This is a genomic window from Cohnella fermenti, from assembly GCF_004801405.1.
Classification (GTDB): Bacteria; Bacillota; Bacilli; order Paenibacillales; family Paenibacillaceae; genus Cohnella; species Cohnella fermenti.
Map to the genome: position 1 here is coordinate 57,672 of NZ_SSOB01000021.1, position 57,671 is coordinate 115,342.

Genomic DNA, 57,671 nt, shown 5'->3' on the forward strand with positions numbered 1-57,671 from the left:
GGTCAATTGCGTCGAAGAGGCCAGCAGATTCAGCAGCACCCGTACGGTGGCGCTCGGAAGCGGCTGCCCGGACGGATCGGTGACGTGCCCGCTCACGGAACCGGCGAGCGGAACAAGCGTAAAGACAAGACTCGCCGTAATCAGAGGCTCGATCGTCACGCCGAGGGTTTGGGCGGCGAATCCGGCCGCTTCCGCCGTAACGATGAAGCTCTCCGGGTAGAGGCTCGGGAGGAAAAACATCCCGGCGCTGTCGGTCACATCGCGAGCGATGGTCGCCCCGTTCAGCGTAACGGTCAGAATCGCGCCTTCGATGGGGCGGCCCTCCGCATCCTGCACAAGCCCGGACGCCGCCCCGGACAGACGGGTTAGCGAGATGCCGGCGAAGGTATCCGCCCCGGACTGAATCGCGACGCTCAGCGCGCGATTGGCATAACCGACAGAGTTGACAAGCAGCGAGTACACGCCGGGAGGGAGCGAGAGGAAGACGAATTGTCCGGCCGCATCCGTCTCCGTAATATCCAGAGTGACGCCGTTCAGGTCCGCGATCCGAACCGCAATGCCGGGAAGCGGCGTCCCCGTTCCTTCCTCGCGCACCTCTCCCGACAAGCTTCCGGGCAGAGGCTCGAGCGTGAAGTCGATCTCGCTCTGCTGCCCGGGCAGAACCCGCACCGTCGCCATTCCCGACGCGAATCCGCTCGCCGTCGCCCGAATGACGAAGACGATGCCCGGAAGGAGCGAACTGAGCGCATAGTGGCCGCTCGCATCCGTTGTCGTCTCGAACAGCGTGCCGACCTGCTCGTTCAGAATCGTGACGGAAGCGCCCTCGATCGGCTGATCGGCCGAAGAAGAGACCGTTCCGAAGCAGCCTCCCAGACTAGGCGATAGAACGACATCGAGCGTCCGGCTCGATCCCGGTTCAAGCGTAAGAATGGACTGCAGCAGCTCGAAGCCTTCGGCCCCGATCGTCAATTGCAGCTTGCCGGCGGGCAGGCTCGGGAACGAGAACTGCCCCGTCGGCCCGGACGTCATCTCGGCGGCCAGCACACCGGCGGGATCGTCGAGCCGCACCTGAGCCCCGGCAACCGGTTCCCCGCCCGCCGCAGAAGTGACCGTGCCGGCGAGGGCGGTCGGGACTGGATCGAGCAGTACATTCACTATCAGGCTCTGGCCGACTTGCACGGAGATCGGAATTTGTTTGGTCACGAACCCGGCAAGTTCGAACTCCAGCGTGAAGCCTCCGGCGGCGAGTCCGGCCAGCCCGTATTCGCCCGCCTCTCCGCTTGTCGTCTGCGGGCCCGTCGTCTGCGTACTCCCCTCCGGCAGCAGCCGGACAGCCACTCCGGGAAGCGGCTGCCCGCTGGCCATGCTCTGAACGGTCCCCGATACGCTCGCCGCCGCCACGACCGCAAGCGTCTGGCTGCCCGACACCGCGGGAAGAGTATTCCCCGTAAATTGATCGATCCCCGATACGGTATAACGGTTTAGAATCCGCTCCCCCGACGTCGTAAAGATAACGGCGGCAGAGACGGCAAGCTCCACGGCCGCTCCGCTCGCCAGATTGCCGATGTTCCAGCTTATCGTGCGTGTCGTCGCATCGACGATCGCATTGCCCCCGGTGGCGCTCTCAATCGTGATCGAAGAGATTTGATCAGCCGCGAACGGCATCGTGACGAACACGGAGGAGGCTCCGCTCGATCCAGTGTTGCCGACGCTGATCCGCGGCTTCAGCACCACGGCCTCGCCCGTTAATACGGCCGCAGGCGAATCCGTCAACAGCTCTCGAGCCTGCAAGGAAGCCCGAACGTTCGCTTGATTAAACGTCACGATATCGGAGAAGGGCAAGGAATCTTTGTCGAACACTTGGGTCGTCTGGGAGGTGAAGAAGAGGAACCGAAGCGGAGTCGAGGCGTTGATGACAAGCTGGCTGAACAGCGTCCCCGTGTCCAGGAAGAAGTCGAAGAAATAATTCTCGCTCCCTCCGAACGTGGAGCCGTCGTCCGTCACCCGAGCCCGGGCCAGGTCGAAGTTATTAATCGGTCGGAAAAAATTCGGGTACCCCCTGCCATCCGTCCCCTCCGGAGGATCGTTCAGCGGGTCTGTTCCTTGTACGCGGTTGGGGATCAGGTTAATCTGACTGCTTCCTCCGGTAACCGCGAGCATCCATTCATAGGCCGAAGGGACATCCGTGTAGTCGATCAGCAGCCCCCAGACGAAGTTCTGGAAGCTCGTGTTCGAACGCGGATCTCCCTGAAGCCGGAGCCGGAAGTAAGCGTTCTGTCCATCGTAAGCATAATAAGCCGGAGGAAATTCGGCGTTGCCGACAATGTCGACGGACGAAGGAGCAACATTGCCCGCCGCCGCGGTCGGCGGAATTCCCCCGGTCAGAATCGGAACGAACTGCAGATTGGATGGAAAGGCCATCCTCTTCCCCCTTCCTGATCGCAGCTTGCACGTTATTACCCATTCTATGCAAGGGCAGATGGCAATCAGAAGAAGCGGCGGCGAAGAACCGGAATGCGGAATGGAGCAGGCCCGTGCGAGTTCGCACGGGCCTGCTTGAATCTCTCTCTATCGATTTACTGAACGTCATCCTCAATTCGCTTAACGAACGTCTCGCTGCCGTCCGAATTGCGGATGGATTCGTGCGATACGGTCGCCTCTTGCACTTCACCGAATGCCCAGTGCGTCGTCGGAACGTCCGGGAAGACCGGAGCAAGACCTTCCAGCGGACCGCGGAACAGCATGCGGTTGATCAGCGTCACCGCTTCGTCCCGGCGGATGTTCTGGTTCGCGCGGAACGTACCATCGGAGTATCCGGTCAGGTAATTGCCCAGATACAGCGCTTCGATCGCATTCCCTGCCCAATTGCCTTCCGTATCCGAGAAGTGGTAGCTCACAGGCTTGCCTGGATTGAGTTCCAGGAAGCGGGCCATAACAGCGGCCAGTTCGCCTCTCGTAATGGCTTGATCCGGACGGAAGGTGCCGTCGGCGAAGCCGCTGAAGTAGCCGTACTTCACAGCAATGCGGATGTAATTCGTCGCCCAGTGTCCGCTGCGAACATCGCTGAACGGAAGATCATAATCAATCGTCTCGTTCACCGTCAAGCGAGCGACAATAGCCGCCAGCTCGGCGCGCGTCAGCGTATTGCCCAGCTTGAATTCGCCATCCGGCATTCCGATAATGTAGCGTTGGTGGCTCAGATTGCCGAATCGATCGGACGATACCTTGACCTTGGCCGTCGAATTGGCCTTGGCATCGGCAGCAGAGCTTCCCGTTACGCTGAATTCTCCGGCGATCACGAACTCCTTCTCCGCTTCGTTCAGTTGAGGCCATTCTACCTTAATGGTGTAGCTGCCGGCTTGTCCGCCCGCGAGATTGGTCACATCCCAAGTAATCGTGTTGCCGTTGACCGTGCCTCCCGCGGCGTCGATTACTTCCACGCCTTCCGGCAATTGAACCGTAATCGTTCCCGAGTTCACCGTGCCGGTCGATTCGTTCTTGTAATCGACGACGAACGTCGATTGCGTCCCTTCCTTCACGACATTCTGTCCGGTCGAGATCGCAATCGCTACGTCAGGAGAGACGACCGCTGCGCTCGGAACGTACGGAACCATCTCGATGTCGTGCTTGACGATATCCCAATTCACTTCCAACGTCGGGCTAACATAAGTGTTGTATCCAGCCTTGGCTACGACTACATAGTAGTCCGTCTCCGGATAAACCATGTAAGCATACAGCCCGTTAATATCAGTCAATTGTTCCGGGCTATCGTTGTCATTCGGAGCGAAGCCTACCAGCTTCGGAAGCGTCACCGGCGTACCTGGAGTCTTGCCCACAGCGGCGATATTCCTCGGCGTGTTCGCATAGTACAGAGTTACCGTTGCGCCTTCGATCGGACTTCCCGAAGACTTGTCGGTGACCGTTCCGTACGGGTCGATCAGTTCGGAGACGATGTTCAATTCGCCTGTTGCCGTAACCGTGACGATCGGCAGCGTGCCGACATCATCCAGTGCGTTGATAATGATCTCCTTGTCCAGCGCACGGTTGTCCGGGTCCGCAGCGTTCGGAACGACGAACCGTACTTCCAGCTCGTAGTCGCCGGCCGGGATCTCCGCGTTGAACACGCCGTTGTCCAGCGTGAATGCCGTTGGCGTCGCATTGCCGCCGACATATACACCCGTCGTTGTATTCTTCAAGTATACTTTGATCGAATTTCTTATTGCGCTATTGTTGTCGATGACATATGATCCGCCGGCGGATGGCTTCAGGGCGATAACCCCGCTGACCGTCTGGTTGGAATCGTAGTTGACGCCGATGCCGGTAATGTTGCCGACAGTAGCCTTCTGCTCGAATGTTACCTGCGCAGGCACGCCGTCAATAACGACCGTCTTCGACACTTGCAGAGTGTAATCGACGTTGCCCTTCGGCACCGCAATCGAATAGTTCCCGTTCTCGTCGGTCACGGCTTCCGCCGCGAAATCGATCACTCCGTCGCCATCGAAGTCCTTGACGACGCGTACCGTGACGCCGGCTTGAGCAACGCCGTCCTGCTTGATGACACCATTGACCGAAGTCGGTTCGAAGGTAACGATAATTTGCTCCTGCGCATACAGGCTGCGCTGCGAGTCATCCGCTGTCGCGGTCACCGGAATTTGCTGTGAAATAACTCCTTCGATCGGCTCCGACTTGTAGTAGATATACGCTTCGCCGAATTCGTTGGTCATCACGGTGTTCGCCTGTGCCGATGATGTATCGCCCGGCAGCTTCTCGAACGTGCCCACGCCAGCCGAGAACACAATCGGCACATTCGCCAGTTCGACGCCGCTGCCGTTGCGCAGTACCGCCTTCAACAGCGACCGGGAATTGCCGTCGCCGATGATCGAGCTCGGACTGGCGGTCAATTGCAGGTCGTACTCCACCAAAGCGAAGTCTTGCGTAATAACCGTCGCATCCGGGTCGGCAGGCAGAGTGGTGACCACCCGCTTCTGAGTGCCATAGCCTTGCTTCTCCACGACGATCAGATACTGTTTGGTATCTACGTTCGGGAAGCTGTAGTTGCCGTTCGCATCGGTGCTCGTCTCGGCCACTTTGACTGTGCCGGTCGGATCGTACAAGGTCACCTTCGCACCGGCGATCGGCGCTCCCGGACCTTGTTCGTAATCATAAATATTGCCGCTAACGGTGATAGTCTTGATCACCTTGAAGCCGTTATTGGCAAGCTTGCTGGCCGGTTCCGTCAATTCAGGCGTCCATTCATTTGGCGCAGTCTCGGTATACGCGATGAATGTCGCATGGTATACGCCAGCCGTGAGCGTATAGGGCAGAAGATATGTCGTCGATTCCCAAAGCTGCACGCCATTGCTCGGACTGCCAACCTTCTTCAGTTCAACCGGGGTGGAACCGCCCGCGAAATCGAACGTCGCAGTTACTTTATCGATGGAGTCAGGTGTCGTCGCAGACAGCTTCATCGGATTCCCTGGCGCCGACACCCACAGAGGCGACGTCACTTCATATCCGCGGCTGCCAACCCATCCTTCAAGCTGCTGTACCGTAATGTTTACCTGCGCGTCGACTTCCGCATATTCCTCACCGTCCGAACCGTTCCAGCCGAACGATGTTGTCCCGTTCCAGCCCGCATTCGGGGTGAACGTGAGATTGCCAAGATCGGCAACGGGAATTTCCTGACCAGCCGTCACAGGAACACCGTTAAGCTTAAGGGTGCCGTGCTCCGGCAACGACGTCACCTTCACTTGAGTCAACGGTTGGTCTTCGACGTCCGCGAACTTACCGCTGAAGTCCGCCTCGGCAAACAGGACGTCCGTCCCGTCAGAGGTCTTCGCGATGTCCGCTACCGTCGGTTTGTCGTTCACCGCTTCGATGTCGATCGTCACCATTGCCGCTTCGTCCGCATAGCTCGTACCATCCGAGCCGTTCCAGCCGAACGTTGTCTGCCCGTTCCAGTTCGCATTCGGTACGAACGTGAGCTTGATCAGGTCAGCAGCCGGAATTTCTTGACCAATTGTTACAGCCTCGGCGTTCAGCTTCAACGTGCCGTGCTCCGGCAACGAGGTTACCTTCACCTTGACCAACGCGTCGTTGGTGTCGATGTCCGTGAACTTGCTGCTGAAGTCCGTCGCAGCGAATGTAACGGCCGTATCCTCCGTGCCGTTCTTCGCGATATCCGCTACCGTCGGCTTGTCGTTCACCGCTTCGATGTCGATCGTTACGGTTGCAGCCGTATCGGCATAGTTCGTGCCATCCGAGCCGTTCCAACCGAACGTTGTTTGCCCATTCCAGTTCGCGTCCGGCGTGAATGTGAGCGTTCCGAGATCGTCAGCAACGATTTCTTGGCCAACCGTCACGACTTCGCCGTTCAGCTTAAGGATGCCGTGACCCGGCAACGAGGTGACTTTCACCTTTGTCATCGAATCCCCTTCGATGTCGGTGAACTTGCTGCTAAAGTCCGACTTCTCGAACGTCACAACATCGTCCTCCGCGCCGCTCACCGTGATGTCCGCTACCGTCGGCTTGTCGTTCACCGCTTCGATATCGATCGTCACCGTTGCATCTGTATCTGCATAGCTCGCACCGTCCGAACCGTTCCAGTCGAACGTCGCCTGCCCGCTCCAGTTCGCGTCCGGCACGAACGTAAGCTTATCCAGATCGGCAGCGGCAATTTCTTGATTGGGCGTCACGTCGATGCCATCCAGCTTCAGGGTTCCGTTCTCCGGCAACGAGGTGATCTTCACCTTCGTAAGATTGCCGTCGATGTCCGTGAACTTGCTGCTGAAGTCAGTCGCTGCGAACGTAACGGCCGTATCCTCCGTGCCGTTCTTCGCGATGTCCGCTACCGTCGGCTTGTCGTTCACCGCTTCGATATCGATCGTCACCGTTGCAGCCGTATCTGCATAGTTCTCGCCATCCGTGCCGTTCCAGCCGAACGTTGTCGTCCCGTTCCAGTCCGTGTCCGGCGTGAATGTGAGCGTACCGAGATCGTCAACATCGATCTCCTGGCCGGCCGCCACCGCTCCGCCGTTCAGCTTAAGGGTGCCATGACCCGGCAACGAGGTGATTTTCACCTTAGTCATCGAATCCCCTTCGACGTCGGTGAACTTGTCGTTAAAGTCCGACTTCTCGAACGTCACAACATTATCCTCTGTGCCATTCACCGTGAAGTCCGCTACCGTCGGCTTGTCGTTCACTGCCGCGATATCGATCGTCACTGTCGCGGCTGCGTCCGCATAGCTCGTACCATCCGAGCCATTCCAGCCGAACGTCGCCTGCCCGCTCCAGTTCGCATCCGGTACGAACGTGAGCTTGTCCAGATCGGCAGCAGCGATTTCTTGATTTGCCGCCACGTCGACGTCATCCAGCTTCAACGTGCCATGCTCTGGCAACGAGGTGATCTTCACCTTCGTCAGATTGCCGTCGACGTCCGTGAACTTGCTACTGAAGTCAGTAGTTGCGAACGCAACGGCGATATCCTCCGTGCCGTTCTTCGCGATATCCGCTACCGTCGGCTTGTCGTTCACTGCCGCGATATCGATCGTCACTGTCGCGTCTGCGTCCGCATAGCTCTTGCCATCCGTGCCGTTCCAGCCGAATGTCGTCTGCCCGTTCCAGTTCGCATCTGGCGTGAACGTAAGCTTATCTAGATCGATAGCGGCAATTTCTTGATTTGCCATTACTGCGGCTCCGTCCAGCTTCAAGGCTCCGTCCTCTGGAAGTGAGGTCACCTTCACCTTAACCAGCACGTCGGCGGAATCAGAGTCGTCGAACTTGCTGCTGAAGTCCGTTGCTGCGAACAAAACATCCGTATCCTCCGTGCCATTCTTCGTGAAGTCCGCCACCGTCGGCTTGGCATTGGCCGCCGCGATAACGATCGTCACCGTTGCAGCCGTGTTTGCATAGCTCTTGCCATCCGTGCCGTTCCAGCCGAACGTTGTCGTCCCATTCCAGCTCGTATTCGGAGTAAACGTGAGGGTACCAAGCGCGGCAGCGGCAATTTCTTGATTTGCCGTTACCGTACTGCCGTTCAGCTTGAGTGTGCCGTTCGCCGGCAGCGACGTCACCTTCACCTTGACCAGTTCGTCGGCGGAATCTGCGTCGTCAAACTTGCTGCTGAAGTCCGTCGCCGCGAACGAGACATCCGTATCCTCCGTACCGTTCTTCGTGAAGTCCGCCACCGTCGGCAACTCATTCGGGATATCCGTTACGGCCGTAGTCACCGTATTGGATGCAAGACCCGAGACTACAGCAGTTCCGCTTGTCACCGATCCTTCCAAACTTGGCGCGGTTGTACTGAAGATCAGCTCCGTGCTGCCCATCTCCGTGCCGCTCTTCGCAGGGACATCAACTTCTGTTTGCGTCTGTCCTTCACTGGTAACGCTAAGACCTGTTATATCCTCATCTGTATAATTATAAATCGTAACCGTATAGGTGATAGTTCCGTTCACCGCAACAGTTGCCGGACCCGACTTGACAATGCCCATCTCCAGATCAAGCCTGCCGTTATTACCCAGCTTCATGGTTACTTTGTCATCGGAGGACATAGACTCTTCGGTTACATACTCCGCCGTGGACTCGATTCCATCGGACTTAGGAGTCGTCTGCGTACCGGAGAATTCGTCATAATACGGGCTATCCTCTGGCGGGGTGAAGTAAGCTGCCGTCTTCGCCCCACTGATATCATTGCCGGAATTGAGATAGTAAGCCGTATCAACTACATTCACTGGTGACACCGTGAATGCTGGCTTGACATTATAGTTGAGTGTGAAGGAACCATCGGCAGGCGCCGAATATTGTCCCGCTACCGGGTTCGACCGGTCCGTGAAGCGATAGATGTGCGACTGCATATCCTCCGCATCGATGTACCAGACAAGACTGGTCACGCCTCCAACCGTCTTGATGACGGCCTTGCTCCCGTAGCCAGCGAATTGATATGCCGTGCCATCCTCGATGGACATGCCATTGTCAACCGTGGCAACGGAGCTTCCGATCCGAAGCGTGGACAGATCGACAGCGAAGCCTTCGCCGATCTCGTCCACGAAGACGATGGCGCTGGTCATATCGGCCGTCTCCGAATTGCTGCCAAGCTCTCCGGTCTCCGGTATATTCAAGAGCGGAAGGATACTCGTGGTGCTCGAGGCAGCTTCCACGTCTGCTGCCAATCCGCCGAAGGCTCCGCTGAGAAGGTCATAGTTCGAGGCCCATGTATAGTAATTGCTATAGACAAACGAGTTCACATAGCCGGCGCCACCATAGGTCGATCCGGCAATCTTATCATAGGTATCTTTGGCCGTACCGTTCAGATAAGTGGTGCTTGATTGATTGGCATACACGTTCTGCGGGTCAAGTCCCGCCCAAGCGTACACCTTGGCAGAACCCGTTCCATAAATTGCATCTTCCGATCCCAACCCTACCGTGTAGAATTTAGGGTCCGTAGCGGTGCCATTGTAATTGCTATAAGCGGTTTTTAACAGGTCCTTCATATACATGCCCGTCAGAATAGTTACGGCGGCGACATCCGCGCTTCCCGTGCTGGTATTGCCCGATAATCCGGATTGATTATTATAGCTTGAAGGGTTCGTCGGAGTGCTTGGAAGCGTGCTCCAGGTCGATTGTCCGATCGATGCCGCGCCATCTGACAACACGAATACATACGGCATACGCTGCGGTTCGCTCCCGCGCGTTCCCAGAGCGTTCATATCCGCTATGGTCTTGGAGAGACCGTATCGAATTCCGTTCTGCGTTGGCGTTCCTGACGCAAGCGATTTAGAGACTTGCGAATAAGTATTGCCGTCCTTTTTGAGGTTAGCGCTAGTAGCGATTGTAAAGGTGCTCCCGCTCTTGGTATAAACGAGATAATCCGAGCCGGAGGTAAGCGTATAAGAGCCCATCTCCAACAGAGTACCGACGTGTGTACTGGACGCCGATCCGCCGAACCAATGCACCGCGACCCGGTTCTTGGGATTGGCGTTCATGACGGTACGGATTGCTTCATTGGCCGCCAGCGCCATCGCTTCTACGCGATAATAATTGCCGGATTGACCGGCTGGTTTCGCGATGTCATATCCGCTAGTACCCATCGACGTACTCATATCCAGAATAAACGTCACATCCGCCGCCGGAGGGCTTGAGCTTCCATCTGTCCCGATACTCGTATCGGTCGTGGTCGTCGTCATATACTCCTGCGCCAATGCGGACAGCGTGACGCCGAAGCTGCCGTCGCTCTCTGCCGTAACGCTCTTGTCGGTCCATATGCGTCCGGCCGAACCGGATGTGCCGAAGCCGCTAGGCACCGTGTTTGTCACCGAATCAGCCGTCAGCTTGACCTGGAACTGATTGTAGTTCGCCGTAGTGGACGCTGCCGCCGACGCTACGCCGATAGGAGACAAACCAATCGCCCCCAGTATGAGGGACAAAGAAAGCACAACTGAAATAAACCGTTTCATGCCCTTGATTTTCACCCCTTGATCCTCCGCTCCATAATTAGTTGCAATGATGTCTTGGTTGCATGCAAAACACGCAATGACTGGCTGGCATACGGAATTTACGTCTGCTATCGTCCATCATTGGTGCTTTGCGGGACTTTACTCCTAAGGAATACATGGGTGATTATATAGCCCGGATATGAACAAATTCTGAACAAGTTCCGACAGCATACGCGCTCGGAGCCATGTCGCCTCGAATTCGTCCTTTTCTTCCCTGGTAGTTTCGGACCAGACCTATCGTATCACGCGGCACTTAACAATTAATGAAAAGGGATTAAAGGACCATTGACGAATACTAATAAGATTCCGATATTGTTGATAGCGCTTCCATAATAATGCGATTGCGATTACAAAGACAAAGGACGCTGATACAGCTTGATTAAGCTAAGCACACAAAGAGAACAACAAATTCGATACATCGGAATCGGGGAGGATGACTTGGCTCTGTTGGCGAGCCGATCATCCGAATTCACCGCCATCGTCGATCGTCTGGTCGACCAATTGTACGCTCAGATCGGCAGCCAGCCCGAGCTGCTCAAGATTATCGAGAAGTTCAGCACCATCGAGAGGCTGAAGGAGACGCAGCGATGGTACTTCCTGTCGATGACGGGCGGCTTCTTGAACGACGAATACTTCCAGAAGCGGCTGTTTGTCGGCAGGGTGCATTCCCGGATCGGGCTCACCACCAACTGGTATCTGGGCACGTACGTGCTTTATCTGGACTTGGCGACAACCTACTTGTCGCAGATCGTTCCCGGGGATTGGCACCCGATCATCCAGGCCCTGTCCAAGATGTTCAACCTCGATTCCCAGTTGGTGCTTGAAGCTTATGAAGAAGACGAGAAGGGGAAAATCCAGCGTTTGCTCGACAAGCAAAGGGAGATGCATCTCGGGGTTGGAGCCGCGGTGCAGGAGCTGGCCTCCATGATGGCCCAACTGTACGACAACAGCCGCAAGGTCGCCGCTAGCGCAAGCCGAACCGCCGAGAGCCAACAGCAGGCGCATGCGGGCATGTTGAGCATGGCGGAAGAGGTCGCTTCGATTCAGGAATTGGGGGGAATGATCCGCTACGTATCCGATCAGACCCATATCCTCGGCCTGAATGCGGCGATTGAAGCGGCCCGGGCCGGCGAGCAGGGCCGGGGCTTCGAGGTGGTGGCGAACGAGGTTCGCAAGCTGGCGAGTCAATCGAAGGAATCGTCGGTGGCCATCGAGAGCAAGCTTAAGCAGATCAACAGGCTATTGGCGGGGGTCAAGCAACAGTCGGAGCTGATGACCTCCTATTCTTCGGAGCAGGCGCTCGGCGCCCAGGAGCTCCTTGACTTCGTTCGCATGATCGAGCAAGTGACGGAAGAACTGGAGAAGCTGCAGCAGTAATCCCGTCCCTTATACGAAGAGCCCGCGAATCCCTTCGCGGGCCCTTGCTCATTCTATTCCGGCAGACGCTTGCGACCTCGGAAGCCGTCCTCCATGCTGTGATAGTGGTCGACTCGCTCCTCCCCTTCTTTCCAGCAGAGAAGCACCTCTTCCCCCTCCAGCACGGCAGGGAAGTCGACCAGGCCGGGGTTGATCATTTTCAGATAGACGCCTTGACGCTTGAAGTTCTCCACGAACAGGTCGATCTCCATGCTCATGAAGTCCAGCTTCCCTTCCTCCTCGAAGAACCTCGGCCCCGCGCCGCCCGACGCAATCTTCGAATCCGCTCCAGCCTTCATCTTCTGAAGCTCCATGTATCTCGTCTCATATTCACTCATGATGCCTTGCAACTGAAGCAGATTGCTTCTGAGCTCGGGCAACAACGCATTCGCTTCGTCAGGCGTGAACTGTTTTGTCATTTGGCATCCACTCCTCCCCTTAAGTGTACTCGAAGACGCGGTTAAATTCCATTTTCGGCTAGGGGAATGAAGGGCCGAACAACAAGAAGAGCCGAATGGACACGGCATTACGTGCGTTTGTTCATCTTCTGTTACTTGTTCATCTTCCGTTAATCGTAAATTCACAGAGTTCTGTTATAACCGAATTGTTAGATTAACCCAGCAGTGTTGGAGGGAACAGATAATGAGCGTGAATGGCGTCGGCAGCACGGGCTCGGTATGGCAACTGTATAACCAGGCCGCCTCATCCAACAAGTCATCGAATGAAGCAAGCGGCAACACCAGCAAATCGCAAGACTCTTATCAGATCAGCGAAGAAGCGATTAGGGCGATGCTCGAAGCTTCGGGCCAGTCCGATCCCTCCTTCTGGGAGTCGTCCACCGATTCTTACAGCGCCTCGGATTTCGGCGGCAGCAAGGCGACCCTCCCGCCGCCGCCTTCACAGCCGTCCCTGTCGGAGTTGCCTACGGAAGACAAGCGTTCCTTCCTGTCCGAGCTCTCTCAGTTGACCTCCGAGCAGAGTTCGGATACGACAGCCGGCTCGGGTACGAGCGAATCCGACGAGGCGCTTGCTTCCTTGATCGCCAGCCTGTCCTCAACCGATCTGGACAGCCTGTCCGATAAGGAAGTGGATTCCTTGTTCCAGGAGGCTATCGAGACGATCGGACCTCCGCCGGGACCTCCGCCAGCTCCTTCTTCGTTCGGGAACGGCACGAATACCGAAGAGGACGACGAGATCCAGCGTTTCCTGCAATCGCTCAATAACTAAAGAGGTGCCGGCGCGGACAGTTAATTGTCCGCCCCTCTTTATTTTTGTTCATCTCTGTGTTATACTATTAAACGTTCGCTTCAGATAGCGACACATCGAGACGTGGCTCAGCTTGGTAGAGCGCTTGCTTCGGGAGCAAGAGGTCGCAGGTTCGAATCCTGTCGTCTCGACCATCCAATTCAACGATCCGCAGCCTTCAGGCTGCGGTTTTTGGTTTGTTTTGGGGCATAATGTAGCAACCGTGTAGTAACGGGATGAAAATTGGCTCCGAAACCCGAAGTTCCGGAGCCCTTCCATTTGTTCGATTCAAGAAATTCATAGTTAGAACTTTTTACTCTGCCGCGCATGCTTCAAAGCTGTGATCGTATATTTTGTACCGTCTTCCGATGGACGAAATGAAACGATGAACTGATCGATGTAGATAATAAAAGTGTTCCTAAAGTGGCGGGACGAAAAAACCGTTCCCGTCTGTATAATTTTCTTTTCGATACGTTCCACTAATCTGATTCTGTATTCGTCCGTTTCTTGACTCGAGAAGTACTTGCTTTTAATTTGCGAAATACGCTTTAACGCTGGAACCGTCCATTCTACGATCATTAGATTTCTCCGTTTTTGATCATCTCAATCACTTGTTCGGTCGTATACACATGGCCTTTTTCGATTGCTTGCTCCGATTCTGCAATCATTTGCCGAACTTCCGGATCGGCGTCAAAATCGGCGATCAACTCAGCCATCATCCGTTCGGCGTTATAGTCATCATAGGACGGCTCCAGAATTTCATATTCTTTGCCGTTCAGCTTCACGACTGGCTTATGGTCCTCATTCAGGAATGGGCTAATAATATTTCCATTGCTGTCTTTGAGCTTGAAGTGCATGATGGCCGACCTCCGTTCGAACTTGCGATACAATTATTATACCCGACAACCAATTTTATGGATACTGCCCACAGCTCGCTTCATGCTTCGGGAGCAAGAGCCTGTAAATTCAGTTTAAGTCAAATCTGGCTGAAGAGGCGGCTCCTTTTCCGAGCGTCTTCTTGCTTCATTTCCGTATTCACATGGTCTCCGTATCGATCCAGCGTCGTCTTAACCTCATCGTGCTCCCAAGTCGGATTGCAATGTCTTTACTTCTACGCCGCTCTGTAAGCTCCATAAAGCGAAGAAATGTCGCAGTGAATGAAATCTATCGGGAAGTCCAGCGGACTTAAGAGCTATTTAAAGCTTCTGATGAAGTCGCGCGGCTGCAATGGATTCCCCATCGTGTTCGTAAAGTCAATTTCTCCTTTACTTCAACATAAAGAACCTTATCCAAGGAGTTACGTAGAGTCTCTCCCCTTAATTTGGTATAAAAAGTATATACCTCGCAATATACGCTACAAAGCCACATACTTAATTTAAATTTTTGAAATCTTATTTATCTCTATTTTATTAATTTCTATTTGGAGTGCGGTCAGTAACCCATCAAGAACACATTGCTGAAGAACAAAATATAAGTCTTGTACATCACTGGGCTTCTGTCTCTCTAAATCTTTATTTAGATATTCTAACAACAAGCTACTAACGTTTGTATTTAATTGAATGTGCATATGATCATGTCGATAAATTTTTATTCTTCTGAGTGCATAAAATAACCCTGAATAATTTTGTTGAAACTCATTCCAAAAGAACTTTTTATTTCCTAGAGATTCTCCGTATATTTCAATTGAATCAACAAAACATCTATTGCATATGTTAATAAATTGTATAAAATCCCTCTCGTCACTACAAATCTTAATGTTCACGAATTGGTCTGCTTCTGGAAAAGAATTAGGCCCAAATAGTAAAACCATCTTATTTAACTTAATTAGTTTCTCCAAAAAACGAAAATCCTTAATTACAGTGGATACCCTTCTTCTAAGCCACTCCTCACGTTGAGGTTTAGGTATAACCTTAAGTATTGTTCTCCTTCCCTCTTGGATTGCTAACTCAAGAGCAATATATCTTCCAATAACAGGGATTGGTATATAAGGTATACCATGCTGATCATATGCCAACAATCCATAAGACTGCAAATGCTTAATAAATTCACTGTGAAGAGATAATTCAACAAAGTCTCTTGTATGTCCACCTGCAAGTAATTCTAACATCTCGTATTCATTGGCATAAAATTGTTTTAACTCGGAAACAACATGTCTGCAGTAGAACGTAAGGTCAGAATCTCTTTTATCTTCATCTCTAATTAAGTAATTCTCTGTACAATCAAATGGTCTTGAAACTGCTTGCTCGTTCAAGGAATTATTTATTAAGCTACATGCAATCCTTGTTAGCAGAGGATGACCACCATAGCGGTTAAATATATAATTCATTGCTTCCAGAGAGAAGCTCATTCCCATTTTTCGGCCGAGTTTTCTAACCATTTCTTTCATTTCATCTATATTAAATCCAGTAAGATACCTGTGTGTAATAATCCCAAATAGAGGGTTCTGCACTCCATTAATAGTATCTTGCTCTACGACTATAGGATTCACTCCTGCTATTATAGAAACAATTTTCCGATTTCTACTTTGCGTGGTCCACATTGTTTGCCAAAAATCAATAAAGTCTTCCCCCCAGTGATTATCCAACTTTGCATTAAATGAAATATATTCTATCTCATCAAAAATAAGCACGATTCTCTGTCCTGAAGATAACTCGGACAACACTTTCTGAAAAGTCGATGAAATGTTTACCTCATCAAATTTAAGAACCGACTTGTCAAAATCATATCTCTCGCATACTTTTAAGATAATATTTTCAAGTAACTGATGCCACCTTAATTTTCTGACTGAAGGGTCCTTACAATCAAAATATATAAACAATCCTAATTGTTCTTGATTTCCCATTCGCTCTAACTTATAGAGTATAGATGTTTTTCCAGTTTTGCGTAATCCAAAAAGCCCTCTATTCTCACCGCGTTTGATTGAGTCTATGTACTCCGCAAGGATGTTTGACCTACCAAAAAAATATGTATCCTTTGCTAAAGGAAGCTTGTAATCAAAAAGATCTCTTGTAAAGAACTGTTTACTCAATTGATTTCTGATAAAAAATGAATCTCCTCTACTTTTACGAAGTTCATTTGCGTTAAAAGCAATAATTATTCTTGTTTCTTCGTTTTCTGAAATATACGTCTGAAGCCAATTATGAACACTATCATCTTCAGATATTAGAAAATAGTTGAGAGTTTCAACTCTTCCCTTTGCTGGAGAATCAGTTAGAAATTGTTCTGCCGCTTGTAAAGTACGTGGCTCCATACTTTCATACTCAGTGTACACCAGCAAAACTTCATGATTAAATCCAAAGGCTTCTTTCATAAATTCTTCTGGATTTAATATGTAAACTGAGAGCTCAGAGTTATAAGCTTTTCTTCTGTAACCAGAGGTCACGTAGAATCCGCTCAAAAAGGGCTTTAACAAACTCTCTTCTTTTGGAAAAGAGCTCAGATGCTTCTCCCAAACTTCTCTTCTAATCTCACCCAAAACCCTAGCCTCCAATCTAATAAATTCCTACGACATTCGCTTTAACTCGCTAAGATCGCTTCAGGTTAGTTTCGCTATTTCCGCCTTCTATATTTCTCAAAAATTAGAGCGCTTTCTTGTAGCTATCATTTATAGTACCATGTTTGGGCATATCTTCCTAGCAATTAAGTATTACGTCTAAATGAGGAAAAATAGTATTTCATGCCTTCCGAATGAAAGGTGCTGTCAGCAAGATCGATCGCGCAACACAAATGTGAGCAGCGTGAAAATGAGCCGCAATGCAACAACCATAACACAAACAAGCTCCCCTTCAAGACCGACGATCTATCCGTCGGATGCCGGAGGGGAGCTTGCGGTTTGTCAGGCTCTTCGATGCCTACTTCAGGCTATTGAGCAAATTGTACAGAACTTGGACACTCTCGGCGCGGGTTAAGGAATCTTGCGGAGCGAATTGCCCGTCGCCCCGGCCGCGAAGCAGATCTGCCGCGCCGGCAGCAGCTACCGCTTCTCTGGCCCATGCGCCGACTTGATCCGCATCGGTAAACTCGCTTATCGTCGCGCCTGTCGGCGGGTGGCCCGCTTTAAACTCATAGGCCCGGACGACCATGACGGCCATCTCCTGCCGGGTGACGACACCTTGCGGGTCGAATTCGCCGTCACTGCGGCCGGCGACAAGGCCTGCCTGTGCTGCGGCCTCCACGGCATCGGCATACCAGGAATCGTGCCGCACATCGGCGAATTCGACTGCGGCGCCGACGTCGGCAGGCTGACCGATCCCGAGCAGCCGCACCAGCATCGCGGCGAATTCGGCGCGGGTGACCGCCCCCTGAGGCTCGAACCGGGCATCGTCGACCCCTTCAATAACATGCTTCGCCGCCATCCGCACGATGACGGTCTTGGCCCAGTAGTTATCGTCCACATCCTCGAAGCTGCGGGTATATGCCAGAACCGCATATTGTCCTCCCCGCGGAACTTCAGCGGCAATCTCCCCGTCCTTCCACTGGCCTCCCATATAAACGAGCGTACCATCGGCCTCAACGGCATAAATTCCGAGCAGCTCGGGATCGGCAGTGCCGCCGGGCCGAATAGACAGCGTTATCTTCGCCTTATCCAATGGGGAGGAGGCGACCAACGTATCGCCGTTCTGGTCCACAACCTCCACTTCAATGCTGTACGCTTCACCGGCTGCCGTCCATTGAACAGCTCCCGGAACGGTTGCCTTGTCCATCGCTTGCCGCACCAGTCCGGAATCAACCGCTGCGGCCGTTATCCTGATGAGCGCTTGCTGTGCACCTTCCCCGGCACCCGCCAGCAGTTCGCGCAGCGCTTGACCGCTAAGCTCAAGAGCGATCCGGTCTCTCGACAGCTTCAAGGTGCCGTCCCCTTCAACAATGCCTGCCACATCCGCCGGAAGCAGCAGCGTGTCCTTCTCTTGGCTCCACTGTGCCTTGTAGCCCCCCGCTCCCTCCGGCTTCAGATCCTCACGGCTCAACTGCTGGGTCCCGGCCGGCTGCTCGGATTCGGAGCTCGGCGCGGAAGGCGCCGCAGTCGTCGGATTGTCCCCGCCTCCCGAATTATTCGTCGGTGCGGCAACAATAACGGTGCGGATCGCTTCCGCCGCCGCGTTGCCTGCCGTATCCTGCACATTATAATGGTACAAGTAAGTTCCGGCCACTCCGGTATTCACGGCGGCGACCAGCGCATCGCCAAGGGTAATCGTCGTCACCAGACGATCCGTAATCTCCCCGTCCCGGTCATCCGAAGCCGTGGCCCCGGCATCCGCATACGCCGCCCCATTGGCGACATTCACCGTTGCATCGCCCAACAGCGTAATTACCGGCTTCACCGTATCCTCCTCCGGAGGGGAGACCGCTTCTTTTTCCTCGAAGATCAAATAATCGATATTCCCGACATACGTTCGACTGGTCGAGAAGGCAAGAATCAGATCATGGACTCCCGTCACCGAGTTGTCGATGACTCCTGCGTACGGAAGGTAGGTATTGTAGTTGTCGGGCGTATCCTCATACACGGATGCGGTAACAGAGCCGATCTTGTTGGCCTCGTCAACGCTGTCGGCGTAGAGGGTGACCGCCCCCCCGGAGGAGGTCAACTTCAAGGCCATGTTCATCGTCACGCCTTGAATCCCGTTGGCCCCGAAGTCCACGGCGGCAATCGTCATGCTGCTTCCGTCCACCACATCCCCGATATAATTGTAGCCATTGGTTAAATTATCGGACATGCCCGTGGCCGCGGTCGCCTTCTTCGCATTGGGGGTTTTGCTCGCTCCGGGAGTAAAGGCCGAAGCCCACTCCCCTTCAATATTGCTGAAGGCGGATATTTTATAGTTGGTGGACAAGGGCGGCGAGGTGTAGCTGTCAAATAACTCATAGTTTGAATAAATGGCGGCTTGAACCGTGAACTCCCCATACTTCAACACGTTGATGACGCCGGTGGTCTCGCTTATCGTCGCAACAGCGGGATTGGACGAAGACCATTTGATTGTAAAGTCGGCATCCAACGGCGAGTAGACGGCTTCCGCACTCAGGGTGTAAGTCGTGTGTTCCCGAGTGGCATTCAGCGCGGCGGCTTCCGTCAGCGGTTCGCCATCCAATTGGAAGGTAAAACCGGTCACTTCCGACAAGTCCGCCTTGACCACATACGGATGGAAGACGAAGTAATCCAGGTTGCCCACGTACGTCTTGCCCGAATTCGGAGTGAACACCAGCGTCACATGATGGGTGCCTGTAATTCGTTCGCTGAAGGCGGTCTCGAATTCGCGATAGACACTCCAGTCGGCAGCTGTCGGCGTTGTCGCAAGAGAGCCGATTCGGCGGGCGTTGGCAATACTGCCGTCTGACGTGCCGTCTATATAGATATCGATGGTGCCGGAGGCATTGCTTTGTTTGACCGCCGCCGAGAACGTAACCGACTCCGCTCCGGTCTCCCCGAACTGGACATTGGAGTAGAATGCCCATGAATTGGCGAGAGATCCGCCCAGATTGTCCCCTTCTGCATGAACGAGGTAGTAGGTGTCGTATTCGCCCGCTTCAATTCTCGCATACGCATCCTTGGGTTCGTTGCCGATTCTCGTATCATAGACGCCGGGCGAAGCATACGACGCATCGGTTACATCCGACGCGGCGGCTATCTTCTGGCCTTCAACATATTTAAACTTGAACAACTGGCGCTGCGTCAGGTTGGTCGCTGAGATCGACTTATAGGAAGACACCGAGGCCGTCGGGCCGTTAAACGAAGAATTGGTCGTTTTTTTGGTCCATCCATAAGGTTGATCTTCGCTGTCTTTGGCATAAGCGATACGCATTCCCCTGTCCTTATTGGCTCCCATGGTGAAGGTTGCCGTCTGACTGGCATCCGTGGAAGACACGGAGTACCCTATGAATTTCTGCGAAGTGCCCAGAATAATGACGTTCTCGTCGGTAAGGCTGGTGTAGTAATGCGCATTAAAGTCTGCGACGGTCGGTTCCTGGGCGAATACATTGTCCGCATTATAGGTAAACCAGACAACAACGGAAGCGCCCGGTCGGATGATCCGGCTCTCGGGCAACTCCAGCACTCCTTCCCAGCTAACGGAAGCGTCCCCTCCGATATTGCCCCACAGGAAGGCGTAATCGTCGGTGGACAGAGACTTGGTGCCGACATTGGTCACTTCGAAGTAATTGAAGCCCGGACTCGCATTGGGGAAAATCTCCGAGATGACCGGTTTGGCCTCACCCGATTCCTGAGTAACGGTTAAAGTGTAGGTTGTGGTACGTCCGGCGGAATCCGATACATAAAGCAACAGAGTATTGGTGTCATCCTCCAGGTTTAACTCCAATCCGCTTTGCCCCTCGGCTTCTGCGGACACCGGATACGACTCCCCATTGAGACTTGCCGTAACGGCATACCCGCTGTTGTGATTCAGATCGAGAATCAGATCGCTGTCCGATACAAACAGTTCATAGGCGAAGCGACTGGCCGAGAACCCCGATACAGGCTCATTATTTATAGCAATGGAGTCGAACTTCGGCATCTGATTCAGCGACAATTCCGCATATACGGCCGAATGATCGGACAGGTACTGGTTCTTGATTATGTCATGCTTGTACACGCCCACATTGCCCGCCGAGACAAAGATGTGGTCGATGACGGAGGTCTCGTTGGCATTATAACTCTCGCCGAATCCGGCCGAGCTGGGAAGCGTCGAATAATCGTCGCTCACATATTTGGCATTCAGATAACCGTTCTCCCCATTCGCAAGATAGCGGTAGGCTTCCGATTGCTCCGTGGAGTTAATATCGCCCGTCAGCACCACCGGCACATGATAGATGGCCGCCAGCTCGTCGGCTGTATTCTTGACCTGAATGGCGCACAGTCGTTGGATATAGTCCGAAGCTTGGTGATCGAAGTGGGAATTGACGTGGATGTAGGCCACTTCGTCCGTGCCTTTGTATCTCAATACCGCGTACGACAGGACACGGGGCTTGGACATCCCTTTGTACAGGACGTTGTTCTGAGCGTCCAAGATATCCGCGTACTTGGAGGTGCTGACGCCGGGAGTGTCCGAGAACCAGTATCCCCCCGTCTTCTCAATCTCATATCGATCGCTTCGATACAAGATAGGCGAATATTCGCTGTATCCGCTTACAAGATTGGTGGCGCCGTCCTCCGCTTTATTGCCGGTTACGGCATATTGCGCCCCATTCCGATAGTCATACGCAACTAGACTGCCGGTAAGGTAATTCATCCACGCCTGGGTAACTTCGTTCAGCCCCATGGAATCCGGCTGCTTCTCGTCAACCAGAGCGGCAAGCATCTGCCCCCGGGATTGCCCGTCATGCTCCAGTTCGATCGTTTGATTCTCGCTGGTCAGAACATTGAAGCTCATGATCTTCAAGCGGTCATCGTCCGTTGCCGCACTGACGCTCGCTGCACTCGTGCCGGCAAACATGGGAACCGTCATGGCAATCATGAGCATATAAGTTATGATTCTTTGCCTCACATGAATCCCTCCTTGAATCGCCTTGCTTATCCGCCGCAAACAGAACTTGCCGTGGACGAAGACCCCCATTGCAGCGGGATGGGGGTCTTCCGGTTATCGACTGCTGCCGCAATTTACGTTCAATAAGAATGTCTGTATCACCTTGGCGACGCCGTCCTCGTCATTCGTTCCGGTCACCCAATCGGCCGCGCTCTTCACGATGTCCTGCGCGTTGCCCATGGCCACGCCGAGACCGGCGGCTTGGATCATCTTCAGGTCGTTCAGGCTGTCGCCGCAGGCGATCACTTCTTCCATCCGTATGCCCAGCATCCGGCAGACCTCCCGAAGGCCGCTGGCCTTGTTAATCCCCCTGGGGTTAACCTCAATGCTGTGAGGGCTGGAATTGGTCAGCTCATATCGGCCGACAGCGCTCAGCGCCGAGTGAAGCTCTTGAAGCTTATACGGGTCCGTGCATTTAAATCTGAACTTCAGCCAGGCATCGTCGGGCGAACGTTCGATCCGTTCGGGCCAATTGTTCGCCGTACACACGTCCTTCACCGTGTAGGCCCAGTAGTAGCAGGAGCTCCGCCTCCCCAGCTCATAAAGCTCCTCCACCCACTCATTCGCAAGCGGATGACGGATCTTCAGACAACCGGGGGCGGCCCAGACTTCGCTTCCGTTCACGGATACAAGCGGCGACTGAAGCCCAAGCTGACGAACAAACGGCTCGATGCTCTGCACTTCCCGACCGGTCGCGAACATGACGGTGATGCCGCACTCGGTCGCCCGATGAATCCATTCGCAGGTTGTCTCGGATATCTCGTTCCGGCTGTTCAATACCGTGCCGTCCATATCGAGAGCGAGCAGCTTGTATCTGGTCAACAGCCCATTCCCCCTACTTCTTGAACTCCAGATGCTTGATTCCCAATTGTTGTTGAATTGCCAGTTGAGCAACCCTCATCTTGATCTCGGGGCTATGATGAAGCAGAACGATGTCAAGCCGGACGGCGTCTTCCTCCAACGTATCCATCCTCAGCGACTTTACCCGAATATCTTCCTCGCGGAGCAAATTCAACAGAGGAGTCGGATCGCCATTCTTGCCCAGTGTTACCGTGTATGTTGCGGTTTTGTTATTCGGAAGAATCCGTTTCTCCACTCGCTGCAGAACGAATAGACTGATCAACGCAGCCAGGAAGGTAAGCAGGGTTCCGAAGTAAAACCCCGCTCCGATTCCAATTCCGAGAGCCGCCACCACCCAGAGGGAGGCCGCCGTGGTCAAGCCCGAAATCTTGTTGCCGGTGCGCAGAATCGTACCGGCCCCAAGGAAGCCGATGCCGCTGATGATCTGGGCGGTCAGCCTCGCCGGGTCCATTCGCACACTCTGCTCATTGACGAACTGGCTAAACCCATAAGTGGAGATCAAGGTGATCAGGGTGGAGCCCAGGCAGACCAGAATATGCGTACGGAAGCCCGCATGATGCTGCCCGTGAGCCCTCTCCAGGCCAATGATGCCGCCAACCAACAGAGACAGCCCGACACGGATGCTGATCTCCAGATCGTTAATCGCCCAGATGGAAGACATCGCGGTCATTAATTCCTTCCTTATACAAGTTGGCCGTGACCCTCAAACGGATAATCAATCGCGATTCGTCCCGCTTGACAATCCCCGATCCCGCTGTACAGATCTGCCTTGCCGTCGTCTCTCATCGTGATGCCGGAAGTGAACGCGCAATCGATCAGATGCGACGTCTTCGCCGGTCCCTCCGGGTAGCAGGTGCGGCTCCCAATGACATGAAGATCGAACGACTCTCTCGTCGCGGGATCGAATACGAACGCCATGTTGAGATACACTTTAACGGGGCCTCCCGCTTCATCCGTGGTGCGGTAGCAATGATGACCGATAATTCCGAGCTTGCCGCTATCCAGAAGATAGGCCTGGTTGACCCCGCCCCATTCTCCTTCGCCGAAGATCCCGGGAATATAAGGGGCCTCCTCGATGACCGCAGCGGTCAACTGTTCCAGATTGTCGATAACGGTGAAGCCGATCATCGATTCGCTGCCGTACTTCTCGCGCGTCTCCGGACCTCTGGGCCGGGAGAACACGCCAATCTTGCCGTCAGCCAACTCAACCAGACGAATATCCTTCATTCTGTTCGGTCCGGAAGTGAAGTAATACAAGTTGTGAAGGTCCGTCCCCCGATGGAAGTATCCGAAGTAGGTTTTGACTCTGCCTGCCTCGTATTGGACATGAGTGCCGCCCATGACCACTTCATCGCCGATGATGCTGACATAGGGGTCCTCCAGCGTGTAGATCATGCTGCCCGGCACAACGGTCCACTGATCGGGTCCCGTCTCCTCGAAGAGCCGCACCCACGAGCGTGCCCATTCCTCGCGTCGTTCCACCCGTCCGAATAAATAACGTTTCCCTTCTCTTGCGAATGGAATCGAGATGTTATACACATCGAAGCCATCGACTCCGTGGAAGGCCAACGTCGCGCTCTCATAAATTCTCTTGGTCTGTTCGAATCTCTGTCTCTCGGCAAGCAAGGTCATGTCGTCCGCTCCACTCCTATTTCTTCCGTATTCGTGCTTATTGGGATTGCTTGGCCAGATACTCGTCGAACTGCTTCTGATATTCGGCTACCACTTTATCAAGGCCGGCCTTCTTCATCTTGCCGAGAGCTGCGGAGAAGGACTTGTCGTACTCCTGCACGCCCATATAGATCGGCGTAACGCTTGCGGCCGCTTCGGTCGTAATATTGGTGTATTCCGTTCTTACATTGGTCGGATCGAAGACAAAATTGGCGGCGATGCTGTTAACGGCATCGGCATTCAGCTCGTACAGCACCTTGTTGTTGGCAGGAATGCTGTTGACAAGATCGAAGCGCATGAAGTTGATGTTGCCGAGCTGGGATTCGGAGCCTTTGTACCCCGGCTTGTTGTTGTTGTCCGGGTCGTTGATGGCTTGCATCCCTTTATCGCCATCCTTGGTATAATGCTCGCCCTCAATTCCGTATTGAACCAGATCGTAATTCTCCTGGCTGGCCAGCATCCAGTTCAGGAACTTCACTGCGGCCTCCGGATGTTTGCTGTTGACCGGCACTGCGTTGCCGTTCTTGAAGGTCAGCGGGCGCAGGTATTCCTTCTCGGGATTAAACCATACGACTCCGATATCCTCTACCGTTGCTTCCGGGTTGTTCTTCTGCAGAGCGCCCAAGTTGCCCGCCGTGCCGAAGTTGACAAACCAGTCGCCGCTGTCGAGCTGCGCTTTGGCCTGCTCTGTCTTCATCACCAGAATATCCGGACTTGTGATTCCTTTGGTGTACAGCTCGCGCATGAATTCGGCATCTTTCTTGAATTCCTCGGTCTCGATCCAGGACTTCACTTCGCCATTCTGGTTCACATAGAAGAACTTGTCCTTGACGGTGAACGGGAACGTGTCGTACGTCCGGTGCAGGATCGTCGTATGCAGGCTGATTGGATCGAAGGTTGCAGTTGTCGGAAGATAAGGCTTGCTGCTTCCCTTCCAATTGGCCATCACCGTCTCCCACGCACTGATCAACTCGTCCGGAGTCGTCGGCACTTCAAGATTGTTCTGACGAAGAATATCCAGACGAATGTCGAACTCCCCTTCGCTCGCCATTTCTACCCAGAACGAAGGAACCGCATAATAGCTTCCGCCAATTTTGGCTCCATCGAAGATGTCATCCGGAATATTTGCTTTTAAATTCTCTCCGTACTTCTCAATGGCATCGCTGATGTCAGCCAGAGCGCCGCGGTTGTAATAACTGGAGAACGGCGTGCGGTCCTGCATAATGTGGAACAAATCGAACTCTTCCCCGGTCGACAGCATGAGATTGAGCTTCTGGTCCCACGCATCGCTCGGGATAAAGATCTTCTCGACTTCGACTCCGACACCGTCTGCCGCCAGCTTCTCATTCACTTTCTGGAACACTTCCGCATAGTCCTTCGGCTCCGTGCCCGGTACAACGTATTTGATTTTGACCGGTGCGGCCTGCTCTCCTTGATTGCCTTCCTGTGTCGCCGGTGCGGCTTGGCTTGCGGAGCTCTCGGGAGAACCGACGCTGTTGTTGCCGTTGTTGCCGCCGCATCCCGTCAAGGCAGTCAGACCCGCCATTGCGGCAAGCATCATCACATGTTTCTTCACTTGAAGTGACCTCCTCTTCATATAAGCAAGCAAATATATATAAGCCCCGAAGGGGTTATATCAGCCTTTGACAGAGCCGATAACCAAACCTTTGACGAAGTACTTCTGCAGATACGGATACAGGAAGACGATCGGGCCAATCGTGACAATCGCCGTCGCCATCTTGACGGATTCCGACGGAAGCGTATAATCGTCCGCTCCTGCGATCATGGTCATCTCATTGATCATGCTGATCTCCGACTTCAACTGCAGCAGCATGAATTGCAGCGGGTACAGATCGCGGTTGTCGATCAACATAATGGCGTTCCACCAGTTGTTCCAATAGTCGAGCCCATAGAACAGCGCTATCGTGGCGAGTACGGGCATGCTGAGCGGAAGGAAGATGCGGAACGCAATCGTAAGATCGTTCGCGCCGTCAATCGTTGCCGACTCTCTTAGGGAGTCCGGTATTCCGCTCATAAAGTTGCGAACAAGGAACAGATTAAACGGACTGAAGAGAAGAGACGGAATGATAAGCGCCAGAATGTTGTTCGTAAGTCCCAGCGCTCTGTTCATCAAGTACCAAGGGACGATGCCGGCGGTGAATATCATCGTGATAAAGAAGTACAGAGCCAGCAAATTCCGATATCTCACACTCTTATTGGATAATGTATAGCCGGCCATCGCCGTTATCGTTACAGCCAGCACCGTGCCGACCAATGTAACGACGATGGTGATCATATAGCTGTGCAACGCTTGCGAACCGCCGGTAAAGATCAACTTGTACGCCAACAGAGAGAAGTCCTCCGGGAACAAGCTGTAGCCATTCCTTAAGATCGAATCTTCGTCCGTTATCGAGATCATGAGAACCAACAGCATCGGCAGAAGACAGATCAACGAATAAATCGTTATGCCCGCATACATGATCGTTTGACTTAAAGTGCCTCTTCTCATTTGTTATCCTCCTAGCAAGCTGCAACGACTGCATAGATGAATGGTTCTAATACAGGGCGCCGTCTCTGAAGTACTTACGGGTCAGCAGGTTGGTGCCGAAGACGAGGACGAAGCCGACCGCGGACTGGAACAATCCGACGGCCATCGCCTCCGACGGATCGCCGACCTGCCGCAAGGAACGGAACACATAGGTGTCGATAATATCCGTTGTTTGGTACAGAGTTCCATTGTCGCCGACAAGGGCGTAGATCATGCCGAAGTCCCCGTACATGATTTTCCCGATCGAGAGCAGCGTTAGAATAATAACTGTCGGCATCATTAGCGGAATGGTGATCCTCAGGCACATCTGCCAGCGATTCGCCCCGTCGATCTGAGCGGCCTCATACAGTGTGTCGTCGATTCCGGTAATGGTAGCCAGATAAATAACCGCACTCATTCCCGCCCCTTTCCACACATGCATGAGTGTCAGTATGACCGGCCAGACGGTCGGTTCCGTATACCAATTGACCGAAGGCAGCCCTAGCTTGTTCAGAATCTGATTGATAATTCCCATGTCCATGGAGAAGAAGGCATACAGGACGTAGCTAATGACAATCCAGGAGATAAAATGCGGGAACAGCATGACCGATTGGCTAAGCTTCAGGAAGAGCTTCTTGCGAAGTTCGTTTAGCACAAGCGAGATGGCAAGGGCCGTAAGCGTGCCGAACACAATAAACAAAACATTGAGGAAAATGGTATTGAAGGTAATTGTAAACGCCTTGTTCGATCGGAAGAAAAATTCGAAATTGTGGAACCCTACCCATTCGCCGTTAAAGATCCCCTTCTTATAATTAAAGCGCTGAAAGGCAACAAGCATATAGGGATAGGTCATGTATCCAAATATAAAGGTGTAGATCATAGCCGGCAGGACCAATAGATAGGAAGCCCGATTCCTGACAATATCCATTCCTAGATCCACTATGTGTTTCCTTCGAAGCTTCGTATCCAAATTTGCAGCCTCCTGCTTAACGTAATTGTCCCTTGATCGGTTAACCCAATTGTAGAAGGGAGCCGATTCCGCCGTCTATTTCAAATACCTGTTCCGGCTTTCATTATGCGGCGAGAGGCTTTCAAAATCGCAGAACCGCCTTTCATTTTTGCGGAGGGAGGTACCTTTCTGACCGCATTTATTTTATAGTAAAAAGGCTACGCGCAGAGGGATGGAGGGGGCTTCATGCGATACACGATGAGTCGATTTTTCAGGTACAAGGCATTTCAGAAGCTCGCGGTATCCTACTTCCTGCTGATTCTGGTCACCGTCACGCTGCTGTCGGGAGCGCTCTTTTATCTTTTCTCCAGAAGCGCCGTGAACGAGATCGATCGCAATTCCAAAACCGTTCTCTCGCAAATCAGTTATGCCTCCGATGTGATCTACAACCAAGTGATGACCGTCGGCAACGCCCTTATAAACGATCCGGAGATCATCTCGTTCCTGAACGAACAAACGGAAGACAAAACGAGCAACTACCATATATTCGGACAGCTAAATCAGATCAAGAGCGCCTATCCGTATATCCACCGCATCGGGATCTACCGCGCCTCTACCGATACCAGTGTGGATACCGCCGGTTTGCCGTTCGACAAGAGTCTGTACGAGATTGGCTCCGAGCAGTACATGGAATTCTATCCAAGCGAGGTCACGGTCAGAGGCATGAATAACAACATGCCGTTCCAGCTTCTTACGTTCCTGCTGTATCCGGACTTCTCGTTCCACTCTACCGACAATCCGCTGATCTACATCAGCATTGAAGAGCAATCGTTGTTGGCGACAATCCGCACGATTGGCAAGGTGGAGACGGCCAACAATGTGTTTGTCATTAACAACGAGGGGCAAGTGCTGTCGCATACGGATACCAGCCTGTTCCTGAAGGATTGGTCGCAGGAGGACTATATTCAGCGAATTCTGAAGAGCGGGAACGCCGAAGACAGCTTTACCCTTAAGATCGGACATGTCAAGCATCAGATTGCTTACGTCAAGTCGGTGGATATGGACTGGTTTTTTGTAAGCGTTACCCCTTACAACAGCCTTATCTCCAACATTCACCAGCTTCGCAACATCACCATGGCCATTACCTTGGGAATTGTGCTTGTCGGTCTGCTGGCTTCGATCTTCTTGTCCCAGAATTTATACAAGCCGCTGTTGTCCCTGTTTGAGAAGCTCAAGCTCAGGTCCGTGCCCGATTCCACCACCCCGATTATTGACGAGTACAAAATATTGACGGAAGTGTTCACCACGCTCGAAGAGAAGGAGCGATCGATGCAGCATGTGCTGCACCGCTCTACCCAGACCGTCCGGGAGCATTACTTGCAAGCCCTGATCAAAGGCAGCGTCGGGGATGTCTCGATTCCGGAAGACATCATTCGGGATATCGACGGGCAATTGCCCGGCCCGTATTTCTCCGTTATCGTGTTCAAGATTGATCAGATCAGAAGAGTAAAATCCAGAGTGAACGCAGAACAGCATTCCTTGCTTCGGTTCGCTCTTGGCAATATCGCCAAGGAGATCCTCGGAGAATTCGGGGAATGCGAATTAATCATTACGGACGAGAATGAAGTGGTGGCCGTCTGCCAATACCCGGACAATGAGCTTCCCTTGCATCTTAAAGAAGCGATACGCGGCGTGCAGAGCTTCCTGAAGCGCTACTTTAAGCTCACGCTCTCTGTCGGAATCGGAGACCTGGTCTACGGGAGGAAGAACGTTCAGCATTCCTATACTTCAGCCCAGCAATATGTCAAGTATCGTCTGATTTACGGGACGGAAGCGATTCTGGACGCCGCGGTTATCCGGTCTCATCTGTTGAGCCAAATAAGCTATCCGGTCGCCTCGGAGAAAAAAATTATCGAAGGGGTTCAGGCCAGACACGAGGTGGCGATTAAGGCGGGGATTGATGACTTCATTGCATTGGCGGCTTCCGGGTCCTGCAATCAATTTGTTGCCTACAGCCTGCAGCTGTTATTATCCCTTCTTAAAAGCTTTGAATACCTGCAGTCGATGCCCGAACATAACTTTAACGACTATCTGGATGCGGTGACGTCTATTGAAGAAGCCGAGCATCTGGAGGAAATTCGAGGCGTATTCGAGAGCTATTGTGCCGAGATATGCGTCTTGATCGAGCAGAGGAATAATTGGCAGCAGGCGCAGAAGCACAACAAAGTCATGGAGCAAGTGCAAACCTTTATTCAGGAGAACTACGCCGAGCCCAATTTATCCTTGGAATTGGTAGCCGGGTTCTCCGGGTTATCGTCGAGCTATCTCGGCAAGCTGTTCAAGAGCTCGACCGGACAATCGTTCAGCGAGTATTTAAATCACACACGATTGGAGAGGGCCAGCCAACTGCTGGTCTCTACCGACGCGACCGCCGCGAAGATCAGCGAATCGGTTGGCATGTATAATATCAGCTACTTCTCGACCTTGTTCAAAAAGAAATACGGCGTCTCTCCTTCCGTTTACCGGGAACAGGCACTGTTGAGAGAGGAGCCTCCGATTCGTTGATCGGAGGCTCCCCTTCATCAGTAAATCTTGATTGACGATACGACGTCGTTAAAGCCGTCGTCCGACAGCTTGTTGTCATCCGCCGTCCTGGTTAATACCGCGCCTTGGAAGTTGTTATCCTTATAAAGCTCCACCGTGCTGCCGCCGTACACTCGAAGCGAAGAGAGGCTGTCGTTGGAGATGCCTGCCTCTTGCAGTTGAGCAAGCGTGTAGCTCCCCTTGGGCAACGACACCGCGATGCCGCCATAATCGGCGTCCTTATAGAACGTTGCGCCTTCCTGCAAGCCGAACGCTTCGAATTCATAGATGCGCGCGGCCGTATTGGCAGTCTGCGTGGCATCGGTAATGTAGAGCCGCAGATAGCGGGCAATCAGGTTGACATTGTGTGTCGTGATATTGGCCGTATTGTCTGTCACGATGACAGCATCGGTCCAGCTCGTGCCGTCATTGCTGTACTGTATTTGATAGTCGGCCGTATTATAGCTCTTGGTCTCCCCGCCGCTCGCCGCGTGCTTAACGACGAACTGGTAGACGTTCTTGACCGCTCCCAGATCGATCTTCAGCCAGTGCGGCTCCGCGCCCGATGCGCACCACTTGCCCGTGGCGACGTAACCGTCGGCGCCCAGGGCAGGCTCTTCTCCGGAATTGTAGGCATCGGCCGTCTTCGTTCCGGCAACCGCCAGGTTGACGTAGTCGTACAGCTCAATCTCCGAGATCTGGAAGCTTGTCGCATTGTTGCTCGTGAACGAGAAGCGGATATACTCGTATCTTGTCGTATTGCTCATTCTGAATTCTCGCGTCTGATAGCGAAGCGGGAAGCTCTCGTTGGTCCTTGTATCGATTGTCGTCCAGCTCGTGCCGTCGTTCGAGCCTTGCACCGTCCAGCTCTTGGGGTCCCGAATGCCGGAATTGTCGTTCGCCGACGTAAGCTTGTAACGGTTAATGGCATACTTCCCGCCGCCTCCGAACTGGTATTGGAGCCACACATCCGTACCGTGAGGCACGTAATACTTGGTTGTCTTGTCATTATCGAACGCCTTGCTCATGTCCTCGTTCGCAGGGCTGTCCGTATAGCGGGCCGTTATCGTTCCGCCAGTCGCCCGATCGGCTTGCGGCTCTCCCGTTCGCGGAATATCAACGTTCACCTGCAGCGGATAGTGATCCGAAGGATACAGGCCGCCCTCGTTGTAATAATTGATCTCGACCGAGTTGATCTTCACCGCGTTGCGCTGGAAGATCCAGTCGATGTGCTGGTTCGCAAGATCCTTCTCGCCGGTCCACTTATGACTTGTCCCGTCGTCGGTGAACGGCTTCCCAAGCTGTGCCCACGTGTCCTGGAAGCTCGAATTGTTCAGCGTGCTGTACACCGACGTCGTCTCGTCGCTGTTGAGATCTCCTCCGATGAAGACCGGCGTATTGTCCGGCTTGACGTAACTGGCAATCCGATCAAGCAGCAGATTCGCCCCTTGCAGCTGGGCTGTCGCATTCAGGGAGAAGTGGGTGTTGAAGTAATAGAAGATCGCCTGGTTGTCCGACTTGGCGCGGAACTTGGCCCAGGTCACAATACGCGGATAGCTGCTGTCGCTTGCGCTCTTGCTGCCGGCAACGTCAGGGGTCTCGCTGATCCAGAATTGGCCGGACTCCATGACGTCGAACTTGTCGGTACGGTACATAATGTTCGAATACTCGTTGGTCGTATCCCCGTTGCGAGACTGCCCGATCGAATCGTAATTGGACAATTGATCGATGAAGTAGTCGATCTGCACCTTGTACGCTTCCTGCATGCCGATAATATCCGGTCCGTATCCGTTAATTGCGTTGACGGCTCGGGACTTGCGGTTGTCCCACGAGTTGACGGTGCCGTCGTCGCCATGCAGATTGCGGACATTGAAGGACATCAGCTTGAGGTTGTAGGTGTCCGTTCCGGAAGGATTGGAAGCGGCCTCGGCTACATGAGAACGGTTACAGAACGGGGCAATAAGCAGCGCGGCTACAAGCATGACGGACATCCATTTCCCTCTCCTTAAAGTCATAATCCTCTCTCCTGTCGTTTATGGGATTGAACTTCTTTTGATCCCTTTTCATTTTAGGCCGGCGCTCACCCCGCCGACTATTTCAAATCCTTGCTTTCGCTTTCATTATGCGGCGCAAGTCTTTCGATTTGCCGCAGAGCATTTTCAATTTTACGACAGGACGCAGCTCCCGTCCGCAACGGCGCCCAATAGAAGCCGCCCCCATCCCGGAAGTGGGATGGGGGCGGCTTGCCGTCGATCAATACACTTTAAAATCGTTGTACAGCGATAACGTTCCGGACGAGGTTGTTCCTCCGGACACGAACAGGTTGATTGCCTTCACCGTGCCGGAGGCGACTTTGATGGCGTAGCCGGTGCTGTCCATTCCGTCCGCTCCGGTGTTGTAAATATCGGCCGTACCGGACAGGACGTTCACGGTGACGTTGGCCCCGTAGGTAAAGTTATGCAGCAGGTGCTCGTTGGAGGCGCCATCGATCGTAATCCATGCCAGCGACGGACGGGTCTGCGGCGTGATGACCTTCTCGAACACACGGCTCTCCGTGATCCATCCGGGAATCTCATAGCCCGTGCGGGTCGCGACGTTCCCGTTCTGCAGCGTGTTCTCGATCCAGCCCTCCGAGCTGGCACCCACGACAATTCCCTTCCGGAATGCCGCGGCCACAAGGTTGCTGACGTAATGATTGTGGCTGGCATTCGTCTTCAGATCAATCCCGTTGTACGTATTGGTAAAGCTAATGTTGCGGATGTAGACATCGCTGCCGTTCCCGCGAATCGTGTAGGGGTAAGCATAGACGTTCACGGCCGGATTGTTCTCCGGATAGAACACCCGGAAGCCCGCGGCTCCGGCTCCGTTGCCGTTTAATGTAATGAAGGCCGTTGCCGTATCGGGAGCGGAGGTTCCCTTGCCTTCATACGCCATCAATACTGTCCCGCCGCTGCGCGTATCCGAGTCCCGATGCAGGATTGGCGAGCTGCCCCTCAATTCGACGCCGGAGGGAACGGCCAGATGCCCATTGACGCGATACCAGCCCGCGGGCAGATAGACCATGCCTCCGCCTGCCGCTCCCGCGGCGTTCAGCGCGCTCTGGATCGCCGCGGTCGCATCGACGGTCGGCAGGACGGAGCCTGCCGACGTGTAGGAAGCGTTGTACGGAGCACGAGTCGCATCGTACAGCACCGCATGGGCCGGCTTCCTGGTGTTGGAAGCGTTAAAGGAAGCGGAGACAGGGCTGCCCGGATTGGTTATCGTGATGTTGCTTCCGCTCGTCGCTCCGGTCACCGTGCTGTCGGCGATCTTGATCGGATAGGACGTTTGGTTGCGAACCGAATATACGCTTCCTTGGAGAACGCTGCGGGAGAACGACAGGCCGAGTCCGTCCGGATTCAATTGCTCGACATCGACCGCGATGTCGCAGTTCAGCAGATTCGCCCATGCCAGCTCGATGCTCGGCGTCACCCGCTGTCCCGCGACCAGCTTGATGCCCGTCTTGTAATTCGAAGCCGTAATCTGGAACATCTGATCGAATTCCAGGTCGCCGAAGATGAAGGCGGTCCCGTTCGCCCTTGTCCATGTATCCAGGACCGATCGCAACGGCGCGTTATAGGCGGAACCCGCATTCGCCCAATACCCATTGTCGAGCTTCACCCATTGCGTATATCCGACCTCGGCCCCGTTGTACAGCTCCAGCCCTGTTTGCAAAACGGTGCCCTTGACATTGATTATGCTTGTCGTCTCATGGGTCTGGCTTCCCGCCGCCGTCGCATCATTGGAGGCATGATCGGACGGGGTGATGCTGGCGGAGATGCCTCTGTAGGAATTCAGCATCGTGACGTTCTTGATCGTCGATGCCATGTAATTCTCTTCGCCGATCCAGGCGCGCCCCGGCACCTCGAACGTATACGGATAGGCAACCGGGCTGGATGCGTTCTGATTCGGATAATAGACGGTCAGACCGACAACCCCCGCGCTGCCGCCGATTCGGAACAAACCCGGCGTCAGGCTGGCGCTGCTCGGAACATAAGCCGCGATAACCGTGCCGTACCCGGTGCCCGATGCATCGGGGTCGCGCCAATCGCCGCGCACGGTGCAGTTGGACTTGACCTCCAGACTCGCACTGATTCGATAGGTGCCCGCCGGCAGCCAGACGGTGCCTCCCCCATCGTTATAGCAATCGTTGATGGCCCGCTGAATGCTGCTTGTCGAGTCCGCCGTCCCGCCGCTATCCGCCCCGTAATCCGTGACATCATAGTCGGCTATAATGACGTCCTCCGTGGAATACGTCGTGGAGACGATCTTGGGGTTCCGCTGCCCGGACGGAGTGCCCACCGCTTCGACCAATTGGATGTCGTCCACATACCCGTGGAACAGCCCCGTGTTGCCTCCTTGATCGTAGGCGATCAAGATCCGTTCAATGGTTTTGCCCGCTGCGTAGTCCCCGATTCGGGAGTACACTTCGTTCCAGGAATTGACCGTCAGCTTGCCCCCGGCCCCTTGCCGGCTCGGATGAACGCGTACGCCCCATTGGTCGACGGCGCCCGAGTCGCGGAGCGTCGTTCCGTCGCTGAATTCGAGATCGATGGCGACATAGGTGGCGTTCAGCGATTCGGGATAAATCCAATAAGACAGCCGGGTATCCCGGGTGACCGGAATCGACACGTCGAACACTTGATTGTAGGAGTTGGACACCGTCGCGCTCAGATCGTTGCCCGAATACATCAGTGCCCAAGTCCCGGTGCGGAAAATCTCGTTCTCGCGGGGAGCGGACTCCATGCCGGTCAGGGAGCAGCAGTAACCCCCGATGTTCTGGCTGTGTGCCGCCGTATCCAGCCAAGTCGGCTGAATGTCTCCCGCCTCGAGCCCGGTCGAGAACTTCGCGCGGTTCACCTGCAGATCGTCGATATACCCGCTGAACGTTCCCGTCGAAGCGGGCCGATCGTAGACGAAGTCGATTCGATCGATTGTTTTCCCATTGGCCACGGCACCGATTGTTGAACGAACCTCATTCCATTGGTTGAGGATAAGATCTCCTCCGGCTCCTTGCCCCGAAGGACTTAAGGGATGGCCGTGTTGATCGCTCGCGCCGATATTGCGCAGCCTGGTGCCGTCCGTGAACAGCAGGTCGACGGCTGCATACGTTCCATTGCCGTTAAGTGGGTAGATCCAGTACGAGAGCTGCGTGTCCGCCGTTACGAAGGTATTGACGTCGTACAGCTTGAATACGGCATACGAGGAAGAAGCGCTTGTATCGTTGCCGGTGTAGTAGAGGGAGGAATCGCCCGATCGGGCCTCCCCTCCCGCAACCGGATGCACTGCGAGAGAGCCGACCCCGCTGCTTCCGTCTGTTGTGTCCGTCCAGGTCGGCAGGTTCGCGTTCTCGAAGTCCGTGCCGAACAACTGCTGGGTTGTGCTGATGGACAGATTGTCCACGAAGCCGCGGAACACGCCCGTTCTCCCGCCTTGGTCGTAAGCGATCAGGATTTGATCGATCACTTTGCCTGCGAGCGCGTCTCCAATTCGGGCGCTCACCTGATTCCACTTGCCGATCTGCAGCTTGCCCCCGGCTCCTTGCTGGGCGGGATGAAGCTGGATTCCGTTGGAGTCGACGACACCGGAGTCGCGAAGCGTTGTCCCGTCCGTGAACAACAGGTCGATGGCAACGTACGTGCTGTTCAAGTTGGATGGGTAAATATAATAGCTGAGCTTCGTATCCGCCATCACGGGGATATTGACATCGTAGATCTTGTTGTAGGAATTGGACACCGTGGCGCTCAGGTCGTTGCCGGAATACAGCAAGGACCGGCTTCCCCGGTACGCGGCTTCATTCCGCACGGAGGACTCCATGCCGGTCAGAGAGCAGCAGTAACCGCCGACGCCTTCGCTGTAGGCGACGGTATCGTTCCAGGTGGGAAGCGCATCTTCGGGCTCGAAGCCGGTATAGAATTGATTGGTCGAAGCGTCGGCCTTATGCAGCGGAAGGAGACCTCCATATCCAGTCAGCAGCAAACTTGCGGCAAGAACAATAGACAGCGCCCGCAAGATAAATCGATTCATGATTGTTCCCCTCTCTCGTCAATAGATAATGAACGGAACCGGCGAGAAAGAGACGACGACACGCTTCCTTCTTGCCGGTTGGGCTTGCGATCCGAGGTTTGACACGGTCAACTTGCGAATTCGATTAGGGCCGACTGCTTGACTACTGCTTGACTACCGCTTGACTACTGCTTGGCTGCAATGAACGCATCCACCTGCTTCTGCAGCTCGGCAACGACCTTGTCGACGCCGGCCTTCTGCTGCTTGGAGACGTACTCGTCCACGCTCGCTTCCGGGTTTTTCCCAATTCCGGCTTCGATCTGGACGCCCAGCTCAGAGTAAATCTGATCGCGCTGCACCAGCTCGTTCTTGATCGCTTCAGTGTTGAACGTGAAGCCGTCAAGCGGGCTGTTGATGTTGTTCGGCTCGCTGGCGAATTCCGCTTCCTTCACCCAGAAGCCTTCCCCGTACGTCTCGGTCGGTCTCATGAATTGCGGCTTCCAGAATGCCCATTGGCCGCCCCATTCCATGTAGTTGCTGGTCGTGGAATCCATGCCGTCCGGGTACTTCGCCATGCCGTCTTCGAGCACGTAAGTCTTGCCTTCGATGCCGTATTGCACGAGGTCGTACAGCGTCTGGTCGGTCTCCAGCATGTCCAGGAAGCGCAGGACCCGGTCCGGATGCCTGGAGTTCGCGTTGATGGCCACGACATTGGCAAGCGCCGTGCGGTTGACGTGCCTCTTGTCCGGATAGAGCAACGAGCCGCTGGAGGTAAAGCTCGGATCGCTGAACGTCTCCGTCGCATACGTCCACTCGTGACTGGAATTGGCCATCAGGATCTTCCCGTTGCGATACTTGGTTGCCGCATCCTCCTTGTCGACCAGAACGTCCTTGTTGATAATTCCTTCCTGATACAGCTTGCTCGCATAGACGGCCAGATCGCGATAAGTCTGCAGTTGTTCGATCGGCTTGACCTGGTAGGTCGGGTCGTTCAGATCAATGACGAACTGGTTCGCCCCCATCGAGGACAGGTCGAGCAGCTCGTCGCGCGTCCGAAAGAACTCCATCAAGGCCGATCCCGCCGGGAATCCGATCTTCTGATCCGGAGCCGCATCCTGCAACTGATGAGCGAAGGCGTACAGGTCCTCTACGGTCTGGATCGAGTTCTCCTCCGGTTGAATATTGGCGGCTAGCGCTACGTCCGAACGCCACTTGACGTAAGGACGAAGATTCATCTTCATGGTCCAGGGCAGCGCGACAATGTTGCCGTTCACCGTTGCAGCCGCCAGCGTTCCTTGCTCCTGATAGACCTTATAGAGGTTGGGTGCGTACTCGGGCAGGAGATCGTTGAGCGTCATATAAGCTCCCTTGGCCGACATCTGGCGGTACGCAAGCCAGTCTCCATCGAAGTTGAGATCCCAATCGTCCCCGGAAGAAGACATGACCAGCAGCTTCTCGGAGTACGGATCGCCGAACGGGATCGTATTGATGACGAAGTTGACGTTCAGGCCCTTCGATTTAACATAATCGCTGACGGCCTTCCACACCTCGTCGGTAGCGGACTTCTTGTCCCCTCCGAAGTAGAAGCGGAGCGTCACTTCCTCTTCCGCCGATGCCGCAGGCGAAGCCGCGGCCGGCGACGAGCCGGAATTGTTCGCCGCCGGGGAGCCGGAGGACGAGCCGGCCGTTTGGTTGCCGTTGTCGGAACAGGCCGCCAATCCGAAGGAGCTTAGCAACATTAGCGATAACATGGCATTGCGGGTGCGAACATGCTTCAACTGAATTACCCCTCTTCTAGGAATGATGAGAATGATCTATACCAAACGGAGGTTGCGATCGGAATTGCAGCCGGAGCCGAAGTCGCAGCCTCCCGCTTAGTCAGCCCTTGACGGCCCCCACGACGAGGCCCTTGACGAAGAAGCGCTGAACGAACGGATAGAGGAAAATAATCGGTCCGATCGTCACGATGGTGACAGCCATCTTGACCCCTTCCGTCGGCAGCGTTGCCGCAACGCGCTGCATCTCCGCGGCGTTGCCCGAGTTCTTCAGGAATTCCACATTGCTGACGATCGTTCGCAGCATAAGCTGAAGCGGCTGCAAGCTCTGATCGTCGATGAACATGAGCCCCAGGTACCAATCGTTCCAATAATTCAAGGCGATGAAGAGCCCGACCGTTGCCAGCACCGGCGTCGCAAGAGGCGCGATGATCGTAAACATGATTCGCAGCTCCCCCGCTCCGTCGATCTTGGCCGATTCGAACAGCTCCTCCGGAAGCGACTGCAGGAAGTTGCGGATCAGGAAGAGATTAAATCCTTGCGCCAAGGCGGGCAGGATAAGCGCCCACACGCTGTCCTTCAAGTGCAGATAGTTCACGCACACGATGTACCACGGGACCAGGCCGCCGCTGAACATCAGCGTGAGCAAAGCGTAGATCGATAAGGCGTTGCGGTATCTGAGCGTCCGCCTGGCCATCGCGTAGCCGCCCATGTAGTTGACGAGCAGCGCCAGGAACGTTCCGGCGACCGTAACGAAGATGCTGATCTTGTAGCCGTCGATGACGCGATCGGCCGCGAGGAACAGAATATGATAGGCATCCAGATTCGGATGCAGCGGAAGCAGCCGATAGCCGTACTTGGAGATGTCCGCCTCGGTGCTGAGCGATCCGCTCAGCACCATAAGGAAGGGGATCAGACAGAAGATCGAGTAGACCGACAGCAGTCCGATCATGACGGCTTGGGCCCAGCCCGCTTTGAAGTTGCGCTTCGCGTGTTGCATAAGCTCCTCCTATTCCCGATTCAGAACAGCGCGGAATCCTTGTCCAGCTTGCGGGCGATCAGGTTGCTGCCCAGCACCAGGACGAAGGCAACCGTGGATTGCAGGAAGCCCGCCGCTGCGGACATGCCGACATCGCCGTTGATGCGCAGCCCCCGGTACACGAACGTATCGACGACATCGGTTGTCGAATAGAGCGTTGCCGCGCTGCCGACGACGGCATAGAACATGCCGAAGTCCGCGTTCATGATTCGCCCGACGGCCAGCAGCGTCAAGATGATCACCGTCGGCCGGAGCAGCGGGAGGCTGATGTACCACATCTGCTGCCACCTGGTCGCCCCGTCGATGGAGGCCGCTTCGTAGTAGGAGGAGTCGATGCCGGCCAGAGCCGCCAGGTAGATGACGCTGCCATAGCCCGTCACCTTCCACCGCATGATCAGCGCCAGAATGGCCGGCCACAGCCCCGGGGAGTTGTAGAAGTCAACCGGCTCGTGCCCGAAGTATCCGATAATGGTGTTGACGACCCCGACGTCCGTAAGCAGGTTGTATGTGAATACGCCAACGACGATCCAGGAGATGAAGTAAGGCAGGAAGGTGATGGATTGAGCGACCTTCTTGAAGTACTTGCTGCGTATCTCGTTAAGCAGCAGCGCCAGCCCGATCTCGAACAGCAACCCAGTCGCGATGAACAGAAGGTTCAGCAATACCGTGTTCCGAATGGCGCGGAAGGCGTATTCCGAGCTGACCAGATACTCGAAGTTGTTCAGAAGCGGCTTGGCCCATTCGCTTCCGAACAAGCCGTTCGCGAACTGATAATTTTTGAACGCGACGACGATGCCGGCCATCGGCAGGTAATTGAACAGCAGCAGCAGAACGAACACGGGCAGGAACATGAGATAGACCGACCCGTTCCTCGACATCTCGCCCAGGAAGCCTCGTTTCCTGGCGATTCGCGGCCCCGCCGTCGCCGCTTCCGTTCCTTCGATGGTATTCATGCGGGAGCCCTCCTCCTATCGGTGCATTCACCGATTTCTCTCTTGCTATAAGCTTATCAGAGGGGGGCAGGGCCATCTATGAGGCGATCCTAAACTTTCCGGGGGGATATTAGCCTCTGTCGTCCCTGGCCTGGATGTCTTTGGCGATTTTATATGAATTTTCACATTCATCGGCTTGGATTGCGGGAATTTGCGGCGTTTTATGCGGTTTTTCGTATATATCCGGCACCTCGGGCCGGAATTTTCTCCATGAATGCGGTTTTTCACATATAATCGGGCAAAGCACCGGTGTCCGGCCTGCGCCAATGCGGTTTTTCACATAAAATTCGGCGGTCGCCGCATTGGGCGGGGGCGATGGGGTCCCCGCATTCGGCGGGTTTGGCGGGGAGCTGATACACATGCTGCAAAAAACGCCCGGCATCGGAGCGCGATACCGGGCGTCGTACAGGCAATTCGTACAGAAGCGTCATACGAGAGGGACATGCCGAGCCCATAAGACTCAGGAGCGTCGGGAGCCATCCCCCTCGTCGCCGGCGGAATGGAGGACGGGATGGCGCAGCGTAACGATTGTGCCCTCGCCGGGTTGGCTTGTTATCGTCAACCGGTACGCCTCGCCGAAGGACAACTGCAGCCGCTTGTTGACATTGCGAACGCCGACCCCGCGCAGCTTGCCGGACGGCACGGGCTCGCCCTCCAGGCAGCGCGCGATCTGGTCCTCGGACATTCCGACGCCGTTGTCGCTGAGAGTCAGCACCAGATCGTCCGCCTCCCGGGCGACGGACAGCACGAGCTTGCCCTTGCCCGGATTGTTGCGGACCCCGTGGTGAATCGCATTCTCCACAAGCGGCTGCAGCAGCAACCGCAAGAACGGCAGCTCGAGCAGGGCGGGGTCGACCAGGAACATCGTCCGCAGCGGTTCCCCGAGCCGCTTCTGCTCAATGGAGATGTACGCATTGACCTGCTCGATCTCGCGGCCCAGCGTCGTGATCTCGCTGCCTCCGTTCAAGCTGAGCCGCAGAAGGTTCCCGAGATTGGCGACCATCTCGCTGATGTCCGTCTGATGGTGTGCCTCCGCCTTCCAGCGGACGGCTTCCAGCGTATTGTACAGGAAGTGCGGATTGATCTGGTGGCTCAGCACCTGGAACTCCAGTTCGTTCTTGACCCGCTCCGAACGGGACGCCTCTTCGATGAGCTCCTCGATCCTTGCCACCATGCTGCCGTAGCCGCGATACAGCCATCCGATCTCGTCCTTCCGGTTGACATAACGCGGCAGCGCTTGAACGGAATCGACCTTATGCCTGCGCATGTACTGAACGAGCCGGGCAACCGGATTCATGAACGAGATCGTCAGATAACCGACGACCCCCAGGCTGCTGAGAGCGTATACAACCAGGAAAACGACAAACAAACGATTCACGCCGGCCAGCGAGCCGGTAAGCGAGGAGAGCGGCGTCGTGCCGATAATCATCCACGATTCCTGAGTCAGGTTGGTGTACGTTACCAAGTGCTGCACCCCGTTCAGCGTCCGATTTTCCGAACCGCTTCCCTCCCGTCCGGCTATCTCCGCAAGCTCCTCCTCTTCAAGCAATCGCCCCCGGCTCTCGTAGCCCTTGGAGTCGAACAGCACCTCTCCCTCATCGTTCACCAGATAGATCCGATTGTCGGCCACCCGCGCAGAGGGGGACAGGAATCGCCTTAGCTGATCGTCGGATAAATCCGTCTCGACAACTCCCCGCGGGATGCGGTCGTGCAGCCCTGTGAAGCGGTTGAACTTGGCCAGCAGCGGCACCGAATTCTGATTGTCCCCCGGTCGCAGCAACTGCCATGTCGGCGTAACGGACCCGGCCGCCTGCCGGAACCACTCCGTCTCCTCCGGGGATCGGGCGTACCCCAGCGCATCGTTATAGATCGGGAACGAATCGGGGTGAATCGGGAAGATGCGAACGCGGAAGGCGTCGACCGTGACGCTCTTGCCATATGCGAAGTTGAGCATCTCCAACACGAAGTCGCCTTCATCCATCGTCCCGCCCCCGCCCAGCAGCTCCTGAACCGTATCGTTGCCGATCACCTCGTTGATCTGATCCTTCAGACTCTGCAGATACTGGTCCATATTGCTTGCCGACTGCTCCGCGTAATCGAGCGAGAACATTGCATTCGCCTGAATAATCCCCTCGACGGACCGACTGTGGGAATAGAACGCGAAGAACGCGAACGGGATGATGGTGATCAGGAAGAAGACAACAATCATCTTCGTGCGGAAGGAGAGCGTCCGGCCAATGAATGAGTTACTCATCGTCGACTCCCCGCATCTGGCGGAACTCCATCGGAGAGAGTCCTGTAGACTTGCGGAATATTTTGGCAAAATGGACCGGGTCGCGGTAACCCACTTCTTGAGAAACCTGATACACTCGATATTTAACGTCGCCTAGCATCTCCTTGGCCTGCTCGATCCGGATGTCCGTGAGATGCTCCAGGAACGTTCGGTCCATCTCCTTCTTGAACAGCTTGCTGAGCCATACCGGCGTGACATGCACCTCGGACGCGACGGCCGTCAAGCTCAGATTGCAACGGAAGTGCTTGCGCATATAAGAGTCCGCTTCCTTGAGAATCTGATTCCGCGAGCCGGTCTGCTCCTTGACCTCCCGGGACAACTGGAGCAGCAGCGCCTCCGTCTTGCCCTGAAGCGACTCGAGCGTATTGTACCGTTCAAGCTGCTCCCACAGCAGAATGGGATTGCGCAGCCAGCTCTCGCCCTTCCAGCCCAGTCCCTTGGCCTTCTGGAACAGCTCCATCAGCCAGCCGAACAAGCCTTGCTGCACATCGCTGATCGGGCCTTTCCGCCAGCTCAGCACCAGCCGATCGAAGCGCCGCAGCGCCTCCTTCAGCTCCTGCTCCGATCCGTACCGGATCAAGTCCATCATGGCCGCACTGTCCTGCAAGGCGATCTCGGGCAGCTCCTCCGCTTCCGCCGGCTCAAGGTCCTGGATCAGCCTGTTGCCGCCATATACCGCCTTCTGCTCCAGCAGGCTCAATGCCTCTCGATACATCTGAGGCAATCGGGACAGACGCCCGATCTCCGGGCTGACCGCCGCGCTGGCATTGACCTTGACGAACAGGTTGATTCGTTTGATCGATTCCGCGGCCAGAGCGACGATGCGTTCCCGTTCCTCGTCGCTCCCGCATTCCGCCGTCAGCACCCAGCGATCGCCCGCGCTGGGGTAGAACACGAATCGACCCGGGAACTGCTCCTCCCACGTCTGCTCGACCACGTTGCCGATCCCGAACAGGATCAGCCGTCTCTCAAGCTCCGGATTGCCCCGCTGCTCGGCAACGATATTCAGATCATCGACCTCGAAGACAAGAATCGCCAACGGACCGCCGCCGAGCCAGGACAGCTCCAGCGCGGCAAGCCGGCTGGAGAGCGTGATCTCCTTGAAGGATAGATACGGCGATTCGATCCATTCCGTCAGCGTCTCCGCCCGCAGCCTGGGCAGAGCAAGCCGCAATTCCCCCATCATCCGCTGCTGGAGCTCCATATCGTTCCACTCGGCCCGAAGCTCGTCCTGGGTTCTGCGGATCACCTTGAGCAATTCGTCCGTCTGAATCGGCTTGAGCAGATAATCGGCCGCTCCGAGCTGCAGCGCTTCCCGGACCAGATCGAAGTCGTCATACCCGCTGATAACGATCGTTCGGATGAGCAGCCCCTTCTCTCGAGCCTGGCGAATCAGCTCCAGACCGGACATCCGGTTCATCCGGATATCGGTAATGACCAGATCCGGCTTCTCCCGCTCGACGATCGCCAATCCCTCGTCGCCGTCGGCAGCCGTATACAGGGCGGTCAAGCCCAGATTCTCGCGAGATAGCCGGGCCGCGAGTCCCTCTCGGATCTCGATCTCATCGTCCACGATCAGTATGCTGTGCATGTCGCCTCACCCTTCCGGACTTCATTCGTCGCCATTCTGCGCGTCCCGTGCTGCCCCTTGATCCGTCTCTTGATCCGCCCCTTGATCCGACGGCATCCGATCGCCTCGCACTGATCCGACGGCGGACGCGGTTTTATGCGATTTTTCACATTCGTCGGCTTGGATTCGCAGGAATTGGAGCGTTTTATATGAAATTTCGCATATATGCGGGTCGTTTGGGGCGGAACAGCCTTCACGAATGTGATTTTTCGCATAGAATCGTCCAAATCGCCCGTTATCGGGCAGCACGAATGTGAAATTTCGCATAAAACCCCGGCAACCATCGGCACTATCGCCGCCACGGCTCCCTCTCGCCCCCACTCTCGCCACTCGCCCAACCTCGTCGACGCCACGACCTCACTGGCCTCACCAGCTTCATCGGCAGTTTCGCTGCTCCTTGTAAGGGGCACGCGACACGCTGGCGAACCGCCCCAAAAAAAACAATCCAAACGAGAACGGGCCGGCAGCAACCGTCCTCGATCGTTTGGATTATTAACAGGAGCGACTATTCCAGCTCCGGCTTCAGGCATAGCGTCAGAATCTCGTAGGGCCGCACTTCGACTGTGGCGCCGCCGCTTCCGGAAGCCTCGACAGGAGCGAGAAGCTCCTCGAGAATGTTGGAGCGGTTCCAGACGGCCTTGTCGGGACAATCCAGCTCAAGCTCCGAAGGAGCGTCCGTCATATTAAACCAGCGCATAACGAGCGAGTTATCCTCCCGCCCCGCCTTGACGCCGGTGAGCGCAGCCGAGGCCGAGCTCCAACGCAGAAGAGAGTCTCCCGAGCGCAATGGGCCCGGATGAACTCCCGTCTGCACGGCCGTCCACGGGACCTGGCTCTGGTAGGCGAGATGGAACGAGCGCTCCCGGTCGCTTCCTCCGGCATGGGGAATAACCGTGTACTCGCAGGTATGCTCTCCCAGGCATTGGGCGTCGGGCGTCGGGAACACTCCCCAGTCGCCGAGCTCGCTGACCGCACGAAGCAGCGTGATTGCCACCGTATTGCTTGGGTCGCGGAGAACCTCGTATTCGTTAAGCCCCCGGTTGGCAATCGTGAGCCCGCCCCGCCGGTCGCCGATCTCGACGAATGCCTGCTGATGCTGGCAATTGCTCGGGTTCGTCCACTCGGGAGCGGGCGAATTCGCACGCACGGCCACCTCAAAGACCGAGTCGACCCGGTGCACGTCGGTGTCCGTTCCGCTTGGGAAAAGAACCCGGAGACGGTGGTCGGTCGCTTTATTATCGAAGGAGGTGCGTACGGCCACCCCCTGCGCCCCCGCATCGAGCGTCAGCGTCGTGCGAATCTCGAGCGGAGCCTCGTCGGAGCGGCGCTGCGCCTGCCTGTCGGGGATCGACGTCAGGGAACGGCTCTCCTCGGCCAGCCGATCGTCGGCGCCTGCGGGCACGCTCCACGAATGCACGATCTCGACGACCGTCCGCCGATCGGAGCGCTCAAGACAGGTCACACTTGCGCCAACGCCGAGAGTCGTGCACGGCGCCTCCCCTTCCGGCTGGCGGAAGGTGTATTCCGAGCCGATATCCCCGACATCCTCGTACGCGCCAAGATGCGGGTACAGGCGGCCGGTAAGCTTGTCGGTCATCGTCCAGCTTCCGTCGGAATGAACGAGAACATGAATCCGCTCGTTCTCGAGCGTCGAATCGTTCGGGTCCGGCGTTCCCGCTGCCGCGGCACCCGCTCCCGGAACCAAGGCGAATAGAGCGGCCCCGAGGCGGGGAATGTCGCTGACCTGCAGAGAGATGCGCAGCCTCCTGGCGTAATAGGGAATCCGGAAGCGGGCGTCGGGCAAGTCGTAATTGAACCGGAAGCCCAAATCGACCACGCTTGCCGATATCGCCTCGCCCCGATCGTTAACAACGGTTCCTTCCGGGCTCGGCAGTCCCTTCAGCTCCGACGTCAGCTCCTTAACGCGCGAATAGTCGATGTCCCTGCGGTCCGTCTCCAGCTCGATCTCGACGGTGCCGCTTCTCTCCCAGCCGCTCGTATTGAATACAACGAACGGAATCGCTCCGGCGTGCCCGGCGAACGCGGACGTGTCGAACTGGTCGGCAAGCTCCCGAGCGGCGGAGGCGGCAATGGCCTGAGCCACCTGGCGGGATTGGTCGAACCGCGTCATCATCTCGCGGTGCACCTCGTCGATGCTGCAGCCGCAGATGCTGTCGTGCGGATGGTTCTGCATTAATTTGCGCCATGCGTACTCCAGCTTCGCATGGGGATAAGCCGCGCCGTACCGGGCAGCCCAGGCGGCGAGCGGCTCCGCCACCTTCTCAAGCAGCGTCTGGCCCAACTGGTTCGCCTGCTTGATATAGACGCGGGCGGAGGCCGTGTTGACGAGCGTGCCCCAACCGTCCGTTCGTTGACTGCGAAGCTCTCCCTCCACGGTCGCCAAGTCGTCGGGAAGCTCCGCTCGCACGGCTTCGACATAGTCGACGAAGTTGGAATGGATAAACTCCATGTCCGGGCACACCTCTCGAGCCGTCGCCAAGGCGGCGGCCAGATCGGCCTGCACAGGCTGGTGGTCGCAGCCGTTCATGAACAGCAGATGGCGGGTCGATGCATAGGCTTCGGCCTTGGCGGTCCGGGCCTTCCAGTAGAGGCGGGCTTCTTCCGGATCGGTCGGAATCTCCATCCCGTTGTTGTACCAATTGGCGAAGAGAATTCCAAGCACCGAGCTGCCATCCGGCGACTTCCACCACATCTCCGAGAACGGCGATTCGAAGCTCGCTCCGTCGAACACCTGATTGTTTGCGCCGGTCGGTTTGACTCCCCTGCCGAATACCGCCGTCCGAATGCCTGCTTGAACGAGCAGTTGCGGAGCCTGCCCCATATTGCCGAACGAATCGGGGAAATAACCGATGAGCGCCGCTGCGCCGAACCTCTCCGCATCGCGCCGCCCGATCATCAGATTGCGAACATTGGCCTCCCCGCTCGTCAGGAATTCGTCCTGAAGCACATACCACGGGCCGATAATGAGCTTGCCCGCTTGCACAAGCCGGCGCAGCCGCTCCTCTTGCTCCGGCCTTATGGCCAAGTAATCGTCCAATATAATCGTCTGGCCGTCGAGGTGGAAGCTCTCGAAGCCTTCCTGCCGCTCCAGCAATTCGATCAATTGATCCATCATGTCCGTCAATTTTAACCGGTGCAGTTCGAATGGCATATACCATTCCCGATCCCAATGTGAATGAGAGATGACATGGGCCTTGTGTAATTTCAAGCGATTCACTCCCGCATATAATAGGAATTCGAATATATGATATATCATAATTTATGAAATATAAGAAATCAATCTAAATATAGAATAACAAAAAAAGAACCGGCGGCCCCAAGCCTCCCCGGTTCTTCCTCATCTTAATCGCTCGTCTATTCATGCGGCCGGCCCGAAGACTGCCGCACGATCAGCTCCGTGGCAAGAGTGATCTTGTCCGCCTCCCGGAACGGGTTCTCCTCGCCGCACAGGCGCAGCACCATTGCCGCCGCCTCTCTCCCTTGAAGCGTAAACTTCTGTTCGATCGTGGTCAGCGGCACGTCCAGCATTGCGACGAAGGATAGATTGTCGAAGCCGACGATGGACAGCTCTTCGGGCACCTTGACCCCCGCTTCTTGAGCCGCCTTCAACAGGTATACCGCCGAGTTGTCGTTGATCGCAATGACTGCCGTCGCCTTCTCCTTGCCGTTAAGCGCCCGCGCCAGCCGCTCCTTGGCAAGCTTCAATTGCCAGCTCGGGGAGTCGTCGCATTCGGCCGCCATCCCTTCCTCGTCTTCAAGCAGCCATTCGCTTCGGGGCATGATGCCCGCGTCGATCAGAGACTTGCAATAGCCCCGATAACGATCCATGATCGACACCGCCTCCTTTAACCGGGTGCAGACGAACGCAATCCTGCGATGCCCCAATTGAAGCAGATGCTGCGTGATCAATTGGCCGCCCTGGTAATTGTCGGACACCACACACGGGATATCCAAGCCTTCCAGCGTGCGGTCGATTAAGACGAACGGGAACCGGCGAATCATCAGGCTTCCGAACAGCTCGATGTTCCGGTCGCTGGCGCAAGGATATACGATAGCGCCGCTTATGTTGTCCTCCAGCAGCCTAAGCAGAACCTCGCGTTCCCGCTCCAGGCTGTATCCCGTATTGTGATAGGTAACATAATAGCCCTGACCGGCGCAGAATTGCTCGACGCCCTGCAGAATGTCCAGTCCGTACTCTTCCCCGAACGGCAGCACGACGGCGATGATCCGCAGCCGGCTCTGGCCCGAATTCCCTTGGACCGCGGCGCCCCCGCTTGCATAATCATCCCTGATGAAGCTGCCCTTCCGCTTGATTCGGACAAGCATTCCCCGGTATTCAAGCTCCCTCAGCGCCCGAATAACCGTAATTCGGCTGACTCCGAATTGCTCGGCGATCTCCTGTTCGGTGGGGATCCGATCTCCCGGCTTGAGCTTGCCCTCGTCCGTGAGAGCCGTGAAGTGCTCAATTATATTCTGATAGAGCTTCGGCTTGCTCCCCACATCGAGCCCCCCTGTATCCTCATGTTCCACAATAACGTTATGGCCTATAAATATAGAATAACAATAAACCGACGAATTTGAAAACCAAACTTAATATGTTACATCATATCATGCTGTATTTTGCTTATTCGCTCCGTCTGGCCGGCGGGGAAAGCAGGCGCGATTCCCTATCGGTCCCCGCGTCGAACAGACCCATGAGCTTCCTCATGGGCCTGCCGATTCCGCAATCGATCCGTTACAAGAGTTCAGACTTTGCGACAAACCTCTAAGACAACAAGGACAGTTGCCACTCTCGTATGTGGTGGTCCGTTGTTATGAAACCTACAGCAGTGAGAAGTTGGGCGGGGGAGGCTGGGTGGGCAGAGGTAGCGGAGATGCGTACAACGACACTCTGAAGAGCCGGTTGAAGGGCCCGATGAACGGAAAACCCGCTTATCGACCGTTCGTTCCGCTTGCCACCCCATCCAATCCGATCCCGTCCCGTCCGGCCTCTCTCTCCTCTCCCCATGCGCTCTATTCCCTCTAGCGGCATTAGGTCTCCTCTCCCTTTCGTTCAGGATAAGGATGTGCACGGTGAAACAAGCTGACCTAAGACCAAAGGGCATGATCGGCAAGCAGAGGTTCCTGATCCAAGGGGAGAAGAGGCATAAGTGTTCAGAAACGGACTAGTGCAGGGCAATCTTCAATGCTCATTCTAGAAAATCATGCTCGGAGATTTTCCCGCCGCTCCGCCAGCCCGAGAATCCCCACTGTATCGCGGGCGAGGATCGCCTCGATATCTTCCTCCGGCACGCGGGGCAGCTTCGTTCCGTCCACGATGGCGTTCACGTTCCGGAAGGCCGCCTCCGTCTCTTCGGCCGTGAAGAACGGATAGTCCGAGCCGAACAATACTTTGTGGGCGACCCGATATTCCGTCACGTTCATCATTGCGTTGTAGAACTGCCAAGGCCGGGGGCTCAGCGCCGACATGTCCGCATACACATTGGGGTTCTTGCGAATGACGGACACGCATTCCCCGTGCCAAGGATGGCCGAGATGGGCGATAACCATCTTCAGCTCGGGGAACGCCCGGGCGATCGGGTCGAGCATCGCCGGCCGGGAAGCGTCCAGGAAGCCCTCGGAGACGAACGAAGTGCCTTGGTGCCACAGAATCGGGATTTTCAACTCGGCAGCCTTCGCATACAGAGGGAAGTATTCCGGGCGATCGGGGTAGAACTTCTGATAGATCGGGGCCAGCTTGAGGCCGACCAGACCCAGCTCCTTCACCGCGAACTCCAATTGCGCCGGGGCGTCCGGATCGCGCGGATCGACGCTGGCGAAGCCGTACAGGAAGCCGGGATGCTGCCGGACGTAGTCCGCCACGTACTCGTTGGGAACGACAACTCCCGTGCCCGGGCAGTTAAACGCCAGCACAATGGCGCCGCCCCCATGACGGTATTGCTCCCAATGCCGCTCCGGGGTGACCTCGAGCTTGTAGTCCGCCCCCCATGCCCGCCGCGCGTCCGCCAGGAACGACCCGCCGACGTGGCCGGGGCCGAACAGATGCGTATGGCCGTCGAAGCTCCGGCACCGCCGCTCGCCGCCGCTCTCAAGCCCATTGCCATTCCCGCTGCCGCTCATGCCCTCACCGCCAATTTATCGATCGTGTAACGCTGCACGACTTCCTCGTTCAGCTCGACGCCAAGCCCCGGCGACGACGGCACCTGGAGGTGCCCGTCCGGCTCCAGCCGCAGCGGATTCACGACCAGATCCCGGCTTAAGGGCGTATCGTTCGTACAGAACTCTTGGAAAACAGGGTGTTGCTGATAAGAGTTCAGATGCAGAGAGGCGGCCGTCAGCACATCCGAGGTCCATGCGTGCGGAATGAGCAGCTTGCCGGCCAGCTCGACCCTTGTCACCAGCTTGCGCGCTTCCGTCAGCCCCCCGGCCCGCGAGAGGTCCGGCTGAATGACGTCGACATCGCCTTCCCGAAGCAATTGCTCGTACTCGTAAAGCCCGGCCAATTGTTCGCCGCACGCAATCCGCACGTCAACCGCACCGGCCAGCTTGCGGTAGCCTTCCAGATTGTCCGCGTGAAGCGGCTCCTCCACGAAGAATACGCCGAGCTGCCCCAGCTCCCGGGTGAGCCGAATGGCCAGCTTCACGTCCGGCGTCCACATGCCGTCCACCATAATGTCCATCTCGTCCCCGGCTTCCTCGCGCGCAGCGGCGACAAGGGCGACGACCCGGCGAGGGTCCTCCGCCACGACGCCCCAGCCGAACTTCATCGCCCGGAAGCCGAGCGCCCGGTACTTGCGCACCGCCTCCTTCATCGCTTCGGGCGTGTTCCGGAACAGCGTGCTGGCATAGGCCTTGATCCGCTCGTGCCGACGCGCTCCGAGCATGACGCTCACCGGCTGGCCCGACGCCTTGCCGATAATATCCCAGATCGCGATATCGACGGCGCTCATCGCATGGAGGGCCGCTCCCCTTCTTCCTTGATAGTAGGAGGAGCGGTACATGCGCGACCAGATTTTGTCGTATTCGAACGGATTCTCCCCGATAACGGCGTGCTTCAGCCCTTCGGAGAACGCCTTCAGGTAGCTCGGCGCCTCGATGAACGCCTTCATGATGTGGGGGTGGGAGTCGCAGTCGGCGATGCCGACAATCCCCTCGTCCGTGCGCACCCGCAGCAGGAACGCATACTTCGGCCCGCGCGAATCGGAGTCGCCGTCCGCGACCCCGTAATCGTAAGGACTCTCGAGCACGTTCATCTCGATCTCGGTTATCTTCATGGCTCGCCTCCACCGTCCTCTGCCGCCTTGTATTCGAATAGGGACGCGCGCCCGCCTTCGGGAAGCAGCCTGCGGGACAAGCCCCGGTACCACGCCTCCACCTTGACGAAGCCCTCCGCGTAGCGGCAGCCCGCCTGGTAGCCGCGGAACTTGCCGACGGTCTCGACCAGGTCGAGCAGATCCACATCCATCAATTGGCGGAAAATCCTTACCTGGCTCAAGTGCCTGCCAAGAGCCTCCTTCTTCTTCTCGATCGTGTCCGTAATGTCGACGAATTCCGTCGGCTGGAACCCGACGCCTCCCGTGTTGTCCATGTAGTACAGCGTCACCTGCCGCGAGGTCGCCGGCACGGCCGTCTTCAGGCTGGCGACGCCGGCGAGCGGCAGCGCGTCCCAGACGAGCTGGCCGGTGTACCGATGGTCGGGGTGGTAATCGTTCGGCCCGTGCGTAATGACGAGGTCCGGATCGACGCGGCGGATGACGTCCACGAACGCCAGGCGATGCTCCAGCGTCGGAACGAGCCGCTCGTCCGGGTAGCCCATCCAGATCGGGGCCGCCCCCATGACCGCGCACGCTTCGCGGAATTCCGCCTCCCGGATCGCGGCGAGGCGCTCGGGCTCGACATCGTAGTTGCCCATGTCCCCGTTCGTCGCCACCGCCGCGTACACCTCGTCTCCTTGCTTCGCATACAACGCCAGCGTGCCGCCGCACTGCAGCTCGATATCGTCGGGATGCGCCCCGATGGCCAATACTCTCATGAGGTCAACTCCTCCGTCAGCATCGCTTTGATCGTTCTCCTCGTTCCGCTCACGAGCCCGTTCAGCACCTCTTCCGCTTCCCCGAACGGGACGCGCAGCGACACGATGTCCCGCACGTTCACTTTGCCCGCTTCCACGAGCCGAATGCCCTTCTCCCAGAGCAGCGGAGCCGAGGTGCACGTCACGACGGTCAGGTCCTTGGCCACGATGCGGTCGGAATCGATCGTCGGCACCCCGGCCCCGTGCAGCCCGTACAGCACAACCGTCCCGCCCGGGGCCACGTGCTCGATGCAGGCCCGAACGCCGGCCTCGCTGCCGGACGCCTCGATCGTCACCTCGAACGGCGGCCGCCCGGCGAACAGCTCCTTCATCCCTGTCGTCCCTGCTCCTATCGTCTCTGCTCCTATCGTCTCTGCTCCTGTCGTCCCTGTTCCCGCAGCCGCAGCCGCCAAGGCAATCTCGTCCGCCCCGAGCCGACGGGCCAGCGCCAGCGGCTCCTCGCGCCGATCGATCGCCGTCACCATTGAAGCGCCGTACGCCTGCGCAAGCTGAGCGAACAGCAGCCCCGCCGGTCCCGCCCCGAACACCGCGACCCGGCTTCCCGCCAGCCCGCACACCCGCTCGATCGCTCCCAGCGTGCAGTTGAGCGGCTCCATCATCGCCCCTTCGGCATACGTGAGCGTATCCGGCAGGCGGTACAGATTGCCGGGCCGCGCGACGACGAATTCGCCGTAGCCGCCGCCCGGCAGCGTCGTGCCCAGCTCGCCGCCCGCCGGGCAGTGATGCTTGCGGCCCGACTGGCACATCGGGCACTGCCCGCAGCCGACGACGGGATCGACGACGACCCGGTCGCCGACCCGCCAACCCGCGACTTCGCTGCCGACCCGCTCCACCGTACCCGCCAGCTCATGCCCGAGCACCCAGGGCGGAGAAGCGAACCGCAGCCGGCCGGACACCATATGCAGATCGGTCGCGCACACGCCCGCCGCCCGAACGCGCACGAGCACCTCCCGCTCGCCGACAGCCGGCTCCGGCCACACGTCCGTCCGCTCCAACCGGCCGTTCTCCCTCCATACGATTGCTCTCATGCCGTCCCTCCTGCCCGCCTCACAGAACGCCGTACTTCTCGTACACCTCGCGCAGCAGCTTGCCCTCGAGCAGCTCGCGGCGCGAATGGCTCTCGCCCGTCGCCTTCGCGGTGGCCAGCTCCACCACCTGCTCCAGCAGCGCCTGCGGGATGACGGCCACCCCGTCCCGGTCCGCGAAGATGACGTCTCCCGGCTGCACGAGCACGCCGCCCGCCTCTACCGGGCAATCGTAGTCGATCACCAGGCCGCGGCCCTGCGAATCGACCGGCTTATAGCCCGTGCAGTGCAGCGGGAAGCCCAGCTCGAGAATCTTCTCCGTATCCCGGACGAGGCCGTCGACGATTGCGCCGCGGGCGCCCCGCATCTTCGAGGCTGTCGACAGCAGCTCTCCCCACATGCCGTTGCGCTTCGATTCGTTCGTCGCGGCGACGACGACCTCGTCCGGCCGGATGCTGTCGATCGCCGCAATCTCCTTGTCGTAAGGGTTCGCGGGAATGTGGTACACGTCTGCGGCCAGAATCGTTTTGGCGCGGCCGACCATGCGGGCCCGCTCCGCCGTCAAAGGCCGAATCCTCTCGTTCATCGCTTGGTGGCGATAACCTAGCTGATCGAGACTGTCGCAGATCACCGCCGTGTACAGCACCTGTTGCATATGGTCGAAGAGCTGTGAATCCGTCCAACCGTTCATCCTCTTGCTCCCCCTTAGGCCCCCGGTACGAATACGACGTCCCGGAAGTAGCCGTTGTTGTTGTAAGACGACGTCGGCATCGCGCCGAGAGTCGTCGAGAATACGCCGCTGCCCGCATACGTGACCAGATTGCCATTCGCGATCGGGCTGTCGAACGCATGGCCCGTCGCTGCATACCACTGGTCCGTGCTCGTCGATACCGAGACGATGTAATCGGTGTTCGCGGTAATCGCCAGCGCCGTAGGCAGCGTGAATTCCTTCCAGCCCGCTGTGCCCGCTGTGATCGACCACGTGTACGGCCCTGCGACGACCGTCGCGCCGCTCGCGTCCCAGATCCGGACCGTGTGGCTGCCGCCCTCCGAAGCGTTCGTATAAATCCGAACCTTCGCGATCGTCCCGTCCACCGTGGCGTAGAACTTCGTCCCGAGCTCGTATTGCGCATCGTTGTCATACAGCGCCGGCGTCTGCGTCGTGTAGATCGTGCTCTCCGTCCCCGACACGAACACGATGTCGCGGAAGTAGTTGCCGTTGTTGTAGGACGAAGACGGCATTGCTCCGAGCGTGGTCGAGAACAGCCCGCTGCCCGTATACGTGACGAGGTTGCCGTTCGCAATCGGATTGTCGAAGCCATGGCCCGAAGCCGCGTACCATTGATCCGTGCTCGTCGACACGGCCACGATGTAGTCGGTGTTCGCACCGATCGCCAGCGGAGTCGGCAGTGTGAACTCCTTCCAGCCCGCCGTGCCCGCTGTGATCGACCACGTATACGGCCCTGCGACGACCGTCGCGCCGCTCGCGTCCCAGATTCGGACCGTGTGATCGCCGCCCTCCGACGCGTTCGTGTAGATTCTTGCTTTCGTCACATAGCCGTCCACGACGGAATAGAACTTCGTTCCGAGCTCGTATTGCGCGTCATTGTCGTAGCCGGTCGGCGTCTCGCTCGTGAAGATCGTGCCGCTTGAGCCTCCGCCTCCCGTCGTCAGCGAAGCGGAATCGATTCGCGCCCATGCGGCGGAAGCGGTGCTTCCGTTGCTGTCGATGCCGAGCCGGTACGTGCCCGCCGTCGCGACGGTGAACGTGATCGACTTGGCCGACCAGCCCGTATTGTTGAACGCCAGGCTCTGCAGGACCGTCCCGGTCGACGCCTGGGCCGCGAACAACCGGCTCGAGACGCCGCTGCTCTGCACCGATGCCGCGAACGTGTACGTTCCCGGCGTCAGGTAGACGCCCTGGTATACGCTGGCCGTTCCGAGGTCGAAGTTCCGAATGTAGCCGTAGTTGCCGCCCGGCTGCCCGACCGATGCGTTGTCCGCCCCGGCGTCGCCGACCGTTGTCCAGAAGGAGTCCCCTGTGTAGACGGAATTGCCGGTATTCGCGCTGTCGAAGTTCGTATTCAGCAGCGTCGTCGAGCCGGTGATGCCCGCGAAGGCCGCGTCGCCGGAGAAGTCCGTCTTCGGCATGCTCGCGAAGCTCGGCTCGAGATCCGAGCCTCCGTTGACCGCGGTCAGCATGTTGTCCTTGAACGTGATCGCGTCGGTCGGCGTTCGCGGCCCCGGCGTGTACGGGTCGTCGATCAGCGCGCCGATCGGGTACGTCGCCTGAATCGTGTTGTCGTGCACGTACACGTTCGACACCTTGACCTGCGACTGATCCGGCGCCCCGCCGGTCCAGTTGATGAACAGGAAGCCGTGGCAGCCGCCCGCGCATTGCACGTCGATGTTGTTGTTGTCGACCTCGATGTTCCTCGTCGGAATCGGATTCGCCGTCGACCACCACGTGCCGCCGCGCGGGTCGTCGTACGAGGCCCACACGTAGATGCCGTCGTCGCCGGTCGTCAGGTCGTTGCCCGTGACGCGGATGTTCTGGCAGTTGGCCAGGCTGACCCCGTCGCTGTTGAGCGTTCGCGGATTCGCCGTCGTGACGCCGGTGACAATGCCGTCCGTCGATTGGCGAAGGGCGATGTTGTACATCGTCGAGCCGTCGATCGTGATGCCCGAGATCGAGAAGTCGCTGACCTCATAGAAGCCGATCCCGTGGATGATAATGCTGGCCGCATCGCCGCCGTTGTACGTCATCTGGATCGTGCCCGAGCCTTCGATCGCCACGTTCGTCGTGCCCGGCCCCGCGAAGATCAGCGGATAGTTCGTATCCGCCCACGCATTCCACGGGATCGTGCCCGAGATGAGCCGGCCGAGCGACGGCGTGTGCGCGTAATCCGCCGGGTCCTGGCTCTCGAGCAGCACGGAATTCGCATTCAGATTAAGCGCGACGTTGCTCTTCAGCGTCAGATCGCCGGTCAGGAACGTATAGCCCCCCGGCAGGTTGACCGTCCCCCCGCCCGCCGCGTTCACGGCATCGATGGCCGCCTGAATCGCCGCCCGGTCGTTCGTCGTCCCGTCCCCGACGGCCCCGTAGCTCAGAACGCTGACGTCCAGCGCGCTCGCGATCCGCGGAACCGACGAGAACCATGCCGCAGCCAGCACCAGCGCTAGAAGTACCGTCCGCAGCGTCCTCCACCCATCCGTTCTCCCGAATACCTTCATGAATGATCCCTCCTATTTTCCAATAATCGTGACCGTTATTCCTTCATTCCGGCCGTCAACCCTTGATCCCGCCCGCCATAATGCCCTTGACGAACGACCTCTGCATCAGCAGGAAGAACACCGTGATCGGCAAGCAGACGAGCAGCGTTCCTCCGAACACCAGGTCCCATTGGCCGATCTTGGACGAGCTGAACACGTACAGCTGGATCGGCAGCGTGTACATGGAATTGCGGTAGAGCACCACAAGCGGAGCGAGCAGGTCGTTCCATACGCTGACGCCGCGGACGATCATGACAATGCCCGTGATGGACTTCAGCAGCGGCATGTAGATGAGCAGGTACGTGCGAAGCATCCCGCTGCCGTCGATCTGGGACGATTCCGCGAGCTCGCGGGGGATGGTCCTCATGAAGCCGACATACAGGAAGATGACGAACGGCAGATACATCGCGGCATACACGAACGCAACGCCGAGGAAGCTGTTGATCAGCCCGAGCTGCTTCAGCAGTCCGACAAGCGGGACAATCGTGATCTGGAACGGCACCGAGATGAGTGCGACCAGGAGCGTGTACAGCCGATTCATGAAGCGGCTTCTCGGAATGACGATGCCGTAGGCGGCCAGCGACCCGAGGGAGACCAGCAGCGCAAGCGAGAGCACGAGCAGAATCAGGCTGTTCAAGAACGCCGTGGGAAAATGCAGCATCGCATAAGCCCGTCGAAGATTATCGAGAGTGATGGACTTTAGCGTCAGCGTGAACGGGTGGGTGGAGATCTCGTCGGCGTTCTTGATCGCGTTGTTCGCGATGTACCAGAACGGAAGAAGGTAGAACAGCGTGATCGCCAGCATGACGACGTTGGCGAGCCGCTTCGGCTTGCGCAGCCGGGACGTTCGCGCCGTACGAAGGCTATTCATCGGTGACCTCCTTCCTCCTCAGAGCGGTCAGCAGCGCCAGCGCAACGATCATCGTGATGACGGTGAGAATAACCGCGAGCGCCATCGCGTGGCCTTGCTGCATGCTTTTGAAGGCGTAGATGTAGACGGAGATCGCCATCGTCTGGGATGCGAAGCCCGGTCCGCCGCCGGTCAGAATAAACGGCAGATCGAAGATCGTCAGAATGCCGATGATCGAGAGCACGACATTGATCGTCACGGACTGGGCGATCATCGGCAGCGTCAAGCTCAGCAGCTGGCGCCGCCAGCCGACCCCGTCCATCTCGGCGGACTCGTAGATCTCCTTCGGAACCGTGCTCAGGCCGCCGAGGTAGATCA

At 56.5% G+C, this 57,671-nt stretch carries 32 protein-coding genes and 1 tRNA gene (2 of these 33 cut by a window edge); 4 read left to right on the forward strand and 29 right to left on the reverse strand.

Features of this window, described 5'->3' with window-relative positions; translation table 11 throughout:
* Both E6C55_RS17200 and E6C55_RS17205 read right to left on the reverse strand, forming a co-directional pair.
* Nucleotides 1-2,421: the 5' end (the start) of a carboxypeptidase regulatory-like domain-containing protein gene (locus tag E6C55_RS17200; protein ID WP_136371048.1), read on the reverse strand. The gene continues 3,330 nt to the left of window position 1, outside the view; only the first 2,421 of its 5,751 coding nucleotides appear in the window; it begins with the start codon at nucleotides 2,419-2,421; its stop codon lies off the left edge, out of view.
* Nucleotides 2,422-2,576: 155 nt separating this feature from the next.
* Nucleotides 2,577-10,397, reverse strand: coding sequence for a tandem-95 repeat protein (locus E6C55_RS17205; RefSeq protein ID WP_168735705.1), 7,821 nt, complete (start codon nucleotides 10,395-10,397; stop codon nucleotides 2,577-2,579).
* 471 nt (nucleotides 10,398-10,868) lie between these two features.
* Here E6C55_RS17205 and E6C55_RS35220 point away from each other — a divergent pair, with 471 nt between their 5' ends.
* Entirely contained in the window at nucleotides 10,869-11,870 is a 1,002-nt protein-coding gene (locus tag E6C55_RS35220) for a globin-coupled sensor protein (protein WP_136371050.1), read from the forward strand.
* 53 nt (nucleotides 11,871-11,923) lie between these two features.
* On the opposite strand, the gene E6C55_RS17215 is transcribed toward E6C55_RS35220, so the two are convergent.
* Complete coding sequence (locus E6C55_RS17215) at nucleotides 11,924-12,328, reverse strand: DUF2203 domain-containing protein (RefSeq protein ID WP_136371051.1); 405 nt, start codon at nucleotides 12,326-12,328, stop codon at nucleotides 11,924-11,926.
* Nucleotides 12,329-12,551: 223 nt separating this feature from the next.
* On the opposite strand from E6C55_RS17215, the gene E6C55_RS17220 reads away from it, so the two are divergent.
* The gene (locus tag E6C55_RS17220; RefSeq protein ID WP_136371052.1) at nucleotides 12,552-13,136 is read left to right on the forward strand and encodes a hypothetical protein; all 585 of its coding nucleotides are present in this window, start codon (nucleotides 12,552-12,554) and stop codon (nucleotides 13,134-13,136) included.
* A gap of 96 nt (nucleotides 13,137-13,232) precedes the next feature.
* A tRNA-Pro gene (locus tag E6C55_RS17225) sits at nucleotides 13,233-13,309 on the forward strand.
* A 423-nt stretch (nucleotides 13,310-13,732) separates the two neighbouring features.
* Here E6C55_RS17225 and E6C55_RS17230 read toward each other — a convergent pair.
* From E6C55_RS17230 to E6C55_RS17270, 9 genes are all read right to left on the reverse strand, one after another.
* Complete coding sequence (locus E6C55_RS17230; protein ID WP_136371053.1) at nucleotides 13,733-14,011, reverse strand: hypothetical protein; 279 nt, start codon at nucleotides 14,009-14,011, stop codon at nucleotides 13,733-13,735.
* A 518-nt stretch (nucleotides 14,012-14,529) separates the two neighbouring features.
* The gene (locus E6C55_RS17235; RefSeq protein ID WP_136371054.1) at nucleotides 14,530-16,629 is read right to left on the reverse strand and encodes an ATP-binding protein; all 2,100 of its coding nucleotides are present in this window, start codon (nucleotides 16,627-16,629) and stop codon (nucleotides 14,530-14,532) included.
* Between the two features lie 376 nt (nucleotides 16,630-17,005).
* Nucleotides 17,006-21,628 (reverse strand): S-layer homology domain-containing protein, encoded by a 4,623-nt coding sequence (locus E6C55_RS17240; protein ID WP_168735706.1) that lies wholly within the window; start codon nucleotides 21,626-21,628, stop codon nucleotides 17,006-17,008.
* Between the two features lie 93 nt (nucleotides 21,629-21,721).
* On the reverse strand, nucleotides 21,722-22,489 hold the full coding sequence (locus E6C55_RS17245) for an HAD family hydrolase (protein ID WP_136371056.1): 768 nt from the start codon (nucleotides 22,487-22,489) through the stop codon (nucleotides 21,722-21,724).
* Between the two features lie 13 nt (nucleotides 22,490-22,502).
* Nucleotides 22,503-23,198, reverse strand: coding sequence for an MgtC/SapB family protein (locus tag E6C55_RS17250; protein WP_136371057.1), 696 nt, complete (start codon nucleotides 23,196-23,198; stop codon nucleotides 22,503-22,505).
* 11 nt (nucleotides 23,199-23,209) lie between these two features.
* Nucleotides 23,210-24,160, reverse strand: a complete 951-nt coding sequence (locus E6C55_RS17255; protein ID WP_136371058.1) for a DUF1861 family protein — start codon at nucleotides 24,158-24,160, stop codon at nucleotides 23,210-23,212.
* Nucleotides 24,161-24,197: 37 nt separating this feature from the next.
* On the reverse strand, nucleotides 24,198-25,775 hold the full coding sequence (locus E6C55_RS17260; RefSeq protein WP_168735707.1) for an extracellular solute-binding protein: 1,578 nt from the start codon (nucleotides 25,773-25,775) through the stop codon (nucleotides 24,198-24,200).
* Nucleotides 25,776-25,835: 60 nt separating this feature from the next.
* Nucleotides 25,836-26,708 carry a carbohydrate ABC transporter permease gene (locus E6C55_RS17265; RefSeq protein ID WP_136371060.1) on the reverse strand — a complete coding sequence of 291 codons (873 nt, stop codon included), beginning with the start codon at nucleotides 26,706-26,708 and terminating at the stop codon, nucleotides 25,836-25,838.
* Between the two features lie 46 nt (nucleotides 26,709-26,754).
* The gene (locus tag E6C55_RS17270; RefSeq protein WP_330999633.1) at nucleotides 26,755-27,666 is read right to left on the reverse strand and encodes an ABC transporter permease; all 912 of its coding nucleotides are present in this window, start codon (nucleotides 27,664-27,666) and stop codon (nucleotides 26,755-26,757) included.
* A 255-nt stretch (nucleotides 27,667-27,921) separates the two neighbouring features.
* On the opposite strand from E6C55_RS17270, the gene E6C55_RS17275 reads away from it, so the two are divergent.
* On the forward strand, nucleotides 27,922-30,240 hold the full coding sequence (locus E6C55_RS17275; protein ID WP_136371061.1) for a helix-turn-helix domain-containing protein: 2,319 nt from the start codon (nucleotides 27,922-27,924) through the stop codon (nucleotides 30,238-30,240).
* A 17-nt stretch (nucleotides 30,241-30,257) separates the two neighbouring features.
* Here E6C55_RS17275 and E6C55_RS17280 read toward each other — a convergent pair whose 3' ends face one another.
* The 17 genes from E6C55_RS17280 to E6C55_RS17360 all read right to left on the reverse strand — a co-directional run.
* Complete coding sequence (locus E6C55_RS17280) at nucleotides 30,258-32,249, reverse strand: discoidin domain-containing protein (protein WP_168735708.1); 1,992 nt, start codon at nucleotides 32,247-32,249, stop codon at nucleotides 30,258-30,260.
* 262 nt (nucleotides 32,250-32,511) lie between these two features.
* Nucleotides 32,512-36,324, reverse strand: coding sequence for a glycosyl hydrolase family 28-related protein (locus E6C55_RS17285; RefSeq protein ID WP_136371063.1), 3,813 nt, complete (start codon nucleotides 36,322-36,324; stop codon nucleotides 32,512-32,514).
* 164 nt (nucleotides 36,325-36,488) lie between these two features.
* Nucleotides 36,489-38,081, reverse strand: coding sequence for a DUF3502 domain-containing protein (locus E6C55_RS17290; protein WP_136371064.1), 1,593 nt, complete (start codon nucleotides 38,079-38,081; stop codon nucleotides 36,489-36,491).
* A 100-nt stretch (nucleotides 38,082-38,181) separates the two neighbouring features.
* Entirely contained in the window at nucleotides 38,182-39,078 is an 897-nt protein-coding gene (locus E6C55_RS17295; protein ID WP_136371065.1) for a carbohydrate ABC transporter permease, read from the reverse strand.
* A gap of 20 nt (nucleotides 39,079-39,098) precedes the next feature.
* A complete protein-coding gene (locus E6C55_RS17300) occupies nucleotides 39,099-40,070 on the reverse strand; it encodes an ABC transporter permease (RefSeq protein WP_136371066.1) in 972 nt (323 codons plus the stop codon).
* Between the two features lie 499 nt (nucleotides 40,071-40,569).
* Nucleotides 40,570-42,363, reverse strand: coding sequence for a cache domain-containing sensor histidine kinase (locus tag E6C55_RS17305; protein ID WP_136371067.1), 1,794 nt, complete (start codon nucleotides 42,361-42,363; stop codon nucleotides 40,570-40,572).
* The gene (locus E6C55_RS17310; protein ID WP_136371068.1) at nucleotides 42,356-43,993 is read right to left on the reverse strand and encodes a response regulator transcription factor; all 1,638 of its coding nucleotides are present in this window, start codon (nucleotides 43,991-43,993) and stop codon (nucleotides 42,356-42,358) included. Before E6C55_RS17310 ends, E6C55_RS17305 begins: the two co-directional genes overlap by 8 nt.
* A gap of 544 nt (nucleotides 43,994-44,537) precedes the next feature.
* On the reverse strand, nucleotides 44,538-47,309 hold the full coding sequence (locus E6C55_RS17315) for an alpha-mannosidase (RefSeq protein ID WP_136371069.1): 2,772 nt from the start codon (nucleotides 47,307-47,309) through the stop codon (nucleotides 44,538-44,540).
* A gap of 98 nt (nucleotides 47,310-47,407) precedes the next feature.
* Nucleotides 47,408-48,553, reverse strand: coding sequence for a LacI family DNA-binding transcriptional regulator (locus E6C55_RS17320; protein ID WP_136371070.1), 1,146 nt, complete (start codon nucleotides 48,551-48,553; stop codon nucleotides 47,408-47,410).
* A gap of 702 nt (nucleotides 48,554-49,255) precedes the next feature.
* Complete coding sequence (locus E6C55_RS17325) at nucleotides 49,256-50,173, reverse strand: amidohydrolase family protein (RefSeq protein ID WP_136371071.1); 918 nt, start codon at nucleotides 50,171-50,173, stop codon at nucleotides 49,256-49,258.
* A complete protein-coding gene (locus E6C55_RS17330; protein WP_136371072.1) occupies nucleotides 50,170-51,327 on the reverse strand; it encodes a mandelate racemase/muconate lactonizing enzyme family protein in 1,158 nt (385 codons plus the stop codon). The genes E6C55_RS17325 and E6C55_RS17330 overlap by 4 nt, the downstream gene beginning before the upstream one ends.
* The gene (locus E6C55_RS17335; RefSeq protein WP_136371073.1) at nucleotides 51,324-52,085 is read right to left on the reverse strand and encodes a PIG-L deacetylase family protein; all 762 of its coding nucleotides are present in this window, start codon (nucleotides 52,083-52,085) and stop codon (nucleotides 51,324-51,326) included. Before E6C55_RS17335 ends, E6C55_RS17330 begins: the two co-directional genes overlap by 4 nt.
* A complete protein-coding gene (locus E6C55_RS17340) occupies nucleotides 52,082-53,173 on the reverse strand; it encodes a zinc-dependent alcohol dehydrogenase (protein WP_136371074.1) in 1,092 nt (363 codons plus the stop codon). Before E6C55_RS17340 ends, E6C55_RS17335 begins: the two co-directional genes overlap by 4 nt.
* Before the next feature lie 19 nt (nucleotides 53,174-53,192).
* Complete coding sequence (locus tag E6C55_RS17345; RefSeq protein WP_136371075.1) at nucleotides 53,193-53,861, reverse strand: RraA family protein; 669 nt, start codon at nucleotides 53,859-53,861, stop codon at nucleotides 53,193-53,195.
* 14 nt (nucleotides 53,862-53,875) lie between these two features.
* Nucleotides 53,876-56,404, reverse strand: a complete 2,529-nt coding sequence (locus E6C55_RS17350) for a DUF4082 domain-containing protein (protein WP_136371076.1) — start codon at nucleotides 56,402-56,404, stop codon at nucleotides 53,876-53,878.
* Nucleotides 56,405-56,459: 55 nt separating this feature from the next.
* Nucleotides 56,460-57,314 carry a carbohydrate ABC transporter permease gene (locus tag E6C55_RS17355; protein WP_136371077.1) on the reverse strand — a complete coding sequence of 285 codons (855 nt, stop codon included), beginning with the start codon at nucleotides 57,312-57,314 and terminating at the stop codon, nucleotides 56,460-56,462.
* Nucleotides 57,307-57,671, reverse strand: the 3' end of a protein-coding gene (locus E6C55_RS17360) for a carbohydrate ABC transporter permease (RefSeq protein WP_136371078.1). Its footprint extends 532 nt past the window's final position; the window shows 365 of its 897 coding nt (coding positions 533-897); the start codon falls outside the window, past its right edge; the stop codon is at nucleotides 57,307-57,309. Before E6C55_RS17360 ends, E6C55_RS17355 begins: the two co-directional genes overlap by 8 nt.

Coding starts and splice junctions, on each gene's coding strand:
- E6C55_RS17275 (WP_136371061.1), top strand. CDS start 27,922: ATGCGATACACGATGAGTCGATTTTTCAGGTACAAGGCATTTCAGAAG.
- E6C55_RS17300 (WP_136371066.1), bottom strand. CDS start 40,070: ATGAATACCATCGAAGGAACGGAAGCGGCGACGGCGGGGCCGCGAATC.
- E6C55_RS17250 (WP_136371057.1), bottom strand. CDS start 23,198: ATGACCGCGATGTCTTCCATCTGGGCGATTAACGATCTGGAGATCAGC.
- E6C55_RS17340 (WP_136371074.1), bottom strand. CDS start 53,173: ATGAGAGCAATCGTATGGAGGGAGAACGGCCGGTTGGAGCGGACGGAC.
- E6C55_RS17310 (WP_136371068.1), bottom strand. CDS start 43,993: ATGCACAGCATACTGATCGTGGACGATGAGATCGAGATCCGAGAGGGA.
- E6C55_RS17315 (WP_136371069.1), bottom strand. CDS start 47,309: ATGATATATCATATATTCGAATTCCTATTATATGCGGGAGTGAATCGC.
- E6C55_RS17335 (WP_136371073.1), bottom strand. CDS start 52,085: ATGAGAGTATTGGCCATCGGGGCGCATCCCGACGATATCGAGCTGCAG.
- E6C55_RS17265 (WP_136371060.1), bottom strand. CDS start 26,708: ATGAGAAGAGGCACTTTAAGTCAAACGATCATGTATGCGGGCATAACG.
- E6C55_RS17255 (WP_136371058.1), bottom strand. CDS start 24,160: ATGACCTTGCTTGCCGAGAGACAGAGATTCGAACAGACCAAGAGAATT.
- E6C55_RS17325 (WP_136371071.1), bottom strand. CDS start 50,173: ATGAGCGGCAGCGGGAATGGCAATGGGCTTGAGAGCGGCGGCGAGCGG.
- E6C55_RS17220 (WP_136371052.1), top strand. CDS start 12,552: ATGAGCGTGAATGGCGTCGGCAGCACGGGCTCGGTATGGCAACTGTAT.
- E6C55_RS17215 (WP_136371051.1), bottom strand. CDS start 12,328: ATGACAAAACAGTTCACGCCTGACGAAGCGAATGCGTTGTTGCCCGAG.
- E6C55_RS17280 (WP_168735708.1), bottom strand. CDS start 32,249: ATGTCCGTCATGCTTGTAGCCGCGCTGCTTATTGCCCCGTTCTGTAAC.
- E6C55_RS17345 (WP_136371075.1), bottom strand. CDS start 53,861: ATGAACGGTTGGACGGATTCACAGCTCTTCGACCATATGCAACAGGTG.
- E6C55_RS17295 (WP_136371065.1), bottom strand. CDS start 39,078: ATGCAACACGCGAAGCGCAACTTCAAAGCGGGCTGGGCCCAAGCCGTC.
- E6C55_RS17350 (WP_136371076.1), bottom strand. CDS start 56,404: ATGAAGGTATTCGGGAGAACGGATGGGTGGAGGACGCTGCGGACGGTA.
- E6C55_RS17285 (WP_136371063.1), bottom strand. CDS start 36,324: ATGAATCGATTTATCTTGCGGGCGCTGTCTATTGTTCTTGCCGCAAGT.
- E6C55_RS17330 (WP_136371072.1), bottom strand. CDS start 51,327: ATGAAGATAACCGAGATCGAGATGAACGTGCTCGAGAGTCCTTACGAT.
- E6C55_RS17355 (WP_136371077.1), bottom strand. CDS start 57,314: ATGAATAGCCTTCGTACGGCGCGAACGTCCCGGCTGCGCAAGCCGAAG.
- E6C55_RS17230 (WP_136371053.1), bottom strand. CDS start 14,011: ATGCACTTCAAGCTCAAAGACAGCAATGGAAATATTATTAGCCCATTC.
- E6C55_RS17305 (WP_136371067.1), bottom strand. CDS start 42,363: ATGAGTAACTCATTCATTGGCCGGACGCTCTCCTTCCGCACGAAGATG.